Source organism: Aliiglaciecola sp. 2_MG-2023, assembly GCF_030548145.1.
Classification (GTDB): Bacteria; Pseudomonadota; Gammaproteobacteria; order Enterobacterales; family Alteromonadaceae; genus Aliiglaciecola; species Aliiglaciecola lipolytica_A.
In genome coordinates this window covers 115,343-173,013 of record NZ_JAUORY010000001.1, presented here as the reverse complement: position 1 = coordinate 173,013, position 57,671 = coordinate 115,343, and the positions used below count along the sequence as shown (strand labels likewise).

Genomic DNA, 57,671 nt, shown 5'->3' with positions numbered 1-57,671 from the left:
GTTGACCCAGAAGGTAGTATTTCCGTTGTATCGATAACAGACATGGTTCCGGCCGATTTAGCTCAAACCATAAACTTGACTACCGACATGGTGTTCTCCAACGATACTTTAGATGACGAAGATTATGATACAGATGAAGAGCGCAGAGCATTGCTCGCATCTACAGGTGTCAAATTTGCAGGACCAGATGGCACTAGCGTAGCGCAAGATTTAGAACCTGAGTATATTGCAATGAGTGCTGATGGTAAGAAGGCCTATGTTTCACTACAAGAAGCCAATGCCATTGGTATTATTGATTTGGATGATATGACTATTGAAGTTAAAGGCTTAGGTTTCAAAGATTGGGGAACGTATGAATTAGACTTCACTAATAAAGATGAAATCCCAAGCTTTAGCAATGTACCTGGCTTATTCGGAATGTATCAACCAGACACGATTGCCACATACCAATGGAATGGCGCGACTTTTATTTTATCGGCTAACGAAGGTGACTCCAAAGATTGGGACGCATATAGCGAAGAAGTTCGTGTCGAAGATATCATTGACCCAGATGAGCTGAATATGCAGCTTTCTGATGAGTTACAAGCAATCTACGACGTTAGTGGTGCTGATGATGGTTTAGGCCGCCTCAAAGTAACCACTGCGTTAGGTGATGCGGACCAAGACGGCGTGTATGAAGCACTTTATGCTTACGGTTCTCGCTCTTTCTCAATTTGGGATCAAAGCATTAATCAAGTCTTTGACTCCGGTGATGACTTCGAAAAGATATCCGCTGCAATCTTAGGTAACGATTTCAACAGCGCGCACACCGAAAATAAAGGTGATAACCGTTCTGATGATAAAGGCGGCGAGCCTGAGGCTATTGCAGTTGGCGAAATTAATGGTCGTACCTACGCGTTTATCGGTTTAGAGCGTTCCGGTGATTTGTTCACATATGATGTCACAAACCCTTTTAATGTTGCGTTTGTTGCGCACAACAACAACCGCAATTTCGATACCGACTTCGAATTAGATGACGATTTAGAAAATCCGTGTGATGAAAATGAAGGGATGGATTGTGCAGAAGTGGCTGACTCAGGTGACCTAGGTCCAGAAAGTATCAAGTTCGTATCTGCAGGACAAAGCCCTAACGGCAATGCCCTACTCATTATCGGTAACGAAGTAAGTGGTACGGTGACGATTTATCAGGTTACTGAAATCGAATAGTTCTCAATAGATAGAGCAATACCCATAAAAAACCCCGGATTTACCGGGATGATTGAAACAAATTAGAGCCGCTATGTTGAAGTTACATAGCGGCTTTTAACTTTTTCTGAACATGTATAAACGAAAAAACACCGACCATTACGATCAGTGTTTTCAGTAAACGTGAATGGGAAAGTTTAGCTTACTTTCTAAATTTACGAGAAGCTAATCCCATTAAGCCTAAAGCTAAAATGGCTAGCGTTGTTGGCTCAGGGATATCATTTGGCTGTTCTTGCGTCACTTCGTTCAAATAAACAGCACCATCAAAGCTACCCAGTCCAGTCAAATGTGTAGTTCGAGCAAAGTTGTTTGCAATGTCATACGAATAAAGATTTCCACTAAAATCAATATCCCAATAGAGGTTTTTATCTGCATCGAAAGTAAACCCACTATCATTAACAAAAGCGCCATTATGAATTAAGCTTTGAGAACCATTTGTTCTATCTATCGAATATATATCACCGGCTCCATCATTCATCCCAACCAAATCATCTGTTACGTGATTATATGTCAAGCCACCAATACCAATGCCCATTGCAGCATTAATAGTTGTTGCCGAGCCATTACTCGTATTTAGTGAAAACAAACCTGAACCGTTTGAAAATTGAGTACCAAACAAAGTATTGGTAGTAGTATCAAAAGCAATTGCAAATAAATCGCTTATGCCGTGACTTCCAATTAATGTCGCAGCACCAGAAGTTTGATTGACAGTGTATAGATTATTGTTGTTTCTTCCACCTACCATATAAACTGTATCACTTGAAAAGTCGTAAGCCATACCACCAAAAAAAACATTTGTTCCTAATGCACCGATGGTTGATACTACAAAACTATCAGTATCAATACTAACCAACGTATCGTTTGCATTATCTACGGTCAGTATCACCCCAGCATTAACCAACCCGCTAACTGCCAAAGCTGAACCAGCAACTAAACCTTTCAAAAATCTATTATTCATTTGAGCTTTCCTATTTACTACCGATTTATTGAGCTTGGAAGGTATCCATTCAAGTGAAAAACAAACACCTGTCGAAACTTAAGCAAAAAGAATGCCGATTTAAATTAAATATTTAAAACAATAACTTAGATAAAGTATAAGGTTACATCTTTACAACCACGTAAAATAAATTGACACTGACAAAGGTACTTTATAATTGACTAAACTATGTTACGCGCACCTATAAGATAGACACCTAATCAATCTGTACTTCGTACAGAAAAATTCTCTAGCCACATAGATCGTTTCCATTCAGCTGCACTTGATTGTAGAGGAGAGTTATGGCCTAAGAAATCACGGTTAATTTAGAGTAAAAAAAGAGCCACTATTAAAAAATAGTAGCTCTAAGTTAATTCAACAGTCCGGGCTTTTTACAGGCCCAGCCTAACCCAAAAGGCTAGTGTCCTTCGCTTACTTGATTGACGGTGTATTTAGGAATTTCTACGACTAAATCTTCATCTTGAATAATCGCCTGACAGCCGAGGCGGGATTCTGGTTCGAGTCCCCAGGCTTTGTCTAACATGTCTTCTTCAAGCTCATCAGCTTCGCCTAAAGAGTCACTACCTTCGCGAATAAGCACGTGACAGGTAGTACAGGCACATACTTTCTCGCATGCATGTTCAATTCCGATACCATTTTTCAATGCTAAATCTAACACTGAAGTACCCTGCTCTCCTTCCAAAACTGCGCCATCTGGACACAACTCTGCGTGGGGTAAAAATATAATCTGTGGCATTATCGCGCTCCTTAAAACCTAAATTTCGTTAACTGAGTGGCCGGTAAGTGCCTGATTGATTGATTTATCCATTCGTCTTGCAGCAAATTCTTGGCTAATGTTGTCGACTTTTTCGATCGCCTGTTTAATGGCATCTATATCTTCGCTTTGAGCCAGCTTTAACATGGTAGACATAGCATCATCAATAGCCGCTTTTTCTTCCGCGCTGAGCAGCTCATCACCGTCTTTTTGAAGTGCACTATTCAACGTCTCTGCTACTCGTGTGGCTTCCACTTGTTGCTCTTTAAGCATTCTAGCTTGCATATCCTCTTTAGCATATTGCATTGAGGCTTTGAGCATGTCGGCCACTTCTTCGTCTTTGAGACCATAAGAAGGTTTAACCTGAATCTCGGCTTTCACACCAGTGGACTTTTCCATAGCGGTGACATTTAGTAGACCATCCGCATCAACCTGAAAAGTGACACGAATATGTGCCGCCCCAGCCGTCATTGGTGGAATACCTGTTAAATTGAATTTAGCTAACGAGCGACAATCTTTAACCAGCTCTCGCTCCCCTTGCAGCACATGCACCATCATCGCGGTTTGACCGTCTTTGAAGGTGGTAAATTCTTGCGCCTTGGCCACAGGGATAGTGGTATTTCGCGCGACAATTTTTTCGGTCAACCCACCCATGGTTTCAATTCCCAAGGATAAGGGCAATACGTCCAGTAGCAACATTTCACTGTCAGGTTTGTTGCCGGCTAATATATCAGCTTGAATGGCCGCACCTATGGCAACCACTTTGTCTGGATCGATGGAGGTTAATGGCGTTTTACCAAAAAATTCTCCCACCTTATGTCGAACCGAAGGCACTCGAGTAGAGCCCCCCACCATCACGACTTGCAGTACTTCATCGATTCCAATTTCTGCATCTTTGACAGCTCGTCTACACGCCCGTAAAGATTTTTTAATTAGTGGTTCAATCAACGACTCGAAAGTCATACAGCTAATCACCACTTGATGTGTTTCGCCGTTGTCATCTTTGAACTCAATGTCCACCGCAGAATCGTTACTGAGTGCTTCTTTAGCTTGTTTAGCGTCATCAAGTAAACGACGTCTTAAACCTTTAGAGATTTTGCCCGTTAAATTTGCTTTTTCACAAATATGTTCAAATAACAACTGGTCAAAATCATCTCCACCTAGCGCGGTATCCCCACCGGTAGCTAATACTTCAAATACACCTTTTGACAAACGCAAAATGGAAATATCAAAGGTGCCACCACCTAGATCATAAATAGCTATGACACCTTCTTGTCCAGAATCTAAACCGTAAGCTATTGCCGCTGCAGTGGGTTCATTCAACAGACGTAAAACGTGTAATCCGGCCAATTGCGCCGCATCCTTTGTGCCTTGGCGTTGAGCATCATCAAAATAGGCTGGTACAGTAACCACAGCCCCAGTGAGCTCATCTCCTAAGGAGTCTTCAGCACGGGCTTTTAGATTGCTCAAGATCTCAGCTGAAACTTGGATGGGGTTAACCACAGCACCTGGTACTTGAATGGAGATTTGCCCATCATTTGAGACAAATTCATAAGGTAAGTTCGGGTACTGACTCTGGATATCTTCCAGACTTCTTCCCATCAAACGTTTGATTGATACTATCGTGTTGGCCGGATCTAAATTTGCCGATTGTTTTGCCTGCTCACCGACAACAATTCCGTCGTTAGCATACTGAACAACTGAAGGTAAAATATGTTGACCAAGGTGGTCTGGCAATGTTTCGGGAGATCCACTTCGTACTGTGGCGACTAAAGAGTTGGTAGTACCTAGATCAATGCCAACGGCTAGTTTACGTTGATGTGGTGCAGCCGTCTGACCCGGCTCAGCAATTTGCAGTAATGCCATAATTGGTTCTAACTCGCTTTTTAATTTTAGTGAATCGCAGTCGCGCTAATCGTCAAACAATGCATCTTCTTTCAGTTCAATTTCTTTATGTAACTTATTCAAAAACTTCAATTTTCTGACTTCAGCTGCAGCTAGATTATTTGCTTCTTCGGTTTGTTTTTCGAGTAATTCTTGCAACGCTTCAAAGTGTTGTTTTGTATGTATCGCGACATCTTCATCCAGTGTTGTTAGAACCTGCTCAGGTTCCGCAGCACTCTCTATCTCGGATAACTGTTCTCGCCATTCCATTTGCTGCATTAAAAAGACCGGATCTTGCATTGTCTGCGTTTCATGTTGCAGCGAAATACCTCTTAGCTCCAACATATGTTCAGCGCGAGAAAGCGGATTTTTGAGAATTTGATAGCCGTCATTAATCTGTGCGTTTTTTTGCACAGCCATGAGTTTTTCTTGACCACCAGCGTTAGAAAATTTATCTGGATGGGTCACTTTAGCCAGCGATTGATAAACATTGGCCAATTTGGCGTTATCTATCTGATATGTTTCTGGAAGCCCAAAAAGCGCGAAGAAGTTCATAACTTTGTTTTTCTTTCAATCAAATGAATAGTACAACAGTTGCCAACAAAAGCTTTAAACATTAAAGCTTTCGCCGCAACCACACTCGCCGTTCGCATTCGGGTTATTGAATAAAAATCCTTCATTTAACCCTTCTTTAGCGAAGTCTAGTTCTGTACCGTCAAGATAAACCAAGCTTTTCGCGTCAATGATAATTTTTACACCATTGTCTTCAAATACTTCATCATCAGCGTTTAGTTCGTCGACAAACTCCAAAACATAAGCTAAACCGGAACAACCAGTAGTTTTCACGCCAAGGCGTAAACCTACTCCTTTTCCACGGCCTTCTAGAAATGTTCTAGCCCGCTTTGCAGCGGCGTCTGACACTTTAATTCCCAAAACTGGCTCCTATCACTTTCTTTATTAAGCTTTAGAATGCTTAGACTTGTAATCTTCCACAGCGGCTTTGATTGCATCTTCCGCTAAAATTGAACAGTGGATTTTTACAGGTGGCAATGCAAGCTCTTCAGCGATGTCTGTATTTCTAATTGTTACAGCTTCATCAAGCGTCTTACCCTTAACCCACTCTGTTACCAACGAACTTGATGCGATGGCAGATCCGCAACCATATGTTTTAAATTTGGCGTCTTCGATTAAACCGTTTTCACCAACTTTAAGTTGTAGTTTCATCACATCACCACAAGCAGGCGCTCCTACCATTCCAGTGGCGATAGTTGGGTCGTTTTTATCAAATCCACCAACGTTGCGTGGATTTTCGTAATGATCGATTACTTTTTCACTGTAAGCCATGTTACTTACCTCTTAAATTACGATTTCTCGCGTTAATTCCAATTTGATCGATTCACCTATTAGTGGTGAACCCATTCAACTTTAGTCAGATCTACACCGTCTTTAAACATATCCCAAAGCGGTGACATTTCACGTAGTTTGTCGATTGCATTTTGCACCACACTAACAACATGATCGATTTCTTCTTCAGTGGTAAATCTACCAATACTGAATCGAATCGAGCTGTGAGCTAATTCATCATTTAGTCCTAAAGCTCTGAGCACATAAGACGGCTCCAAACTTGCTGAAGTACAAGCTGAACCTGAAGATACTGCCATGTCTTTGAGTGCCATAATTAATGACTCACCTTCAACATAGGCAAAACTCACATTTAAGTTACCTGTTATACGCTGATCAAGATCGCCATTTAGATAGACTTCTTCGATGTCTTTTAGGCCATTCCAAAGACGGTCGCGAAGTTTTAAAATTCGCGCATTTTCTTCAGCCATTTCTTCTTTAGCAATACGGAACGCTTCACCCATACCAACGATTTGGTGAGTTGCCAACGTGCCTGAACGCATGCCTCTTTCATGTCCGCCACCGTGCATTTGGGCTTCAATTCTTACCCGCGGCTTACGACGAACATACAGGGCACCTATGCCTTTTGGACCATATATTTTGTGCGCAGAGAAAGACATTAAATCGACTTTCAAGGCCTGTAAATCTATTTCAATTTTACCGGCACTTTGCGCCGCATCAACATGAAACAAGGTTTTGTTGTCTCTACAAATTTCACCAATTTGTTGAATATCCTGAATCACACCGATTTCATTATTTACGTGCATGATACTAACGAGCACAGTATCTGGACGTAAATTCGCTTTAAATTCTTCTAAATCCAATAAACCGTTTGGTTTTGGATCCATATAAGTTACTTCAAACCCTTCTCGCTCTAATTGACGACAAGTATCAAGTACCGCTTTATGTTCAGTTTTCAGGGTAATAATGTGCTTACCTTTCTTACTATAAAAGTGAGCAGCCCCCTTAATTGCTAAATTATTGGACTCTGTTGCACCCGAAGTAAACACGATTTCTCGTGGATCAGCATTTACCAAATCAGCAATTTGATTTCTGGCAAGGTCAATGGCTTCTTCAGCGATCCATCCAAATTTATGGGAACGAGAAGCCGGATTACCGAAATTGCCTTCTAGGGTTAAACATTCCATCATTTTTTGGGCTACACGGGGATCAACCGGAGTGGTTGCCGAATAATCCAAATAGATAGGTAAATTAATATTGCTCATTTTAGGCTCCACTTATAGTTGCAAGCTAATTTCAATTTCATTTGCAACAACAGTATTAAGTTGTTTAGTTCTGTCTTGTCTTCCTGCTACAGTTTTTACGTCTTGTTTGGCCATTAGTTCACCTAACGTAATATTGTTCAGGAATTGACTAATTCGTTCACTCAAATCATGCCAGAGGCTATGAGTAAGACATCTCTCTCCACCTTGGCAATCAGAATTGCCTTGGCATCGTGTTGCATCGACTGACTCGTCTACCGCACGTATAACTTCGCCTACTGCGATTTCTTCAGGTACACGGCCTAACTTATAACCGCCACCTGGACCACGAACACTCTGTACAAGATTTTCTTTTCTTAAACGTGAGAACAATTGTTCTAAATAAGACAATGAAATTTCCTGACGCTCCGAAATATCGGCTAACGAGACCGGCCCTCTACGGGAATGTAATGCAACGTCTAGCATTGCAGTTACAGCATATCGGCCTTTGGAAGTAAGTTTCATAGAAAATACCAGTTAACAAGATACCATGAATTCTCACATACCCGACTAATTTAGTCAAGTATTAGACCTAGTAAATTAGTCAAGTATTACCAAGGAGTTGTAATTGTCAGATTGATGGGTCAAACGCGTCTTTGGCTTTTTGATAATCATCAACAAGATCAGAGTCTTGGAAGTTATCCAAATTAATAGAAGGCAAAGAATCTCCGCACACTTTCCCGCCCATTTTATTAATTTCTTTACACATTTCTTCCACTTTAGTGTCAATCAAATGTACATGATCTAACATTACACCAATGGCGTTCGCTACCGGATCGGGATTATCTGGGGCTACTGCATAGGCATCAAAACCGTATTTGCGCGCGATTTTATCACGCCGCTGATGTTTATCCTGATCTTTTTGCTGTTTTTGAACGACTATTCTGCCCGGAATACCAATAACAGTGGCATTTTCGGGTACATCCTTAACCACGACAGAATTTGATCCAACTTTTGCACCTTTATGCATAGTGATAGGACCAAGCACTTTGGCTCCAGCGCCAACGACTACATTGTCTTCTAAAGTAGGATGACGCTTGCCACCGTTCCAACTTGTGCCGCCTAGAGTCACACCGTGATAAAGTGTCACATCGTTACCAATCTCAGCCGTTTCTCCAATCACTACACCCATGCCATGATCGATAAAAAAACGTCGACCTAGTGTTGCACCTGGGTGTATTTCAATACCGGTCATCCAACGTGAAAAGGTGGAAATGCTGCGGGCAAGCCAGAGCCAATTAGATTTCCAAAGTTTATGAGCAACACGATGTAACCAAATAGCATGCAAACCTGGATAATTAGTCAGTACCTCAAAAGTAGTACGAGCAGCAGGATCTCGATGAAATACACTTTGGATATCTTCTTTTATTCGCTCAAACATATTATTACTTTGGAAAATCCTAATCTTTGGCTTTAATCGACTTATCCACTGACGCCAAAATACCTCTTAATATATTCAGTTCTTGGGTTTCAGGACGGGCGCGATTGAATAGACGTCTTAATTTGGTCATCACCATACCGGGATGTTGCGGAATGATGAAATTCGTTTTTGATAGGGTTTGTTCCAAATGACTATAAAAACGCTCTAAATCATCGGCCAATGGGTATTCATTCGGCTCATCTTCGATACGTGATTTGTTTAAATAGGCCATCCTAATTTCGTAACACAAAGTTTGAACCGCGGCTGCTAAATTAAGTGAGCTGTACTCTGGATTCGCTGGTATACACACATGGAAATGACATTGCTGTAATTCTTCATTACTTAAACCATTGTTTTCACGTCCAAAGACCAAGGCTACTGGGTACTTTTCTACCTCACTAATCAATTTTTCTCCACACCCTCTTGGCTCAAGCATCGGCCATGACAATGTCCGTGAGCGGGCACTGGTTCCCACAACTAAACCGCAATCTTTCACCGCCTCTTCTAAGGTTGAGACAATTTTTGCATTTGCTAACACATCTCCCGCCCCCGCGGCGAGTGCGCTCGCTTTACCATCCGGCTTATCGATAGGGTCTACTAATACTAATTGACTCAAACCCATGGTTTTCATCGCTCTAGCGGTTGAACCAATGTTGCCTGTATGCGAGGTATTCACTAATACTACACGTACTTTTGCAAGCACAGAGCTGTCAAGATTAGAACCAGTATTTACAGAGTTAGACATAATTATTTTCTTTTGTTAATCACGATTTAATAAACGAACTGATTTAATAAACGCACTAAAGCAAGTTCTATACAGCCTATGATTTTAACACAATGCCAGATTACTTTTTTGATAAGACTAACTCTTCAATAAGGCGAGCAGACCATCTGCCGCGCAAAACCTAAGGGCAGCGTCAGCTTGTTGGCGAACAACGGGTTTAGCATGATAAGCCACTCCCAGTGCCGCTTGCTTCATCATAACCAAATCATTGGCTCCATCTCCTAGAGCAATGGTTTGAGACGCATCGATTTGATAACGCTCAGCCAATAAATTGAGGGTGTCGGCTTTACTTTGTGCACCGATAATGTCACCTAGAACTTTTCCAGTCAGTTTACCCTCTACAATCTCTAGTTGATTGGAAATGGCATAATCTAAGCCTAAGCGTTCAGCAAGATAATCTGCAAAGAAGGTAAAACCGCCTGACGCTATCGCTAATTTCCAGTTCGCTTTTTTTAACTTTGCTAATAAACGACTGATCCCAGGGTTGATCGGAATAGCATCACGAACTTGTTTCAGAATTAACTCATCAGCTCCTTTTAAACACGCCACTCGGCTATTAAGGCTCTGAGCAAAATCAAGCTTACCTTGCATGGCTAATTCGGTTACTTCTGAGACCTGAGTCCCCACACCAGCCAATTTTGCGATTTCATCGATACACTCAATACCAATCACAGTGCTGTCCATATCCATGACTAATAACCCTGGCTTTGCCAACGTAGGCCGCTGTTTTACAAGACTAATATCTACTTGGAAGCTAACCGCTGTAGATTCAATAACAGCCGCTAAGTCTGGTGAAGGTTTAATTTCAACTTCTGCTTCAAACGCGCAACCATTGCTTCCTTCATAACCAGGCTGAAATACCTGAATACTCAGCACATCTGCCAATGCCGTTTGAACCTGAAACAATTTTTCTAAATTCAAGCTTTCTGAAAATAGCACCAATTGCTGAGAACTTGCTTCACTGGTTTCAGCCAATTCAAATTGAAGCTCACATGGTAATGTGAAATTCACATTTTTATGATGAAGATTGGTCAGATACTTGGCAGATAGCCATTCTTCTTTTGATAATTTGGTCGATAGCACAATTAACCCACCGGAATATTATTTAGGACAGGGATTCTACCGAAATCAATAAGTGACGCAATAAGATATCCCTATGACATAGAACAATTAACAAGGTGCACTTAAATTCGTAAATAAAACAACAACTCATATTGGCAAACGTGACAAATTGTCTTATTGTCTTGGGCATGGATATAACAAAATTCGGATTGGCTGAATCAGCCCAAAAAGTCCCCAGTAATTACTCAATTTTTAAGCGGGTGGCAAATCTCACCTTACTGGTGGTGGCCGCTGCTATTTGCGTGAATATTTGGTTATTAAATACTGATCAATCACAAAATTGGCACAACAATCAATCTACCCAGTTAGGTCGCAGTTTAGCCAAGTTCACAGCGGATTTAATTGCGCCTCATTTGCAACAAAAGCAAAATGAACAAATTCTAAGTTACATAAACCTGCTATCCAAAGACAAACATGTCGCCGGTGTTTCAGTTTATAACCGCAATGGTGAGGTAGTTGAAAGCAACGAGCAAAATGCATCCGTATTGGCGAGCTTTTTACTCGAAGATGAGTTTCCTCTGGTATTTGTCGAAGAAGTTGTTTTAGATGACAACGTGCTGGGTTACGTGCGTTTATTACTCGATAAACAGCAAGTGATGCTATTTCACCGAGAATATCAAAACCAAATTTATAAACAGCTTTTAGTTTTGATGTTGCTTGCTGGTCTAGTTGGGCTGCTGATTACTAGGGCCTACTACAAATTACGCTTTCGCCATTATGAGAAAGTAGAGAAATCTAACCGAAAATAACAAAATGCTGTAACAGCAAACCCAAAGCTCTAATTCTTTTCGTCATTGAACGCAAAAAGTTCGCAGCTGTTAAGCGATGTTTGTTTGATGACCTGCTCTACCCTTACTCCTTTGATAGTGGCAATGTGCTGGGCTATTTCAGGCAAATACTCAGGACTATTGCGTTTCCCCTGCCGGCCGCAAATGGGCATATCAGGGGCATCAGTTTCCAACAAAACAGCGCTTAGCGGAATTTTTTTCAGTACCTCTCTAGTCTTACTCGCCCGAGGATAGGTTATGACGCCGCCAAATCCCAATTTGAATCCCAAGTCCAAGTAGCTTTGAGCTTCCTGATAACTGCCAGAAAACGCATGTATTGCACCACCTTGTTGGAATTTTTGCTGTTTTAAAGTGCGGATGATCGCATTATGAGAACGGCGGTGATGGATAATAGCCGGTAGCTTAAAGTGATTGGCGATATTGAGTTGTTCAGTGAAGAAGCTTTGTTGTTTTGTTTGATTTTGTTGGTCAGAGTCATGAAAATCAAGACCAATTTCCCCGACGGCGCGCACTTCTGGATGCTGTTCGATGAAAAGGTTAAGAGAATCGATATCGGCTTGGGCGCTTTGCTCAATAAAATAAGGATGTACACCCAACGCATACTCTAGCATTGATGTGTTGTTGCATAATTCAATAAGTGACTGCCAACGAGTCGCAAGCGTACCTGGGATAAGGATTTTATTTACACCAACTTGTAAACAACGGTTCAGAACCGCCATTCTGTCGACATCAAAGGCTTCAAAGTCTAAATGGCAGTGGCTATCAATCATTACCGCCAAAGCTCCTTTAAGGCATTAAACGTTGGATCTGCCAATCTCGACTATCAGTCTCTGAAGTACTATTAGAGTTGTCTAAGGTATAAACAAACCGATTATGTAAACGGTGTTCTCCGCCCTGCCAGAATTCGATTTCATGAGGAACAACTCGATAACCGCCCCAAAATTTAGGTACTGGAATTTCTCCAGCCGAAAATTTCTTTTTCACTTCATCAAATTTACTCATTAGCATTTGACGAGTAGAGATAGGTTGGCTTTGTTTTGATGCCCAGGCTGCAAGTTGACTTTCTTTTGGTCTAGAGAAAAAGTACTTTGCCACCTCAGCAGTGGAAAGAGGTTGTGCAACGCCGCAAATTTTGACTTGTCGTTCCATAAAATACCAAGGGAAATGCAGCGATATTTTTGAATTGTTGGCCAATTCAGTTGCTTTTCGACTCCCCAGGTTGGTATAAAAAACAAAACCTCTGTCATCCACATCCTTTAGCAACACAATACGTTGCGATGGCTGACCATCTGCGGAAACCGTTGCAACTGTCATTGCCGTTGGATCCGGAGTGCCGGAATCAATTACCAGCTTGAGCCAATGGTTAAACTGAGTTATAGGGTTTGAATCGAGATCTTCTTGACGTAACTCACCAAGATTATAATCTCTTCTGAGACCATGAATATCCGCCATCTCATTCACCTTTTCAAATTAGTTTACGAATCAAAAGACCGCAGTCTTTAGTAATTATTATCCCCGTAACCTAGACTTCTGAGCGCTCGCTCGTCATCCGCCCAGCCAGACTTAACTTTGACCCAAAGCTCTAAAAATACTTTGTTATCGAATAGGTTTTCCATATCTTTTCGCGCTTCAGCTCCAATGGTTTTCAGGCGTTGTCCGCCCTTACCTATCACCATACGCTTTTGGGTTTCACGTTCGACTAGAATCAATCCATTAATACGATAAACACCATTATCGGCCAGCAAAAACTGCTCTATTTCTACGGTCACAGAATAAGGTAATTCGTCACCAGTAAAGCGCATTAATTTTTCACGAACGATTTCTGCGGCCATAAATCGACTCGACCGGTCGGTAATGTAATCCTCAGGAAAATAAAATTCGCTTTCTGGTAAGGTTTCATGAACCATTTCTCGAAGCTCTTCTACATTGCGTCCTAGCTTAGCTGAAACTGGCATAATTTTTTCAAAGTTATATTGTTCCTGAAGCCATTGCATATGTGTCATCAATTGGGTTTTATCTTTTACGTTGTCACTTTTATTTATTAACAACCAACAAGGTAATCCTGACTGTTTGACCTTACTCAATACCATTTGGTCATCTTCAGTCCACTTCGTACCTTCGACTAAAAACAAAACTAGACCAACTTCAGCCAATGAACTTGATGCTGCACGGTTCATCAACCTGTTTATTGCGCGTTTTTCTTCGACATGCAAGCCTGGAGTATCAACAAAAATAGCTTGATGCTGAGCTTCAGTATCTATTCCCATAATGCGGTGGCGTGTTGTTTGCGGCTTACGAGAAGTAATACTGACTTTTTGTCCTAACAGCTTATTCAGCAGCGTAGACTTACCCACATTGGGACGGCCAACAATGGCAACCATGCCACAATATGTTTTTGCTTGTATCACTTTAATTTCTCCAAAACCTGTTTAGCTGCCTGTTGTTCCGCTTTCCTACGAGAACTGCCACGACCGGATACCTTTTCAGATAGACCTTCTACCGTACAGCTAACCACAAAAATTTGGTCATGATCTTTACCTAGTACTTCGGTTACTTCGTATTCCGGCAAGGGCAACTTCCGGCCTTGGAGAAACTCCTGAAGCTGTGTTTTATTGTCTTTGGGATGAGCACTTGGATCTAAATCATTAAAACGAGAGCTGAACCAATTCAAAATTAATCGTTTGCAGCAATCTAATCCTGACTCCAAATAAATTGCACCAATGATTGCTTCGACTGCATCGGCTAGTATTGAACTGCGGCGATAACCACCACTTTTTAGCTCTCCAGAACCAAGCAGCAAAATATCTCCTAGCTCAAACTCTCTACCCACTTCAGCTAAAGTTTCACCTTTCACTAAGGTCGCTCTCATTCTGGTGAGTTTGCCCTCCGGTTGAAGAGGGAAACGTTTGAATAGTTCTTCGGCCACGACTAGACCTAATACGGCATCACCTAGGTATTCCAAACGTTCGTTGTGGACATTCTTGTAACTACGATGAGTTAACGCCAAGGTTAGGTTATCAGCATCTAAAAATTGGTAGCCGATACGATCATAGAGTTTTTGATATGAAGGGTTTAGCGACATTTATTCAATGCCACCCACACGCTCAAAACGCACACCGGTAGGAATCCATGTTGGTAAAAAGTCCTCTGGGGCACGTTCAAATTCAAAACTAATCCAAATGGCGACCGCTTTACCAACTAAATGGTCATCTGAAACGAATCCCCAAAAGCGGCCATCTTCGCTGTTGTCGCGGTTATCACCCATAACAAAATAATTTCCTTCAGGGACAACCCACTCACCTATTTTGGTGCCACGTTGCTCATAATATCGACTGATATCATCAAGCCTTCTCGGAAAGATTAAGATCTCATGATTAACATCACCTAGTTGCTCACTTAGCTTATTAATCTGATAACCTTGATAGTTGTACTGCCCTAAAAAGTCTCTTTCCACTTTGTACTCAGGCAAACAATTTTCACCTGTAGGACATGCAGGTTTGATATAAAGATCTTTTGAGGAATAACTGATGGTATCACCAGGTAATCCCACTACTCGCTTAATGTAATCCAATTTAGGGTTTTCTGGATATTTGAAAACAACCACATCACCGCGTTCAGGTTCCCCAGTTTCAATAAATTTAGTACGTGTAACAGGGTCTTTCAATCCGTAGGAAAACTTTTCCACTAAAATGAAATCCCCGACTAATAATGTTGGCATCATTGAACCAGAAGGGATCTGGAAAGGTTCATACAAGAATGAGCGTAAAATGAGTACGAAGGCAATTACCGGAAAAATTTGCTGAGCGGTATCTACGATATAAGGAATCGGTAGCTCAGCGCCTTCAGGCAATGGATTACCGTCATTCGCTGCAACCACTTTTTGCCGACGTTTTGGTGCAAACACCTTTGCATCTATCAACCAAATTAAGCCTGATGCAACTGTTAAAAAAACTAGAAAGAGTGAAAAGTAATTTGCCATTTATTTTCCTACCTTGAGTACGGCTAAAAATGCATCCTGCGGTAACTCTACATTACCCACTTGCTTCATACGTTTTTTACCTTCTTTTTGCTTCTGTAAAAGCTTTTTCTTACGACTCACATCACCACCGTAACACTTGGCTATAACGTTTTTACGAAGTTGTTTTATTGTGCTGCGGGCAATCACGTGATTACCTATGGCCGCTTGAATCGCGATATCAAACATTTGTCTGGGGATCAGCTCTTGTAATTTTTCAACTAAATCACGACCTCGACCTTGAGCATTATCTTTATGGGTAATGACCGCTAAAGCGTCAACTCGCTCACCATTAATTAAAATATCTAAACGTACCATATCGGCAGCGCTAAACTTAACAAAGTTATAATCTAGCGATGCAAATCCACGGCTGGTTGATTTCAAACGGTCGAAGAAGTCCATAACGACTTCGGCCATGGGCAATTCGTAAATAACCGCAACCTGTTTGCCGTGGTACGTCATATTGGTTTGCACGCCACGCTTTTCGATACATAGGGTAATAACGTTGCCCAAATAATCTTGCGGCACCAAAATATGCGCTTCAACAATCGGTTCGCGAATTTGTGCAATGTCGTTAAGAGGTGGCAATTTAGAAGGATTATCTACCTTGAGTAACTCGCCTTTGGTGGTTTCAACTTCATACACCACCGTTGGCGCTGTGGTAATCAAGTCTAGATCGTATTCTCTTTCTAAACGTTCTTGAATGATCTCCATGTGCAGCATACCCAAGAATCCAATACGGAATCCAAAGCCCAGTGCAGATGAACTTTCAGGTTCATAAAACAATGACGCATCATTTAAGGTCAGTTTCGCCAAAGCATCGCGAAAATCTTCGTATTCATCTGAGCTAACTGGGAACAAACCAGCATATACTTGTGGTTTAATTTTTTGGAAACCAGGTAGTGCCTTCTCAGCAGGATTTTTAGCTAAGGTAATTGTATCGCCAACAGGTGCACCTTGAATATCTTTAATACCCGCAATGATGTAACCCACTTCACCGGTTTTAAGCTCGCCTGTCTTGGTTTGTTTAGGGGTGAATATACCCACATTGTCAACTTGATGTACCGCACCATTTGACATGATTTGTATTTTGTCTTTAGCGGTTAGCTTGCCTTCCATTACCCGCACTAAAGACACAACACCTTGATAGTTATCGAACCAAGAATCGACAATAAGCGCTTTTAGTGGTGCGTCAGGGTCACCTTCAGGAGGAGGAACTTGACGAACAATCACCTCCAGAACATCTTCAATCCCAACCCCAGTTTTGGCAGAGCAGCGCACTGCATCGATAGCATCAATTCCTACGATATCTTCTATTTCTTCGGCAACGCGATCAGGCTCAGCTTGAGGAAGATCAATTTTATTTAGAATAGGAACCACTTCCATATCTAAATCGATGGCGGTATAACAGTTTGCTAATGTCTGCGCTTCAACACCTTGCCCCGCATCTACAACTAATAGCGCGCCTTCACATGCTGCTAATGAACGAGATACTTCATAGGTAAAATCAACATGTCCTGGCGTATCGATGAAATTTAACTGGTAAGTTTCACCATCTTTAGCAGTGTAATTTAAGGTCACACTTTGGGCTTTTATCGTAATACCCCGTTCCCGCTCAATGTCCATAGAATCCAAGACTTGCTCAGACATCTCACGTTGGGTCAAACCGCCACAATGCTGAATAAGTCGATCCGAAAGGGTCGATTTACCATGGTCAATATGGGCTATTATGGAAAAGTTACGAATGTGCTTATGTTGCATAGTTTAAGACTGTTACCTACAGCTAGCGTTCCTACCTCTTAGTAAATGAGTAGGAACTAGTAAAAAAATATTTGGCGGGGATTTTACAGTGTTCTGGTGCACATTGCGATAATGTTCTGACGAATACCCGAACAATTGATTTTAATGCATAGCGATAAAGGGATTTTTAGTAAAGTATATAGGTCAAGAATGATTCGACGCTAACATCTTTTGCACTGCACATCGGTTTAATTAAGCCGCTCTTTTTCAACCCATTGGATCACTTTGGGTTAGTGATTGTTGGGGTGTCTTGAGCCGGTAAAATAGCCAATAATTTAGGTTGGAACCTATTCGTATTTGGCTGATTTGCATATTGTTTAAGATATTTAAAAGTGATAAATGTGGTAATAAAAGCAGCTCCTACAACCCAAAGCTCATGCTTTAAGTCAATTAATGGCAACAAATATTGAGCGCCAATTGCGGTAGCAATCATCACCACTAGAGGCAATAAATAAATTAATGCAGAAGCGGTCAAAAGTTGATTTTCCGCCACCCCAAGTTTTACTCTTTGCCCTACCTTCGCCGCTTGATGGCACCTGAGGATGAGTTGTTCTTTCTTCGGTGTAAAAACTTTGGCAACAACACCAGTACCGCAGTTATCTTGAGCCTGACAACCGCCACATGTTGACTTTACTTCAGTTTCAACCCAAATATGATCTTTATCTACTGCAGTAATAACGCCAATTTCTTCAATCACTTTATTGCACCTGTGTTACCGAAGTAGCAATAGAATTAGCTGTACTGGCTGGAATTTTGCCAATCACCGTAACCAAAACAGCTCCCTGTTTTCTTGAATAATAAATATCTGAACCAAAGCGTGCAACGATATCACTTTCCGCTGAAGAAGCCGTTGCTTGTTGCATATAAACTGAAATATCAACTAAGCCATCACTTAACATTAAATATTCTAGCAAACCTGAATTATCAGGAAGCTGACGAACAGTATGTTTTATTTGTTGCATACCAACGGGAATAAACTCAACTTGCCAATGTTGCTCTGTAGCTTCGACTGGCGCCAGCTCGATTACAGCAGGCATAGTTGCTGTTTCTAATTTGGCGAAATAAGGATCTGGTTGTTCAGTAACGCTTAACGCTGTAACTTGAATTTGTTCAACTTTTTGACCATTCAAATCAACCACGTTGATTTTTAACGGTAAACCCGTTTGTTGATCTAACCACAGATTATAGCCAAAACGGCTTTTATCTTTGCTTATCATACGAATTTGTTGCGCTGCTTTACCGGAAATTCGACTTTTTCCGATGATCACAAAGTCATAAGAACTTAATAAAGATTTCGGATCTGTTAACAGCACATTCGGCATAGGTCCAATGATATACCCTGAAGCTAAGCTATAAGGTGTGCGGTGAGACTCGAAATAACTGACCTTTTCACCAACCCGAACAACTTCGCGGCCCGGCCCATTCAACTGATCTAACTGCTCCATCTCAATGCCATCTTGGTTAACACCATGACGCCACAGATAAGGTTGCGGATCCGCACCAGGTTTAGACAAAACATAAGAAGCAGTGTAATTAAGATTTGCTTTAGCATCTGCCATTTTATCTAGCCACATTAAAACGTTTGGATCTTGAATTAATCCAACTTGTGCACTAGCCAGTTTGACACAACTAAAAAATAGAAAAGCAGCCCAAAGATAGTTGGGCTGCAGAAAGTATTTATTCAGGAAGTTTCTCACGTTCTTGGTTTACTTCTGGTTGATTAGCTTCAGTTTTAACTTCATCTACCAAAGCACTTTCGTCTTGCAGATAACGTTGGCTATCTTTGAGCAAGACTTGCTCCATGTGGTCGTTGATAAACGCGTTAATACGACGTTGGTGGTCACGAACACTTACCGCTGGTGTAACCTGCGTTTGTTCCAAGCTTACCGGAGATAATCCCCCTTGTATGCCAGGGTATGACGCTGGTGCAGGATTAAAAATCTGTTGATCTTCTTGATTAAGCTGCTGCACACCGACAACCACTGCAACGGCAACAGAAGCTGCTATTGCTAATTGCCCGCCGGAACGAACTAGTGGGACCACATTGCTGATAACCGGTAAATCACGCCAAGTACGTTTAGGCGCTAAAATAGCAGGTTCAGACTCCAACGCAGCGGCAATAGATGCGCTTATGTCAAAATCCGCGCTTATTGGCATTTCTTTACGCATAGATTGACGAATAATGTGATAACGCTGCCATTTGGCACCCATTTCATCATCATTGAGGATATTCGAGACAAAGTTATCATCTTGACTCTCACCGTCAATAAATGCCGACAAATTTTCATGCTTATGCGTCATAAAAGGTTCCTGAATTAACGCTTCATTCTTCAACATTTTTTTACAAATGTCATTTATTTATCTTTCTAAGAGCGGGTTTAAGACTTTATCTATCGCCTCTCGCGCTCTAAAAATTCTTGATCGAACTGTTCCAACTGGGCAGTCCATCACATTGGCTATGTCTTCATAGCTCAACCCTTCCAACTCACGTAATGTTATAGCCATGCGTAAATCTTCGGGCAATTTATCCAGTGTATCAAATAACACTTTTTCAAGTTCTTCTGACATCAGACTGCGTTCAGGGGAGTTTTGTTCCTTTAACGCATCACTTCCGTCGTAATAATCTGCTTCTTCTGCATCCACATCACTGGCAGGGGGTTTTCTTCCCTGCGAAACTAAATAATTCTTTGCACTGTTAACCGCAATTCTGTAAAGCCAAGTGTAAAATGCACTTTCGCCCCGAAAGTTAGGTAAAGCTCTATAAGCTTTAATAAACGCTTCTTGGGTCACATCAGCTACATCACCTGAATTTTTGACATAACGTGAAACCAAATGCGCGACTTTGTGTTGGTACTTAGTGACCAACAAACCAAACGCATTTTTATCTCCGCGCTGCACTTTTTCAACAATCTGTTGATCCGTTATCTGCTCGCTCATTCGAGCCATCACTCCTTATACAAATACTACCACGGCTCCTGCAAGCACAAATATAGACTTTGCGTTTTGCGAAAAGTTCGATTTAAATTAAATTATTACAAACTTTCTATTCAAAGGCTTATTTTCACAAGCTGTCAATTCTGATAGGGTCTGCAAATTAATTCCAATTGGCTATTGTACTATATGAGCTCTACTGTTGAACATCGTTGTGACGTTTTGATTATTGGAAGTGGCGCGGCAGGCCTTTCTTTAGCATTAAAGTTAGCTGACAAATATAATGTAATAGTACTAAGTAAAAGTACATTATCAGAGGGTTCTACTCGGTATGCACAAGGCGGTATAGCCGCTGTATTTGATGAACAAGACTCTATCGAATCCCATGTAAAAGATACCCTTGAAGCGGGGGCTGGGCTGTGTGAAGAGGACGCTGTTCGTTTTACCGCTAAGCAAGCTAAACAGTGTATGCAGTGGTTAATTAATTACGGTGTTCCCTTCGATCAGGAAAAAGATGAACAAGGAAACGCCCGTTATCATTTAACCAGAGAAGGCGGACATAGCCACCGTCGAATTTTACATGCAGCCGATGCAACAGGCTTCGCAGTGCAAACTTCATTGCAAGAAGCCGTTATGCAGCATCCCAACATTCATCTGTTTGAACGTTACAATGCTATCGATTTAGTCCGTCATGAAGGCGCTCCCAATCAATGTTTGGGCGCATATGTATGGAACCGTAAAAAAGAACATGTTGAATTTATCCGCAGTCGTTTTACGGCGCTAGCAACAGGCGGTGCCAGTAAGGTCTACCAATATACATCGAATCCTGATGTTTCCAGCGGTGACGGTATCGCAATGGCTTGGCGTGCAGGTTGTTCTGTGGCAAATATGGAATTCAATCAATTTCATCCAACCTGTTTGTTCCACCCTGAAGCCAAAAACTTCCTCATTACCGAAGCGCTAAGAGGAGAAGGTGCATTTTTATGTCATGCAGATGGCAGCAAATTTATGCATAAATTTGATCCCAGAGGCGATTTAGCACCTCGAGATATTGTCGCACGGGCGATAGATTTCGAAATGAAACGCCTAGGAAAGGACTGCATGTATTTAGACATCAGTCATAAATCCGCAGATTTCATTGTGAAACATTTTCCCAATATTTATCGAAAGTGTCGTTCTTTAGGTATAGACATTACGCGCCACCCTATTCCTGTCGTACCAGCAGCCCATTATAGTTGTGGTGGTGTAAAAACCGATTTTAATGCAAAGACAGATTTAGATAACTTATATGCCATAGGTGAAGTCGCCTACACGGGTTTGCATGGTGCGAACCGCATGGCCAGTAATTCGCTACTGGAATGCGTTGTCTTTGCGCATGCCGCCGCCAATGATATTTTATCCAAAGCAGATATGCCGGTTTTCGAACAATCGATTCCAGCTTGGGATGAAAGTCAAGTGGGCAACTCAGATGAGGAAGTAGTGATTCAACATAACTGGCATGAGCTGCGTCTATTTATGTGGGATTACGTTGGTATAGTGCGCACCAATAAACGATTAGAACGAGCGCTTCGTAGAATAGAATTGTTGCAACAAGAAATTCATGATTATTATGCTAACTTCCGAGTGAGCAATAATTTACTGGAGTTGCGAAACCTAGTCACAGTGGCAGAACTCATCGTTCGCTGTGCCATGAGTCGCAAAGAAAGTCGCGGACTGCATTATAACCTTGATTACCCAGATACGTTGGAAAAGGCCGAAGTAACCGTTCTTGCAGGCCGAAGCAGCACACCATCTCGACGACTGGACTCTTAACCGGTCGTACTATTGATTAATAATAGGAAGGTTACCGGCCTATTATTAATCTCTCTGCATTTTCGCTAAAACGTCATTTTTCCTTGCAAATGACACACCTTAGCGTCATCACTGGTCAGCGAGAATTGAGTAACAGCAGTGTCGTCGTCTGATTTCCACAAAGATACATCAGATGGCAAAAACAATGGCTTTATAAAGTTAACTGCAACGCTGAACTCATCGCCAATATGTTCTTGAAACTCTGAAATACTCCTCGCCTTGCTCCACATTCCGTGAGCAATGGCCGACTTAAAACCAAATAATTTGGCGCTGGTTTGACTCAAGTGTATTGGATTAAAATCGCCAGAAACTTTACCATACTTGCGGCCAACAGCAGAATCACAATGCCATTGATTAACAAGTAATGAGCCGCTTTGTAGCTGGTAAGGTCGAGAATGGGATTTTCCACTGAAGGATTTTTTATCAACTGCTAATAGCTCACTCTCTGAGTGCCATATTAGTTGCTGTTGCTGATAAAATTTAGATTCTATTTTGAAGCTAATGCCTTTTATATGTCGTTCAAAGCTAACTATGTTACTTTCAAGTTCCACATCCATTGAAAGATCTAGCGCAGTAAGAACGTCGATCTTATTGCTTAAGTGGACAATGCCCAAAAGCGCAAAAGGAAATCGGTCATCAAGCATTAACTGCATATGTTGTTTGAAGGCATACAAATGTAAAAAGCAAGGATGTAATGGGGTTGATTGCGTCTCTTGCCACTGCACGACTTTGTGGTAAGCCTGTATTTTCGATTCATCTACCCTACCGAGCTTCTGACGAACGCCCAGTTCTACATTCGGTAAAAGTGCAGAATCGAACACCAAGGGTTGGCTTCTTTTTAGCCCCGCTTTTAGGAAATCCAACATATTTAATTAATCACTCTTCAAACACATTAACTGTCCAATGATTGTTGCTGGCAGCGCAGAACAATGCGACATAGTCGTCTGAAATCATGCTCAGAAACTTGGTCTTTGGCTAACCACATAAACATTGGCGGTTTATTAAGTATACTTTTTTGAAAGTGCAAGCAGATAAAAGCACCGCAAATTTTACTTTTTTGGCTGATTCGATAGCATCCTGAGGAAGCGCCTTGCAACCAATTCACTTCGCCAACAGAACTCAGACTCATGACGCTTATCGAAGCTTCGCCTTGGGTTTTGAATATCCAGCGAATGCCGAATAACAATGTAACAAGCGTTGCGATAGTTTGTAGCATGATTTGCGCAGGAATCACCGAGGCTTTCCAGAACCAAAAGGTTAACATCAAAAAGCTTATCCAACTGATTTGCAGGCAAATCATTAGACGGCTCTTTGCAATGCTAATTCTATACTTTGACACGACTCAAGATATGTTCAACCATTTGCGCAAGTTCGGGATCTTCGCACTCTTGATGCCCCATGAACCATGCAAATAAATCAGGATCATCACTGGTCAATAAACGTTCAAACACCAATTGTTGAGATTCATCTAAATCGTCAAAGGCTTCCTCAACAAACGGCATAAAAAGGACGTCAAGTTCAAGCATGCCTCGTCGACATGCCCACTTCAATCTAGACACTCTTTTTTTATCAAACATCCTGGCTCCAGGTAATAACATTAAACAAAATGGGATAGCTATTTTACTCAACTGAGTCTTGCATAATTAGCTTACGGCAATTGTATTCTGATTATCGTAAAAAATCTCAGACAAATTAACGATAGACTTGCATCTGAGTCGCAAAACCCCATTATAGTGGACAAGATAGATAGATTAACAAGGTATTAGCAAATATGCAGTCTAGTTTTTCAACACCTGATAGTTTTTGTGGTGAACTAAGTAACTTGGGAATAATTTCCGTTGAAGGTGAAGAGGCAGTGAGTTATCTGCAAGGAAAAGTCACTAACGACATGGAATCGTTAACTGAAGATCAGAGCCAACTTGGTTGTCACTGTGATTTCAAAGGTAAAACGTGGAATATTTTTCATGCCCTAAAAACGACTAATGGAGTCGATTTACTGTGTCACCGCGAAAGTATCCCAGCGTCCTTGGCAGAACTCAAAAAATACGGCGTATTTTCAAAGGTAGAGTTTAGCGACTCATCGAACCAATGGCATTATTTCGGTTTATCAGGTGCCCAGTCAGAACAGGCAATCGAAGCCCACTTTGGGGTGATCCCTGACAAACATTTGCAAGTTGTGTCCACACAACAAGGCAAAGTGATTCGATTTGATACGCCACACACTAGATATTTGGTTCTAGCGCACGATAAACTCGCGCAACAATTGACGCAAGAACTGACCACGTCAGAAATGGCAGAAAAGTATTGGGAAGCGGCAGATATACTCAGTGGTTTAGCAAATATTCAGGCTGCCACATCTGAACAATTCGTACCTCAAATGATGAATTTGCAAGCTCTCCAGGCAATTAGTTTTGACAAAGGCTGTTACATGGGCCAAGAAGTCGTTGCGCGAACAAAGTATTTGGGAAAAAACAAACGAGCAGCTTTTATCCTGAAGTCCGATAATACCACTTCAGTACTTGCAGGCGACATTTTAGAGGCTAAAATGGGTGATAACTGGCGACGAAGTGGTACAGTATTACGCAGTGCTTCATTAGAACATGGAACTTGTGTCTTAGCTATTTTGCCAAATGATACAACTGCAGAGCAAATATTCAGGGCTAAAGACACCCCTGAGCAATTATTTACATTACAGCCTTTGCCCTACAATCTTGATTAAATTATCGGGTTTTACCGATCTAACAATATAGAGAATAACGTTATATGCTAATTTCAGAAAACGCCATTGTTACAATGCACTTTACCGTAAAAACCCAAGATGGTACCCAAATTGATTCATCGCGAGACGGAGAACCAATGGTTTATATGCAAGGTAGCCAATATCTTATCAAAGGGTTAGAAGACGCGTTAGAAGGCCGTCAACCAGGCGATAAATTTGCTCTAGATGTTGCCCCAGAGCTAGCATATGGCGAGCGTCATGACGAGCTAGTACAATTAGTACCTAAAACCATGTTTGACGGCATGGAAGTAGAAGTGGGTATGACCTTTAGGGCAACGACTGACGATGGAGAACAGTCTGTGATGGTGATTGATGAGACCGATGACGAAGTTGTTATTGATGGTAATCACCCTCTTGCTGGCGTTTCCCTCAATTTCGATGTGGAAATTTTAGAAGTAAGAGAAGCAACAGATGATGAAATAGCCCATGGTCACCCCCATGCTGAAGGTGGTTGCGGACATCACCACTAGAGCTTTTGTTTAAATATTGAGACTAAAAGGCTATTGAAATATTCTTTAGCCTTTTTTAGGTTTAGTTGAGAATTGAGTTTCCAATTGATTAATACCAACACCTAATAACAGAAAAACATACTAATAACCTTTGTCTATTTCCTGTTCATCTATAGACTAATAGCAATACAAACTGCGTTGATAATCTTGAAATTATCTGCAAGTGCTTAACACAACGGAATAATATTTTGCAAAATCCGGTGAAGAAAACGTTTATGACCATCGCTTTAGCGATAGTCATTTTTATCCTTCTAGAAGTAGCTTTGCAAGCTCGCTCACATATCCGATTCGGTAAAAGTGTATTCAACACCCTTTCAGAAACGACCACATTTGTTGTAGACCCCAAAACGGGGTTATTACTATTACGTCCAAATGCTATTATCGAAGGGTCTCAAGCAACTATCAAAACCAATAGTTTAGGGTTAAGAGACGACGAAGTAGATGCAAAACCGGAAGGTGAATTCAGAATTGCTATTCTTGGAGCCTCATCAGTAATGGGTACTTACACCAAAAATAATAGCGATACTATTTCCGCCAAATTAAATAAATCGTTAACTCAAAATTTCCCAGAGAAAAAATTCAGAGTTATCAATGCTGGGATTGCAGGACTAGTTGTCTACGAACAAATTAAATTATTAGATGAAGTAATCAGGCCTTTGAATATTGATCTTTTGGTTTGGTATCCAGGTTTCAATGATATGACGGGTTACTGTCTTCAAAAGTTAGAGACTAGGAAAAGCAAGAATATTGACTATAAATTACCCAAATTACAGTTACCTAGTTGGCTACTTTCAATAGATTTGCTGATTAAAAACACTGTAGAATTACGCACAACAGCTTTCCAAAATACTGAGCAACTTGATCCCTCTACTCTAGATACATCGCGATATACCAAAAAAGTAAATCAATTATTAGATACTGCAGAAAAATTAAATGTACCAACGTTAGTAGTTACTAATGCCAGAGCTTTTAGAACTGAGATGCCAGAAGAAGAACAATATCGACTTTCTGAAACATCTAGATATTATAACAACTGTTTTGATTTGAAAGGAATCAACAGACTTTTTGATGATCACAATTTGATAATAGAAAAAGTGGCTAAATCGCGCGGATACCCTGTGTTAAATCTGAATGAGAAAATTCCTGGTGGAGATGAGTATTTTGGAGATGCTACTCACTTTACTGTTAAAGGCACTCAAAAATTTGCAGAAACTCTTGAGCAGAAGTTAATAACCAGTGATTTAATTCCACATTAAGGATTTGACAGTTGAGCTTTCAATCTTTCCATTTCATTGTATTTTTTCTCGTAACACTTTTTATAGTAAGAGTCCTACTAGCTAAAAATTCCAACTATAAAAAAACATATTTACTCGCTGCTAGCTATTATTTTTACATGTGTTGGGATTGGCGATTTTCAGCTTTAATCTTGCTAATCACCCTGATTAACTTTGTCGTGGGCCCCAAAATTAAAAAGGCGCAAAGCCTAGGACAAAAAAAGTTTTGGTTAACCATATCATTAGCTTCAAGCTTAGGCATTCTAGCTTACTTTAAATATTTAAATTTCTTTATCGAAAGCGCCAATGAATTGTTACAGGGCTTTGGTTTCACGAGTGAGTTACCCATTCTTAATATTGTATTGCCGATAGGGATATCATTTTATACTTTTCAAAGTATTAGTTATTCCCTAGATATTTATCGTGAGCGAGTTGAACCTGTATCCAGTTTACGAGATTTTGCATTATTTGTGTCATTTTTCCCGCAACTAGTAGCAGGTCCAATAGTTCGTTCATCTTATTTTCTGCCTCAACTAGATCAACACTACAACAATACTTCAACCTCAATTGAAGATGGATTTGCTTTAATCTTACGTGGTTTTATCAAAAAAATTATCATTGCAGATACGTTGGCGTTGCATATTGTTGACCCAGCTTTTGCAGATCCACAAGCGTTTTCACCGCTATTTTTGCTACTCGCCATCTATGCATATAGTTATCAAATATATATGGATTTTTCAGGGTATACAGATATCGCTAGAGGTGTAGCGAAAACCCTTGGTTATGAACTACAAATTAACTTTAATAGACCTTATAAAGCCATCTCAATCTCAAACTTTTGGCAAAGATGGCATATTTCTATGTCTTCCTTTTTCAGGGATTATCTGTACTTTGGACTAGGCGGTTCTAAGTCTGGTAATGTTTATCGAAATTTATTTATTACTTTCTTAATGATAGGCATATGGCATGGTGCAGGCTGGAACTTTGTAATTTATGGATTCATACATGCATCATTTGTTTGTTTAGAAAGGTGGCGGAGAGAAAGCCGCAAGAATCGCGGTATAGAAGAAAAGTCTTTTGAAGGAAGCCGCCTAATAATGCAAATTTTTTGGATTTTTAATTTAGTGGCATTCTCTCGACTATTTTTTAGAGGAGGATCATTAGAAGGTGCTAGTGTATACGCGCAATCAATGCTGCAGTTTGACAATCACAATGCGCCAATAAGCCTAGTGGGAATTACCATACTGAGCGCTGCAATCATTGCTCATTACTTGCCAGACTCATGGACGTTCAGTTGGAAGAAAGTTTACTCTTCTCTTCCTACTGTTGCTCAATCTATCTTGATTGTAACTATCACCTTTTTAGTAATGGCATTTTCTTCTGGCGATGCACCGTTTGTATATTTTCAATTCTAATAGTGTTTTATAAGACAAAAAATGGAATTGACATTAAACTGCTTCTTCATTTTCTTCCCCTGTTCGAATGCGGATCGCTCTGTCGATTGTAGAAACGAAAATCTTTCCATCACCAATTTTGCCTGTACGCGCTTTGTCCATAATGACTTCAATTGCACGCTCGACCATATCATCAGGAATAATAATTTCTATTTTATGTTTGGGTAAAAAGCCAATGTGATACTCTGCACCACGATATAATTCTGAGTGACCTTTTTGTCGACCAAAGCCTTTGACTTCGGTAACGGTCATACCTGAAATCCCTATGCTAGAAAGTGCTGCTCGCACATCTTCCATTTTGAAAGGTTTGATAATGGCTTCAACTTTTTTCATCAGACGTCCTTAGGATCCTACTACCAGCATGGGAATTTTAGCGTAATCGGATGGGCAATTTGGCTAACCGCTAATTCGCCACCCTTAGTTTACATTTAATTTACATCAGGTTAATAAAATATACCATCAGCAATTACGCAAGCAGCAAAAAATCGTCCAGCTCTATGAAAAAAAGCTGGATAATGTATCGCACTTTAGAGGAGCACTGTTTTTAATCAATCATAAAGCGTGGGAATAGGCACTCTTTTATGTTGTGTTTTAGTGAATATTTCGATTAATTTAAGTTCCACGTCTTGTGAAACTTCTTTACCTTCTAGGAAGTCATCAATCTGATCATAGGTCATACCCAATGCTTGCTCATCCGCCTTTTGCGGAGACAGGGTTTCTAGGTCAGCTGTTGGGGCTTTATTAACGATTTTATCCGGGGCTCCGAGATGGGTAGCAATTTGCCTAACTTGACGCTTATTTAAGCCAAATAAAGGAACTAAATCACAGGCTCCATCGCCATATTTGGTGTAAAACCCAGTAATATTTTCTGCTGAATGATCTGTACCTAAGACAAGACCATCCATCATCCCAGCAATCTCATATTGAACGACCATACGTGAGCGTGCCTTAACGTTTCCTTTCACAAAATCTTGCTTATGGGCATCGTCAGGTAATAAACCCGCTTCTGCTAACGAACCGCATGTTTGGTCATGAATTGCATCTGCACCAGGTTGAATATTCACACTAACAGCATGACTTGGCTGTATAAAATCAATACTTATTTGTGCATCCTCTTCGTCAGCCTGAACACTGTATGGTAAGCGAACGGCGACAAACTGATATCCACCATTAGACTGTTTATTTAATCCATCAACAGCCAATTGGGCCAACCGCCCCAAAGTGCAAGAGTCAACCCCTCCACTGATCCCCAACACCAACGTTTTCATTCCTGAAAGCGTAAGTTGGTTCTGAATAAATGCGACTCGTCTTTCAACTTCTTTTTGTGGATTAATTTCAGGAAGTACGTGCATTTCTTCTAAAATGGCTTTTTTGTGCATCTCAGTTCTCGTTTCTATGTTGTAAGGCTGGATATGACGTTCAGTTGATGAACGACTAAACTTAGTTAGGCAATAGGTTTCGAAATAAACATACTGCCTTTCAAAATTAAAATATTCTCAGATACTTTGATGTGTAATTGTATACCTAAAAGTCATTTAAATACGTTATTGTATTGTCCAATCACGTAATTTTTAGTTCTGTCAGTAAGCTAATAACCTTTGGAGTATCTTTGAAAAGCGTAAACATCTCTTTGATGTCCAATACTTTACAAAAAGGCGTCACACTTGTCGAATTAATGATAGGTCTGGCAATAGTTGCGATAGTTTTAACCATATCCGTTCCCGCTGCCCAAGGGATCATCATTAAAAACCGTATTGTATCAGAAGTAAATGAAATCAGCGGTGTCATTCAATTTGCTCGGGCTAACGCGGTGGATGAGCAACTGACCACAATTGTCTGCCCCACCGCTGACTTTTCAACCTGTTCGACCAATTGGAATCAGGTTAAAATGGTGTTTGGTGATGAAGATGGTAATGGCTCAAGGGGAGATGATGAAGATATTTTGGCGGCTACAGCATTACTTTCTGATAACAATTATGTGACAGGTCCTGCTCAAGCCATTCAATTTAACCCCAACGGCTCGGCAAATACTCAGTCTACTCTACTTATTTGCCATAAAAATAAGGAGGCCACCTACGCTCGGCAACTTACGGTTACGCCTCAAGGAAGGGTCAAAATGAGTCAAGATACAGATAAAAACGGGGTCCATGAAAACATCTCTGGTGGAGCACTAAGTTGCAGTTAAACACAACTCACCTGAGGCCCTAATCCATTTTTCCTTATTCAATTTGGCTGATGGCTTTTAATTTTTTTTCAAACTGTTCTAAGTGTTCAGCTTTTTCATAGTCAAAATGATATTGGTTATGAAAACCAAATCGTAAACTAACCAATGCATCTTCTAAAAAAACGGTATAGCCATCAAGATCAGTATAAGCTTTGACCCCCTGAAATAGATGCCCACCTTCAACAGCCTCCCCTTTTTCGCGGATTTTTTCGAAGACATTTAAAATAAAACGACTGTCTAATTCATTTTTCATATAAACCTCCATTCACGGCGAATATGCTTAAAAATAATCGAAATTGCATCAGCACAACTTTGCACCTGCTGGATTATAATGAGTAAATTTAAAATTAATTAAAATTATATCGTAAGCCGATATAAGCCCCATTGTGTTCAAATCCCTGTTCGCCGCGTATATGTTCAATTTCTGTTCGGAGTAACAAGTTAACACCAAGATAAAAATCAAAACCGATACCAAATTGCACCGCAGCCACACCTTCATCAAACTCGCACAAAGTTAAACTTTCGCCACTACCTAAATTAAATGGGGCTGGGGTGCCAAATTCACAACCCTCCCCTGAAGATAGGTTTTGACCTTCAACATCAGCGTTCAATATTCCCAACCGATAATATAGTTCACCGTAATTACTGGTGGCCTTACCTAACACCGATATCCCCAATGCATCAGCCTTAAGCCCGAAATCGGTTGCGCTTAAGCCTTCAATTGTAGTGGGAAGCTGCTCAACCAGTGATTGATTTGCAAGTTGATGATAACCAAATTCTGCATACCATTTTTCAGCGAATTGGTAGCCTACCGCCAATTTGTAACTTGTTTTACTGGCACTAGTGGATTCTAGACTAGTTTTGGCATATCCAAGGGTCGTTACACCATACATATTGTCTGTAGCAACAGCATGACCGCTTAGAATGAATAAAGTGGCAATAAATAGACAACGAGAGAGTTTCACACATAATCCTTCAAAATGAGCTAAAAACACAGTGATACTGTAATAGGTTAAAATAGCCTTAGTAACAAAACCTAAGCTAATTAGTTTTTTATATTAACCCAATTTATGCAGGATGTGCTTACTTTTTCAAGTAAAATTAAAGTCAAATTGCGTCTTAAAAAGACACATAATTAACCTAATATTTATGCATAAGATAGTCTATTTAATGAGCGATTGGATATTGTCTTGCTATTATTTTTATTTTAAAGCCACACGCCATTTTGATTTCACCCTATTGTTTAAGCTATATTTTGCGGGTGCTTTGCCTATTAGCGGTGTTCAAGCATATAGACCACTAAAATAGTGAAGTACGATTGTTAATTGACTGGTTCATACTTTTGAAAATACCTATATTACCATTTTTAGCCATAGCGATTATCGTTTTCGTTTGCTTATCAGGCTGCGTTTCAAATAAAGATACACAGCTACAAATTCGACATGTGTTTGACAAGCAAATTACATCATCACAGTCTGGCTTCGAATTTGTACTAGTTTGGTATTTACCGCCGGCAGAGCTGGTGCGCGGTAAACAAAACAATTTGTATATGAATACTAGGTTGAGATCTACGAGTGCAGAAGCCTCACGTTTCTCCCTCGATAATGAAACACGACTAAGATTAGAAGATATTGCAATTCAGCGATTAGAAAACGAACTTGAATCTAATCGAATGTGCCCACATGGATATAAAATTGATCAAATTAAATGGCTTGAACGTTCTATCGGCTTTATTGGAAAATGCCAATAAGTCTAGATAAATCAGATAGTCGTAACATAGGAATGAAATATGGAAACCATTAAGACGCGCGCTGCAGTCGCTTGGGAAGCTGGAAAACCACTCAGCATCGAAGAAGTTGATCTAATGCCACCACAAAAAGGCGAAGTATTAGTAAAGATAGTGGCAACGGGTGTTTGTCATACCGATGCATATACACTGTCGGGTGATGATCCTGAGGGACTTTTCCCAGCGATTCTAGGCCATGAAGGTGCGGGAATTGTAGAAGCTGTTGGCGAAGGAGTGACTTTGGTAGAAGTTGGCGATCACGTGATTCCTTTGTATACGGCTGAGTGCGGAAAATGCAAATATTGTCTATCGGGTAAAACTAATTTATGTCAGGCTATTCGTGCCACCCAAGGCCAAGGTTTAATGCCAGATGGTACTACTCGTTTTTCTAAAGATGGCAAACCAATTTATCATTATATGGGCACCTCCACTTTTGCCGAACATACCGTTGTACCGGAAATTGCACTAGCAAAAATCCCCAAAGAAGCTCCCCTTGAAAAAGTATGTTTGTTAGGCTGTGGAGTGACTACAGGCATGGGCGCGGTAACCAATGCTGCCAAAGTCCAAGAAGGTGACACAGTTGCCGTATTTGGATTAGGTGGAATCGGTTTGTCTGTACTTATTGGTGCTAGAATGGCCAAGGCCGGTCGCATTATTGCCATTGATATCAATGAAGATAAATTTGAAATCGCCAAACAACTGGGAGCAACAGATGTTATCAATCCCAAAGATTATGATAAGCCAATTCAAGAAGTCATTGTAGATATGACCGAAGGTGGTGTGGACTACTCATTCGAGTGCATTGGCAACGTCAATGTTATGCGCTCAGCTCTTGAATGTTGCCACAAAGGTTGGGGAGAATCAGTGATAATCGGTGTCGCGGGTGCAGGCCAAGAAATCTCAACCCGCCCCTTCCAGCTTGTGACTGGCCGAGTTTGGCGAGGGACTGCGTTTGGGGGAGTCAAAGGTCGTAGCCAATTACCTGATTATGTACAAAGGTATATGGACGGAGAGTTTGAACTCGATACATTCATCACCCATACAATGGGATTGGAAGACATCAATAAAGCCTTTGATTTGATGCATGAAGGTAAGTCTATTCGTTCGGTAGTGCATTACTAATGTCTGCCTTAGAACTGGTCTCATCAGTAAAGAGTTTTGGCGGTCATCAGCAGCGCTTTAAGCACCAATCAAAAGTGCTTAATTGCGAAATGAACTTGAGTGTATTTGTACCTCCACAAGTTGAACAGAACAAACCCCTACCGGTTTTATATTGGTTAAGTGGGCTTACTTGCACAGATGAAAACTTCGTCACTAAAGCAGGCGCGGCAAGAGTTGCAGCAGAGCTTGGTTTAATTGTAGTTTGCCCAGATACCAGCCCTCGGGGTGAAAAGGTTGCTGATGACCAAGCTTATGATTTAGGACAGGGCGCGGGATTTTATGTAAATGCGACTCAGCCACCATGGAACACCCATTACCATATGTACGATTACATTGTTGATGAGTTACCTGACTGCATAAATCAAACCTTTAATTGCATACCCAAAGTGGCCCTTGCAGGTCACTCGATGGGTGGCCACGGCGCACTTACTCTAGGCTTGTCGAATATACAGAAATACACCTCTATTTCTGCATTTGCCCCCATTGTAAACCCGTTGGATTGTCCATGGGGCAAAAAAGCATTTCAGGCTTATTTAGGAGATGACGTCACTGAATGGGAGCAATATGACGCGTGCAAATTACTCCAGCAACAAGGACAATTTTTGCAAGTTCCCATACTCATCGACCAAGGTTTAGATGATGATTTTTATCAAAGTCAAAAATTAACTAAGCCATTCGATGAGTTAGCACAAACTTTAAATTACCCCGCTATCGTTAATTATCATCGTGGTTATGATCATAGCTACTTTTTTATCGCCAGCTTTATTGAAGAGCATTTACGTTTCCACCATAAATTTTTGACCGCGACAGACTAGTCAAAAAAGCACAAAAAGTACTTCAGGTACCTTATTAAATGAATCTAAAATGGCCCTTCCATTATAAGGGTCACTATCATATTGGAAAATAATGACACAAAGCTCCCCGTCTAAAAGTTGTTAAACACGCCCTTTTAATTAACGCCAGAAAATTCGTTGTGTTTAATAAATTCAATGGTGTAATTTTCGACTTCTTGTTTAAATTCTTTGCTTGAAAAAGTATGATCCGCTTTAGAAATTCGGTGAACAGTGCTATCACTGCTTTTCAATTTTTTCCACGCTTTATTATTTAGGGTTTGCTGTTCAAACTCTTTCGCTGTTAAATCTACCCCACTTAAGACTAAACAGACCTTACCAGAGAATGCTTGCAAACCTTGTTGCATTTGAGCTTGATAGCTTTGCTGTTGATTGTCTTGACTAGAAACACTGTCGCTAACAAAGCCTTTTGCATCACCTATACTCCCGGCCACATTCACCTTTCCACGGAAGAGTTTTGACCAAAACTCTTTTGAAAGTAAGCGCTGTACATAATAGTATTTCAACATAGTTTTGCCCATAGCCGCATCATTTCTCAACCAAGGGTTTAGCAAAAATAACCCTTTTACTCGGTTGTCTTGCGGGGCGTAAATCATTGCCGCCGATGCCGCATCGCAAAGCCCCCATATGACAACAGAATCTATACCTAACTCCTCGCAAAGTAGATCACAAGCAGCCTTAATATCATCGCTAATATTTTCAAAGGATTTTTTGTCGCCTTCGCTATCGCCCATACCTGTGTAATCAAACCGCAATGAAGCAATATTTGCCTTAGCGAGGGAACGGGAGAGCTGCACAAATTGCCGATGGCTACCTACACGATACTGTGGTCCACCGACGACGATAAGCACTGCAGTTTTAACGGCTGGAGAGGGACGATGTAAGATCCCCATGAGCTGAGCGCCACTGCTGTTAATTACCACTGCAGACTCGGTGATTTTTGAGGACATCATGCTTCTCCCTGCAACGCGTTCAAAGTAGGCAAGTGCAATTGACTTTGTTCAAATATTTCTGGAATCTGCCAAAAAGCAGACCCTTCAAAACATGCCGTTTTAAGGAGCTGTTGATCCCACTCTTTAGTCTGTATTGATACCGCTGGGGGAATGGAAGCCGAGGCCAATTCGAACCAGGTTAATGGACAAGTTAGGGCTAATGCTTTAGAGACTTCGAGGCTATCGATAGACGACAGTAAGTCGGCGGTAATTTCGTAACCAGCTACCTCAACATTAGTGCCTGACAGGATTCGTTCACGCCAATTTACTTTTTGCTCTCCCTGCATCATCGAATTAGCCTGCTTTAAACGCAAAAACTGAGTCATGAATTGCTTACCTTTCATGACAGGTTTCCACAACAGAATCTGCTCTACGGGTAATATTGATTCGATGCTTTGTAATGTTGTCAACGCCATCAACCCACCAAAGCGCACCCCCCAAAGGGTAATACTTTGAATATCATTAGATTGTAACCACTTAACAGTGGTAACAATATTATCTCGCCAGATAGCAACATTGACTTGTTCGATGTCTTGTTCACTGTCACCAGTTCCAAGATAATCGAGGGAATAAACACAATACCCCTGTTTAGCTAAAAATAACGCTTGTTTGGTAAGTATTGCCCTACTTAGGTTTAGCTCTTCGAAAATAGACGGAAGCAATAAAATTGTTTTTTGCGAATTTGTTTGTCCGTATTGACTAACAAACAAGTTACCTTTGGCACAAGGTAGGAAATAACCTTTAATCACATTTGCTTCCTATAGGTACATGTTTTTTATCAAAGATAATAATATCTTACTCCAAATAAAAAGGCACCTAGATGATTAAAAAACGTCAAATAATTGTCCAAGCACATATACAAAAATAGGACTTTATGATGACATTTCGGTTAACTGAATCATCAATATAGCAATTTTGCTAAACATACCTTAGCATAAGCTTAGGAATTCTCTGTTTTTCATGAAGAAAAACGATATCAGGCATAGTTTAGCGGAATCACATGGCAGTAAAATTTTTAAAACCCCTTGCCGATGCAAGTCAATTTCCGGCTCCCAGCGTCACAGCCACACCTAAATTTAGATTAAGGGATTTAGATTTAGCTCAACATGCGAAGGGGGACGTGAGGGAAACAATTTTCACTCGAAACGGTCGCGGAGCAATAGGTATAGCAGGGACGGCGCTTAGAAAAGAAAATTGTAAAAATGTCATCTTGATCCCAGCTTATCATTGCCCAGCACTAGTTGAACCTTTTATTTGGTTAGACTACGAAATTCGCTTCTATCCGGTAAAAGCAGACTTAACTGTCGATATCAGCCTATTAGAAAAAGCAATTTCTGCAGGCGATGTGACCCACTGCGTAGTTGTCAGGTATTTTGGCTTTGGTCAAAATAACAATGACGTCATTCGATTTTTGCACAAACAACCGGTAGAAATTATTGAAGATTGTGCTCACTCATTGTTTCGATTTGTTGACCATTTTGCAGACTCAGGCAAACAAGTTCCAGATGTTAGCGCGAGCATATGTAGTATCAACAAAATACTGCCCACCATTGACGGTGGTGCACTCTATTTAAAAAGTAAATACGAAGCTAAGCTAACTCATGTTGGCTGGTTAGAAGAGGCTAAGGCCTGTGCTTTTATAGTTGGTATTCCGCAGTTTGTTGGCAGATTAAAAGCACGGTTTAAAAAAAGTAAAAATGAAACTGCTGAAGTATGTGCAGAACCTTCAGAAGAAGATAGCCATTTACGTTATTTCCAACCAATTGATCTAGTTTCTGCTAGTTATAGAAATACCAAAAGTATTTTTTGCCACAGTAACCTCAAACTGATTCGGAAAAAAAGACGTAGAAATTTCGAATATATCGTCAATAACATCAATAACCCAAAAGTTGGCGCACCTCTATTCAATTGCCTTAAGGATGAAGACATACCTTACGTGATACCATTTCTGCTTACAGACGAATGTTATTTTTATCAAATTCGCAAAAAAGGCATTCAAATTCTTCGATGGGAAGAAGTTGCAGTTAGTGACTGCAGTGTAAGTCAAGAATACCGTTCTCGACTGATCCAGATACCTTGTCACCAGCAACTTTCTACCAATCAGTTAAATTTTATAGTCGACACTTTTAATCAATTACGCCCCTAGGATAGTTTAATGAATTGGTCAGTTTTAAGTTGTTCTGAATTTTCTACCCATCAACAAGCTTGGGCAGAACTAAATAATAAAACCATGAATCTAGCGTTTTTCGAACCTGATTTTGTAAACGGGCTTATCGCACACTTTTTTGACGGAGATGAAAAACTAGTTGTTGCATATAAAGACGATGAATTGCAATACGCAGGATTCTTTAAACCCTTAGGCAAAGGACGTTGGGCTACGGCCATGCCCTCACAATGCCCGCTAGGACTATTTTTACACCACGAATCACAAATAAGTAGCAGTGTGATGAAATCACTTTGCAATGCCCTACCCGGCACAGTTGCAATGCTAGATATGCTGCAAATGGATTCAAAATATAGTCACTTTACACCAGCAAGTGATTTTGAATTTATGCCGTATATTACTTCCGGTAATCGCCCTATACCTGAAGACTTTGACATGTATTTTCAATCACTTGGCAAAAATATGCGGCAAAATTACAACAAAGTGATTAATCGCGCCGCCCGAGCGGAAGATACATTGTCTTGGCAGAAAGTCACTAAGCCTGCAGAGGTTAAACAAGCAATTATTAAATACGGTGAATTAGAAAGTCGTGGCTGGAAAGGTGAAGAAGGTACCGCCATATCCCCTGACAACACCCAAGGAAAATTTTATCAACAAGCCTTGGGCAGCTTAGCTGAGAAAGACAAAGCATGTTGTTGGTACTATTTAATTAACGATGAAATAGTCGCAGTGGATTTGTGTATACAACAAGATGATTGCTTAATTATCTTGAAAACCACCTATAACGAACAATTTAATAAACAATCTCCAGCATTAATGCTTAAAATTGAAATGATTAAATATTATTCTAATCACCGGGAACTCGAAGGAATTAATAATATAGAGTTTTACGGAAAAGCAATGGAGTGGCATAAGCGACTAGATTCAACCCTAAGGGAAATTGAACACGTAACCTTCTATCCAAGTTTCTTATCGAAACTATTGGTTAAGTTTGTAAAGAAAATAAAATAGTATAAAAACCCATTTAAACCTGCCATAATTTTCTTCATATTTTGGTTTAAAAGTGGAGGCAAATATGTTTTTTAAAGTAAAGATTAAGCAATTTAAAGTATGCTTGCTACTTATGCTACATGTTGTTTTTTCTTCGGCAAGTGAAGCAACTACTAATACACCGATTCCAGAAGATTTTAAGACTGCATCTATGATCTGTTCAGATGTGAAAGGGATGGATTATAGGCGAAATGATAGAGAAGCCAATATCCTAAGAGGCAAAGTTGAAGGTGCTCACTTCACTGAAGGGGTACAAAGAGGCTTATATGGAAATACTGGGGCGTTAGAAGGCGATTTGAATTATACGCTGAGCAAATTTCCAAATCATCCCAAAGCTCTACTTGTAACTGCTCAAAATCAAATGCGTCCAGGTTATAGTAGCCAAAGAAAGTTACGTAAAGATAAGTCATGGCCATCTAAGGAATGCTATTTTAAACGTGCATTAGACTTAGCACCTGATGATCCTCAAGTCCATTTGGTTATTGCTATTTTTTATCATCAATATAAAAATGTGAAAGTTGCTCAACGACATTATGAAAAGGCTATTAAAATCAATTCTCAGAACCCTGAAGCACATTACAATTATGGCTTATTACTTTTGACAGTTGGTGAGATTGATAAAGCAAAAGAGCATGCTAAAATTGCATATGGATTGGGTTATCCCCTTCAAGGTTTAAAAAATAAATTAATTTCAGCAAACGTCTGGACCGCAAAAAATAACTAAGTTTGTTTCACAGTTAACGGATGTAGTTTTTTGCTAAAAGCATTAGAAACCCAAGTTTATCTTGCTTCCAAGGAGAAAAGCGTAGCAACTGATACTTATCAGTTGCTATAGTCGATACTCCATTAGCAGTAGATACAGCACATTGATAGCCGACCTTTTCTACCAATTTAACATCGCGTTTTAAATAATCTTGATTGGGTTTGCCATTTGGATAGGCAAAACTAAATAATTTAGTATTCAATAATTTTTCGAGATAAACTTTATTGCTTTTGATTTGTTGGCTAGCTGAGTCATCATCAAGTTTGGCCAAAATTGGATGGCTACATGTGTGTCCTCCGATTTCCATTCCCGCTTGATGTAGCTCTATAACTTGCTCATCACTCATCATTAGACCGTCAGGTGTAGCTAAAGGTTTTAACCTCTCAATAATACTTGCTCTTTCTGCAAATGGTAAATACTTCAATTTTAGTAATAGCTTTTCAGCAGTTTTATATTTTTCCTGCAAGCTTGAAGTATCGTAATATTCGTTAGGAAATTCATCTAGTGACAGCTGCTCATTCGGCCAGTTACGTACATATTCAATAACAATATCGTTCCACATAGTGCCACCGTTTAAGAAATCAGAAGCAATAAAAAAAGTCGCCACAGTGTTATGTTTGGCTAAAATCGGTAACGCAACACTAGCATTATTTTCATATCCATCATCAAATGTAATCACAGCCGCATTTTTAGGTAAGTTACCTTCTTCCAGAAGAGTGGCAGCTTGTTTTAAGGAAAGCAGTGTGAAGTTCTGTTTTAACCAAGTAAGTTGCTGCTCAAACAGATCCGCATGCATTTCGTATGGCCGCATTGGGTCAAACTGTGGCAGCACTTGATGGTAAATCAAAATACTTAGTTTTTTTCCTCTTCCTAGAAACTTAAATAGCACCTTGAACATGAACTCTCCGTCGTAGGTTGTGCGTGAACTTTAAAGTAGCGTTAACAATTGATCATAAATCTTTGGTATAAAATAATCTTCCCTATATTAATTGTTCATTAAACTCTTTACACTATTAAAAAAAAAGAAATCAATTATTTATCTATGGAATTAATAAAATGGTGGTTCTATTCGCTAATTTTAAGCGTAATAGGTGAAAAGCAAAATCCACTTATCTTTACACAGCCAGACAACCAGTCAAAAGACAGTCAAAAGCCATTTATTTGGATTTTTTGTTCGACAATAGGTGAATTGAATGGCTGTAAGCCAGTCATAGATACCTTAGCAAAAGATTATTCATTGGTGCTAATATCGGACCGGGATTGTTATGCTGAAGCATACCGTGTGCAGTTTCCCGAAGCACATATAGTTCAACTGACCGGCTGGAAAAACGAAGCGAAGTCGTTATACAAATTATTTCCAACAAAACATTTTATTTTGTGCGAAATTCCTTGTATGCCAAATGATGCGCCTTGCCGGCTAGCATATGCTTTTTTACGCTTTCTAAAGAAACAAAATACGACGTTAATAGCCGTCAACAGTTGGCTTTACGAGTATGCGCCGTCATGCAAACAAGACGTGATTGAAAGACGTTTGTTCGCTAAGGAATATGTCCAGCTTTTCGACTCTTTTATGGTTCAAACAGATAGCGTTAAAGCGAAGTTAAGCACTGTTGGCGCATCAGAATCTAAAATATATGTTACTGGCAATTTAAAATTTGATGCGGTTAGTGATTTAAAGGTGCAGTTCAAAGATGACCATGCTAAATCTTTATTCACCCAACTAAATAGTTTGGACAATCCTATTTTTGTAGCAGGTTCACTATCCGACAAAAACGAATATTTGGCGTTAATAGACGCTTTCATAGCATTAAAAAAGAATTCTCCAAGTGCCCTCATGATAATGGCCCCCCGCCATCCAGAGAAACAGCAACAGCTTGATGAAATAGCAGAATTACTTGCTCATAAAAACCTAAGATTTCAATTCAGATCACAAATTGAAAATCGAATGAGTCCAGCTTTAGATGTTTTGGTTTTAGATACCTTCGGCGAGTTACGGGGCTTATATTCGGTATCAGATTTTTCTTATATTGGTAAAAACCACAATGTATTAGAGCCTCTTGCATTTGGTAAACCCGTTGTTGTAGTGAATGGCTGGGAATCCACTTATCCAAGTTATCCTGTTTATGAAATATCAAAACAACACAATTTATTATTTGAAGTTAATAATACCAATAGTTTAGGTGAAGAATTGATTAAAGTTAGTCAACTCGACCTGAACACTTTTGGCGAACAAACGAAATCAACGTTAACGAATCTCGCCACTACGCTTTCGAAAAACATTTCTATAATGCGAGAACTGAAAATAATTTAAAGGTGTAATATTGGATGGCACAAGAGTTTGATTTAAATTCATTAAATGTAACTATAGTGCATAGAAGGATAAAGCATCATGCTAAACACTCTGGTTATAATACCGTGTTTGAATATATGAAGATCCCCCATGCTGAAGGTGGCCTCAGATCATATATTGCTAGCCATATTCCTGCTAGTTTGAGATGGAGATTACACACCCTACGACCCCAAGCTGTAGGAGATGAAGGACTGTTACCAGAATTGAAAGCGATGTCAACAGTCGCATCCTCATCACCGGGCATTTGCCATTTTATTTATGGAGAAGATACCTATTTTTACACTCCGTTGTGGCAACATAAAAATAAAAAGGTGATCGCTTCTTATCATTACCCACCGGTGAGATTAGACGAAAGAGTTAACAACGCAGTACTAAGCAGGCTCGATGCAGTGGTTTTGATGTCAAACAGTCAAAAAGACTGGTTCGCAAAATATATGCCCGAAGAAAAAATATATGTCGTCAATCATCATGTTGACACTAACTTCTTTGTACCAGCTCCTCCGACAACCGATACAAAATTAAAAATTGTCAGTTTGGGTGGTATTTTGCGAGATATGAACTTATTACATGAAGTGGTAAGCGGTATAACAAAAATGCTCGGAAAAGACCAAGTTGAATTTAATTTTCTGATTCCTAAGTCTGAATGGCCTAAGTTTAAGCATTTTGACAACGTTAATTTATTATCAGGTATCAGCGACGAGCAACTTAGGGATCTGTATCAAACATCAACAATAGGTTTTATGCCGCTTATTGATTGCACTGCAAATAATGCTGTGCTTGAGATGATGGCTTGTGGTACTGCTATTGTATGTTCAAATGTTGGCGGTATTAGCGATTACATAACGTCAGATGGAGCAATCATGTTTTCTCATGATACTGATCCGGCACTATTGTGTGAGCAGATTATCCAGCTCTCTAAACAAACTGAAAAAATAAAAATCATGGGAAAATTCAACCGCAAACGTGCCGAAAAAGAATTTTCCCTTGCAGCGACTGCCAACAAATTGAAGTTAGTTTATCAATCAATATGTCAGCAAAGTTAACTAACAAAAACTTATCGAGATAATAACGTGTCAGCTGTCAATAAAGCCCTGTTTTTTACGTTCGCAAATAAGTACACAACTATGATACTTGATTTGCTGTTGGTGATGTTAATTTCGAGGTTACTGACGCCCACTGAATTAGGCATTTACTCCTTAGCCGCAGGCACAATTATCATTGGTCAGTTGTTAAGGGACTTCGGACTTTCGTTATATTTAATCAAAGAAAAAGACCTCAATAAAGAAAAGATACAGGGATGCTTCACCATCTCCTTTTTACTTTGCTCAGTACTTGCCTGTGTTTATTTCTTTTCAGCAGGCGCGCTTGGATCTTTTTTCGAAAATCAAAAAGTAACGGATTTGGTACGAATATTAGCTATTAACTTTTTATTTTTACCCTTTAGCACTTTAATGTTTTCATTATTTAAACGTCAGTTAATGTTTGGAAAGATTTTAGTCATTGATGTGGTTAGTTGTATTGTCAGAGTCTCCACGACTGTCGGGTTTCTATTATTGGACTTCGGAGCTGAGGCCATTGTCATTGGTGCCGTAGCAGGAACAATCTCCAATGTGGTTATTGCAATTAGTTATGGTGAATGGAAATACTATCGAATCAATTTTACCTATGTAAAAGAGATAGGAAAGTTTACCTCCTTCGTTAGCTCATCAAATATACTTGGCCAATTAATAGTTATTTTACCAGAGATGATAATTGGTAAATTTCTATCTACTGCTAAGGTTGCATTTTTCAGCAAAGGGATTGCAACGATCAATATTTTTAACACCTTATTACTGTCGATAGTAGTAGCCGTTGCTCAACCGTTTATTGCGCGAATCAACAACAAAGATGGTGATATGAGTGCAAGTATGTACTCTATTTACAACTATGTATTAATATTACAATGGCCCTTTTGCGCTGGTTTGATTTTGTTCGCTGATGATTTAATTTATGTGCTCTATGGTTCTCAATGGGAAGAGTCTATAATCTTAACCCAAGTATTTGCGTTTGCGCATTTTATCCGTGGTTTCATTGTCATGTCAGATCAACTCCTTAATGCTGTTGGTGAAGTTAAATTCATTTTTAAAACCACTTTAGCACTCTCAATTTTTACTATTTTATCTGTATATATGCTCGTCGACTTCGGCTTATTGTATTTAGCCATTGTAATGAGCGTTTTCACGACAATTAAAACAATAGTGGTTCTACCAAAAGTTATTTCTCGATTTGGATTAAACATCTCTCACCTATTATCAATACTATCTAAAAATTTTGCTATTACACTTATCATTTTCGCTGCTGGTTATGGCTGTCGAGAACTAACCCAAGCTCTTCCGGTATTAGTAAGGTTAATGATTAATGTCTCTGTAGTCGGTGTAGTTTGGCTCATTTGTTTGTTTTTATTCAAACACACTTTTAGTCAATTCATTCTTAGTTTTTTATCTGCATTGCATCAAAAAATCAAACCGACCTAAAATAAATTGGGTAGTGTAACTGGATAGGAATTTGAAAAACTTAAGTCGATAAATCATTTAATTACCGTTATCATTCTGGCTGTGAGAGTCACTATATAGTTTAAATTTAGTTATCTATTAATAGTTTTAACCAAAACTATCGATTCATCATCATATTATATTAACTTTGAAAAGTGCTGGATGAATTGCATCAACTTTTCAAATAACCTTGGAAACAAAATGAGTAATTTAGAAAACCATAAAAATATCCATTTTCTATCTGCTTCAGATCGCATCAATTATGGTGATTTGTTATTTCCTCTCGTTTCCAAGGCGATGTTTGAGTCTCTTAGTTCTGCAGAATTTAAAAATTATGGTCTGGTAAAAAGTGATCTATCGGCTTTTGGTGCTATGCCAACGGATTCTTATAAAGTTTTACAACAGGATTTAACTAAGCATGAAGGGAATCTCGTATTAGGTGGTGGCGAAATGTTTTTTCCGTCTTGGCAGAAACTTTACGCTTATATCAATCCTCTTTATGCAAAAATAAACAAACCATACAAGATAATGAAAATAGAAGAGCGACTTAACATTGCTCGAAAAATGCTTTCATATGGAAAAGTTGATTTACCTTTTACACCCGATATAGAAAAATTTGGAAACGGAAAGTCTGCACTGTTTTTTAACTCTGTTGGTGGGGTACTGCCTCCCGAAGAATCATCTCGCTATTTGGAAGTGGTTAAAACGGCTTTAGGCAAAGCCAAACACGTATCAGTAAGAGATAACCGTAGCAAAAGTTACATGGATAGAATTGGCATTGATAGTACTCTGGTTCCTGATTCTGCATTAATCATGTCAGATTTATTCCCAATAACTGAGTTGGAAAAAAAATTATCGTTAGATTTACATGAACTGCCCAAAAGTTATGCATTCATCCAATTTGCAATCGACAAATCCCCCAAAGATCTCAAGACCTTTGTTGAAAAACTGGAGATCACACTAAGTCGTCTTGGAATTACAGGTTTGCTTTGTCCAATAGGGATTTCTGCTAATCATGAAGATCAAGTGGCGTTAGCAGAATTAAAATCTTATTCAAAAAACTTTGTAATGGTTGAACCTAAAAACCTTTACGACATTATGTACCTGATAGCTCGCAGTGAAGTATATATGGGAACAAGTCTGCATGGCATGATAACCGCTTATAGTTTCAATACCCGGTTTATTCCTTTAAACACGAAAGTAACTAAGCTCATGTCTTACTGTGACACTTGGACTAAAACGTTTTGTGCGGGCTGCACCGATTTCGAAGATGTTGATAATGTTGAAGGTTTGTATAATAACTGGGATTTTGATGCTTCTAAGCTAGCATTGGGCGAACAAAAACAGAAAGTTTACGATAACTACAATAAAATGGTTAGTAATTTTATTGCCTAATAATTAGCTAACCATTAATAAATGGATTAGCTACTAGCCCGCTCTGAACTGATTTTTTAATAACTTAAGCCAAGCCCAAATTGGGTTTCCATACAATGTTGTCATTCTTGCTGCAATAGTTTGCATTTGTTTGAAAGTCAATTTTGGAGTGAGTTTCCAAAGTAAATTTAAAAACCAAGTTTTGGAAGTATCGATTAACGCTTTTCTTTCCATAGGAGTCGAGTTTTGTTCTGTAAAAATATTTTTCTTTAACCAAATTACATAGTCTAAAGATGCGATTAACTTATCATAAGAATGGGGAGAGTTTACCGCACTGATATTTAGCAAACTGGTTCTCCACATCACTTTAGCATCGCTAATTTTTGCAATTTGGTTATCTTCTGCGAAGCAAACCCAGGATGCATCATCGGAACACCAAGCAGCAGGAAATTCTACAAAGCCATTATGGCGGTCAAAAGTCTCACGCTTAAAAATATATTCAGAAACAAAGCTACTACGTTGTGCTTTCATTCTGGCTAAAACAAAATCAACAGGGCGTTCCCATTGAGGGTGTACAATATTGTCACGAACAATATTGCTTTGCTCGTCAATGACTGATGTATCAAATCGGAAAAGCGATTCTTCTGGATACTCTTCGATTGCTTGATAAAACTTTTCAACACAATCAGGCCCCATTTCATCATCATCGGAAAATAACCAAACCCATGGTTGATTAGATAGCTGGACGCAACGATTCCATTGTTTGATTAATGAATGAGCGCCTAAGTTTTCATCGAACCGATGATAAAGTAAATCAATTTGATTTCCAAATTTGTCGCAAATACTAGCTAAGTCATCGGGACTTTTGTCATCTCCCACATACACTTTCACTCGCTTATCGCTTTGATTAGCAATACATTGAAGAGCAGCCTCTAGATATTCACCTTTGAAGGCAGGAATGACAATTGCTAACAATGGAGTGATGGAACTCATATTTTTGATCCACTTTAAATTTTTTAACCGACTAACAAAGTCTTTATATTAGCCAATACCGAAGGTTAATGGTATGCCTAAGTTAATGATAAAAATAATGAAATTAACATTATTTAAGATATAAACATACATGATTTTAGTTTTAAATAATAGACTAAAACCTATTTCCAAAAGTCGTTTTATACACATCAAAAGTCTAAAATGTACGTTCTATAATTGAATTGAATAGCATAAAAGGTTAGGTTACGGTATAAATTCTTGATATTTAAAGCTATGAAAAAACCGATAAAAATTAGTGTGGTAATTCCAGTTTACAATTGTGAAGCACTAATAGAAGAAACCTTGAGTTCGGTGCTTAATCAAACTTACCCAGTACACCAGATTATTTTAGTTAACGACGGTTCAACTGACCATTCCTTACAAGTCTTACAGGGTTACAATGCCGACAATATTGTTATTATAGACAGACCCAACGGTGGTGTATCATCCGCTAGGAATGAAGGTATAATGCACGCAACAGGTGATTGGGTTGCCTTTTTAGACAGCGATGATATCTGGATGCCAAACAAGTTGGCACTCTATGCAGAAATTACAGATTGTTATCCAGAAAGCTCCGTCATTTACAGTGAGTTCTTAGCTTGGGAACCAGCAGAAAATGGACTTTTCAGCAATCCACTAGTGAAGGTTTCAACAAATAACAATATTGAAATAGAGCCCAAATTAAGTGGTTGGATTTACCACCAGCAATTACTTACAAATTGGGTATTAACTAGTACCGCAATGTTTAAAAGATCCTTATTTGAACAAATAGGTATGTTTAATACCGAACTTACTATTGCTGAAGATTGGGATTTATTCATTAGAGCTAGTCGTGTGGCGCAATTTAGTAAGATTAAACAACCGCTAACCTACTACCGAATAACCCCAGACTCCTTGACCAAAACAGTGAAGCAGAGAGACTTTGCAAATGAAATCATTCAGGTTGCCATTAAAAAATATGGTTTGAAAAGTCCTGATGGAACAGCGGTAGATATCAAACAATTTAATCAACGCAGTTTCACCCGATACTTTGACTATGGCTTAGGTGCATATAGACAGACGTGGTACAGAAAAGCTGTACAGGCATTTTGGCAGGCCTTAAAATACCGCCCAAGCGCCATGCGGACATGGATTTATTTAGCAAAAGCAGTGCTAAAATTGATAATAACTAGCCCTAAAAAATAGATTTAACCTTGGATATTAAAATTGAAATTATATTATTTTAAAGCTGAAGATGGAAATGTTGGTGACGATTTAAATGCTTGGCTATGGCCCAAAGTTATCGGTGAAGTGCTTGACGACGATAACTCTCACTTAGTCATTGGTGTAGGAACATTGTTAAACCATCGCATTCCCTTAGCAGAAAAATATTCAGTTTTATCTTCGGGTGTCGGCTATGGTAGTGCACCGCCGTTAAGTACTGGAATGTGGGAATTCATTGCTTTAAGAGGACCTAAAACTCAAGAGGCGGTCAACGCGAAAGAAGTAGGTTGTCTTCTTGATGGCGCATATTTAATGCCTCGTTATTTTCAACCTGACACGAAAAAGCGCTATCCAGTCGCTTACATTCCTCATGTGGATAGCGTTAAGTTTGGTCAATGGCAAGAAGTTTGTAAAATGGCAGACATTAAGTTCATTGATCCTAGATGGCCAGTGGAAAAATTTATTAATGAACTAAATTCCTGTGAAAAAGTACTTACCGAAGCCATGCATGGTGCAATTTTAGCTGATGCCTACGACATAGCATGGCATCCAGTTAAAGCGTACGATTATATCAATGACTTTAAATGGCAGGACTGGGCACAATCTTTATCACTGGATATAACATTCTCAATCATTCCGCCCACATGGAAAGGTGATATCGGTTTAAATGCTAAAAGTACGATAGTAAACAAAATAAAACGACTGAGTAAAAGTTTGGGTTATCTGCCACAATCTTGGACTCCCCCCCCTACACCTCAAAGTAAAAAAGGACACCTTCAAAAAGTAGCTAAGCAACTGCTAAATTTAGCCGCCACACAAGAATTTAAAGTTTCAGACAAATCTTTGAGGGAAAAGAAAACTGACCAACTTGTTACCACTATCAATAAGTTTGTAACAACTAACACAAAGTAACAAGATGATTTTAAAAGCGTTATTAAATAACGCTTTTAAAAATAAAAAGCTAAACTCTAAAATCAGGCTCTTCTTTTTGTAACCATAATTCAAGTACAACCATTATCCAAATCAACTCACCGTAATAGCCTGTATGAACAGTGTTGTGAGAGTCCAATGCCTGATCAATAAGCGAAGAATTAACAATATTACGATGTTTAAAATTGTTCAATGCATCAATAGTGATATCTTTTAATTGCTGGTTTTCCTTCATCCAGACGCCAAAAGGCAAACCAAAACCATGTTTACTTTTACTTAAGGTTTCATCTGGTAAGAAACCATTGCATGTTTTTTTATAAAAATCCCTTAACTCTCCTCCTGGTAGTTTAACATCAGCAGGAATCTCGCAACTAAAATCAATGAGCTTTTTATCCAAAAGTGGGAAGCGTACTTCCACCCCTGCCAATTCGCACATTTTTGTCACTTTTATTAGATCGTTGTCTGCAAGTGTATTCTTCCAGTCTAAAAACAGCATTTGATCTACTGGATGTGAGCTTTTACATTCGGCATATCGTTGATTGAGTTGTTGGATGGGTATCTGTTGATCAACATCATCAAGGAAGTTCGACGGAAATATATCCTTCGCTCCCATTTGGTTTACAAAGTTATGGGTTTGTAATCGGCCAGGCAATGGCACGCGCGCTTGCTCTAGATAACTAGCCCCCTTTTTCAATACAGGTAGTTTTCGGCCTACAGCATTGTTCACAGCTGCATTTAATGCCCCCCCTACAGGAGCTGGAAGTTTGTTGTACAATTCAAAAACTTTCTGTTTTGCATAGCGTTCATTACCAGCAAACAACTCATCACCACCATCCCCTGCTAACAGCACCTCAACACCTTTGTTTTTCGCAAATTTAGCGCAGAAAAAGGCTGCCATGGCAGATGAGTTTCCAAAAGGTTCATCAAAATACTGCGCTACTGTAACAAACTCTTCAGCAACTTCCTGTGGTTCAAGATAAAGAACCTCGTGTTCTGTACCAAAATGATTTGCGGTTATAAGCGCATATTCAGTTTCATCGTAGCCAGCAACTTTAAAACCTATAGAAAAGGTCTTTGCACGTTCGCTTGTTTTAGCCAACATGCCAGCAACAGTCGAGCTATCTAGACCACCACTTAGAAATGCTCCGACATTTCCAAAATCAGCTTTTTTAACACATTCTTCGATGATAGCTAAACAATCTATTTGCGCCTTATCTTGGTTATCCAATGAAGATGCAAATACAGGTGAATATAGCAACTGTGTGTGCGTACCTGATTGTTTGTCAAATATAACCGCTTTACCAGGTTCTAGTTTAAATGTGTTTTCATAAATTGAGGTAGGAGATGGTATACAGTGAAAATACACATAATTGTACAGAGCCTGCTTGCTCACTTTTAGCACTGTATCATCATGGGATTTTATATCTCTCAAATTACCAGAAAAATACAATGCTGAATCATTTTCATAGTAGTAACAATTTTTCGTTCCCATCTGATCATTAAACAAGATCGGTGCTTGTTGCTGATCAAAGTAGAGCATCCAAAACTGCCCAGACAACCGCTGATAAATACTTGCAATATTAGCTTCGTTTTTAAAAAGTGAAAATAATTCATTTACATCAGTGGCAGCACCATCTAAAAAAACGTATCCACATAAACACAAAGCGGCAGAATCATTATTTGCGCAATGTAATTGTTGGTTTTTAGATATATTGACAGCCTTTTGTCCATTCATTTCGAATGTTAACCACATTGATGACTCTTGCACTTTTATCGCCTACCTTATTTTAGTTTGTGGTTGAATTGCTTGATATTCTATCGCCAATTAGCTTGTTGTACAGCATAGATTCAATACTCGCTACCGGATCACCAAATAACTTATAAAGAACCACTATGGCAAGTGTATATACAACAAAACCACTTACCACCTTCAAAGCTAATATAGCAATTACGGGAATCTGTAATATAGGAAAATAGCTAATTGTTAGGCACATGAATACCACAGCACAGACAGGTCTTACCCAGCTTGTGATAACATTTAAAAGAGATATTGATAATGCCTTACATAAAATCGTTAATACAATTGGAAAAGATAAACAAATTGCGATGAATAAGTGCTTTGGAAGACTGTAAATATCAAAAAAACTTAAATTGACGATAATAGTGACAATTAACATTGCATTGCGGAACCACATTAACTTATTGGACAAAGATTCTTTTTCTAAAATCACTAAAAATTGTTCGCTGAAGAACATAAGAATTCCGGCCACCATCGCATACAAGCTAAACCAAGTCATCAAGGGAATAGCTAACGACCATTTGGCCCCTAAAAATACTAAAATAAACTCCTCTGAGACTAGACTCAGCCCAAAACCAACAGGTAAAAAAATATAAACGGATAGCGCGAATACAGATATTAAGCGGTGCTTAAAATTGGCTTCATTTTGTATAAGAGATAAATTCGGTAATACCCCTCTAATTACAGGTATCAACAACTCTTTAGAAAACATTGAGGCTAAATTGATAGAAACATTGTATATACCTAAAAAGTCTGCTGAAGCGACTCTGCCCACAACTAAAGCATCACCTTGGTTATTTAAATAACGACCAATACTTAATGGCACTGTTGATTTTGAATATTGAAATATATCTCGCCAACCAGATAGTTGTAATCGAGGTCGGTACTCATGCATTACATAACTGAGTAATACCGTGCAAATGGTAAAAGTAAAATGTCCGAGTACTATCGCCCAATACGATTTCAAGTAGAATGCTAGGCTTATAGTAACGAGCATGTATACAATTCGCGAATATAGTGTGACGCTAAAATCTAACTTAAAATTAAGGTGTTTTTGTGCGATTAATAAACCCACGTTACTGAATGACTGCAATAGTCTTATTGCAGCCAAACACACAATGACAGGCTCTAAATTTGCTTGCTGATAGAAATTAGAAATTGTTGGGGCAAACACGATAAGTGGAATTGAAATAATTATTCCCTGTAAAATTCCCGCAGTCCAAACAGTATTATAAAGATAGGTTTGATTTTCTTTTATTCGTAACAGATACAAGTTCAGACCAGCCTGGCTTAGAGCATCAAGTAACCCAAGCGCAAGCATGGCCATTGCGATAACACCAAAGTCGCTTGGGGCTAACAACCTGGCTAGAATAATAGTTGTTATCATTCCGATAAATTTAGACCCCCAACGGGATAGAACAGACCAATATATACTCGCCAGAATATTAGTCTTGGTTGATTCAACCATTGATTAAACCATCGTATGGTAAAATACCGTAAATGGCATCTAACATGCCATCAGGTGTTTCAAACGTATCCACAACCTTACGTGAACGCATATCGACCTTAACAACAAGAGCATTATTACCAGAAGCATATTTAAAGTTACGTTGGCTGAGGAATTTCAACCTGGATTTCATACTTGTTTTTCGTAATTTAGAAAAACCAATGTAAAACATATCATCTTCTATATATAACCCTCGGCACCACCCCATAGGTCGATTAGTAACGTTATGAAAAGGATCGATAATTTCAATCATTTCACGTTTCACAGGATCACACAGCAATAAAACCCCATCGACTTGAGTAAATACTAGCTTATCGTTCCACCACAGACCATCATGCACGCCTTTGTCATTACCTAAATTAATATCTATACGGTCAGTCACAAGGGATAAATTTACTGCATCTTCCTGAGTACACCTAGTAACCCAAACTTGATCGTCAAGCTCAAAAACAAAATTAGGATGACTGTCATGTGGTCGAGTGGAATGGTATTTTCGATAATCAATATTAGGATCAAAACGATGCCAAGGCTCTTTGCCCTCGGTATTAACAATGCGTTTAATTTTTCCTGTTTCTGGATCGCAAAACACTACATTATCCAATCCTGTAGAAGTAACAACTAATTCTCCTTTAATTAGATTTACCGAATGAATATTATGAAAACAAGGATGTGATATAACGTTAGTTAATTTGAAATCAGAGAGTCGATAAAGATGAATTTCCGTATCTGTAGGTAACCACAACATCTTATTCACTATGCAACCGTTGGTAAATTGTAGATTCGGATGTTCTTCTGGGTAATGCTCTCCACCTTCATCTTGCTGAATGACAATCCGACACACTTTAGTTTTAATATCTAATTCAACCAACCTGGCACTTTGATAATACTTACCTTCACCAAGTTCAAATCCGTTAGGACGCAAACATCCGCCGGAAAGCAACAATTTGTTCGTCATTGTTTGTCGTTTCCAAACCAAATAATTGATTGAAGTTTAATTATAAAATTAGACACTATTAGCGGTCGAAGGGGGTATCCTGACCCCTGTTGCAGTAAATTTAACCTTTTCCCTTCTGACAATATGAATATTAATTGCACAAACGAGTCCAGCCATCGCATAGAGCAAATCAAAATATGCCAAACTAACATTATTACCAGTGATCCCATATCCAATCATAGCTAGTGTTATATTACTAGATAATGACGCTAACCATTTTTCATTATTTGCTATTGCCCACTTCCTATTCTTAAAATTAACCATCAAAGTTAGCCAAAGAATCATCATAAAAGCAAACAATCCAATAAACCCGTGATCGCCTAATACTTGCATATAAATATTGTGCGCCGCTTTGGGCCTCAATCTAGGAGGAATTGGAGGTGTATCAACTGGACCGAAACTTGGCGTCATTGGAGCATAATAATTCCAAAGAATACGATCTTTCACTGCATGAAATCCCCCGCCTGTTAACGGATAATCCATTGCAATAAGTGTGGAAATTTTCCAAGCCCATAATCGACCGATAAAAGAGCCATCTTCTTGAGCAGCCGAACTAACCGTATTTTGCCGCTCTTTCCACTCGCCTGGAGCAAAAGTAAAAAATAGTGGTAAAGCAATTACCGCAATCATTCCATACAACAATTTTCTTTTTGATGTCCACCAGAACGCGGCTCCTAAAATCAATAGCCCTATGAAGCCTCCACGTGAATATGTTCCTATAATGGCAACAATATTCAGCACTAGGAGTATATTCAAACCGCGCTTGATAGAATAATGTTTTGTTACACTGATCAAATAAAGAATTAGTGGAATACACATGTTAATAGCTACTGCTAAATCATTTCTATCTCGAATAATACCTGCTTTACCAACAATTCTATGCCCTCCACCGGACAATATAAACTTAACCGCTTCCATGGCTGCAAAAGACGATATAGACAATACGACAGCCCAAACAACGGTATTCACATGGAGTCGTTTAGTCACTGTTAAAGTCACAAAAAAGTAAAGCAGTAAAACTTTTATAAATTGATTCCAATACTCCCAAACAAACGCAGAATACGAAGTTTGATTGGCAATACTGGTTACCAACGTCCAAAAACCAAAAAATAAAACCCAAGAACTTAAACCGTTGAATTGCCATTTCTTATATTTTTGAACGAATACATATGAAACAACAGTTATTAAGACTATGGTTAAATTCAGACGAAAATGACTGGAAAAACCAAAAGCCCATTTCGCAGGTGCAGTTAGTGCTATCCATACCCACGCAGCAGTGCCGATATACGGACGTTTAAAACTGTAATAAATGGCAACAAATAGGAAGCCAACGAGTAGCAGGTCGCGCATTAATCATCATCCTGCAAACTTGACCACCAAAACATATAACAAATTGCTGCAATATCAGCCATAAGATACAAACTATCTATCATGTTATGCTCACTTTACTTATTACATAGCGATATTTGCCCGACTTTTCCGGAGCAATTTCGTTTAAAGATTCTACAGTCACAGATACATTATCTCCAAGTCTCGCTTGAATCCCGGTCACAATAATATTTTGTATCTGCTCATCCACTTCGCCCGTTTTTGATACAACTTGAACGTGAGTATGCTGTTTCGTTTCTTGTACTATTTTGAAGGCTTCAATACTTTTAATATCCCGTAAGATATAAATCAAAGAAAGCCCATGTAAAATCGTGCCATCTGCAGCCACCACGAAATCAGTACTACGCCCTTCAATTGACTCAAGCATAGGTAATCCACGACCACAGGCACATTTTTTATCAGACATAATCGCAATATCACCTGTGCGATATCGGATAAAAGGAAATTCAGATGTCCCCATGTGGGTTACAACAATTTCCCCAGACTGACCTGGAGGAAGAGGATTGCCTTGAGGATCAATTATCTCCACCACTATGTCTTCGTAAGACAAGTGCATGCCCCCTTCTGGGCATTGATGGGCAATAAACCCGGCATCTCTGCCGCCATAACCATTAGCCACCGGGCAACCGAAAACAGCTTCAATATTTTCCCGTTGATATGGATAAAGTCTTTCTGAGGTTACGAACGCAACCTTGATACCTAAATTATCCATCTGCATACCATGTTGTTTAGCGGTTTTAGCCAACAAATCAAATACTGATGGATAACCAAATAGCATTTTAGGCTTGGTTTTTTGGATGGTGTTCAAAAATGACATTAACTTTTGTTCTGACATATCAAATGCGGGAATTAATTCTGAACGAAATAATCCATCTCGTATCAAACGCACTTTATCTTGCGCGCCAAGTTCTATGGGAGAGCCCCAAGCAACAATCTCTTTGTCGCCTATATCTACATCCCACCAGCGAGTGGCGCGCCATTTTTCAGCGACATCAAAGGACACACGTTCATTGCCCAAAAGAAATATCAAGGGCTGGCCACTGGATCCTCCAGTATTGAATCGCGCCAGTGGACCGGCTATATCCGATTTTAGAGCATCAAAATTCGCGGAAATTTTGCTTTTATCTAAAAATGGCAGCTTAACCAAATCTTCCGCAGATTGAATCTCATCAGGAGTGATATTCAATGAATCAAACAATTCTCGGTAGTAAGGTACATGTTTGTAAACTGTTTGCATAAACCCCTGCAAACGCAGGGATTGTTGTTGTTTTAAGGTCTCTTGATCAAGCCATTGAGACTTTTCTAAAGACTTACGAATTTTGACCGTATCGTGCTTTTTGAGCTTTTCATGTAATGGAAATAATACGTTAGATACAAATTGAGTATATAGACCAGTCATCCACTAATGCTCCCTTAAGCTGACTAAATTGTTGTAAATTTCCATAATCTTGGCCATCCTTGTATCCCAATGATTTTGTTGGGCGTAGTTAACGATTGCCTGCCTATCCCACTCTTTATTGAGGCCTTGCTTAATCGAGGTAAACAATGCCGGATGGTCATCAAATGGCACAATCTCGCCAACATCGTCACTGTTTATCACTTCGCTATTACCGCCCACGTCACTTGCAATAACCGGCGTGCCGCAGGCCATACTTTCAAGAATAACATTTGCCCACCCCTCATTGGCTGTTGAGAGCACAAAAAGATCAGCAGATGACAAGGGTGCACTGAGTTTATTCGGTGGTAAAGAACCTAAAAACTTAACATGCTCCTCTAAATTCAAGTTTTTAACTTGGGCACGCAATTCAGCTTCAATATTGCCCTCTGCACTTGCTCCCCCCACAATTAAATACACCAGATTAGGATAACTCAACAGTAACTCAGGAAGGCAGTCGATAACTCGATGGAAACCTTTTCGTCTAACTAAACCACCAACCGTAATCAGCACTTTAGCATCTTCATCAATGCCCATTTTTCTTCGCGCGTTTTTCGGCTCCAAAGCAGAAAATTTATGGGTATCGACTCCGTTACCTACAACAGTAAATTTGTCTTCTTGAGCTCCCAGTGAGACAGCAAGCTGCTTCAATGAGTTTGCCACACAGAACATGTGATCGGCATCTTGCCAAGCCTGTAACATTAACTTTAACTTTTCAGGATCTTGACTATGTGTCAATTCAGTACCGCGAAGTGTAATAGTAACCTTCTTATTGAGTCGCTGGGCAACTTTGGTTGCGGCTAATCCATCAGGATAGGTAAAGTGACTATCGATAATATCAATTGTTTGTTGCAGTTCTAATTGCTTAGCAACTTTGTAAGCCGCTCTAGCCATCATTGTGCCGTCTAGTTTTCGAAAAAATTTGGGGATAGATAAAAAACGCGGGAAATGCACAGTGATCCCTTGCTGAACTTCCTTTTTTGCTGGCATTGGACGATAGTTTGGTTTGAATAATCGGATCAAACCTTGCCCAGGAAACCAAGGGACGGGACTGATGACCTCAATGTCTGCGAATTCTGCGACCCGAAACATCCTTTCACGCACGAACAAGCCTGATTGCTTTCGCACTGAGTTTGGAAACAAGGAACTCAATACAACAATTCGAAGGCGTTTCATGCTCATTTTCTCAGTAAATTTTCGTAAATAGACTGATAATTAGCCACTGAGTTTTTCCAGTTTCTAATTTGCATCACAAAGTTGCGGCCATTTTCAATCATGTCTGGCCAGGAATCACGGTTCGATAAAACGTTTACCGCGGTACTCGCAAGTTGGTCAATATTGCCACTGTCGAATAACCACCCTGTTTTACCATCTTCAATGAGCTCTTTATGCCCTCCCACATCGGATGCCAGAACCAATTTACCTTGCGCCATCGCTTCTAGCGGTTTAAGTGGCGTCACTAATTCGGTTAAGCGCATTGGCTTTCGAGGATAAACCAGTAAATCGACCAAACTATAATACTTGTCAACTTCAGAATGAGGAACACGACCAGGCATAATCACATGTTTTTGCAAGCCAAGTTGGTTAATCTGATTTTTCAAATTTTGTTCTTGAGGCCCACCACCGACTAATAAAAAGACAGCATTAGGAATAGATTGAAGTATTTTGGGCATAGCAGCAACGATCAAGTCTAAACCTTCATAACCATAGAAAGATCCCAGAAAACCTAATACCACCTTGTCTTTTAATTGGTATTGATTTTCTAACGACTCATTGCGCTCAGTGATAATATTAAATTGTTCAATATTGACGGCATTAGGTATGACCGTGATTTTATTGTCTGCAATCCCCCTTGAAAGTAAATCTT

At 39.5% G+C, this 57,671-nt stretch carries 59 protein-coding genes (2 of these 59 running past the window's edge); 20 read left to right on the top strand and 39 right to left on the bottom strand.

The features are described 5' to 3' along the window. Positions 1–1,206, top strand: the 3' portion of a protein-coding gene (locus Q4567_RS00760) for a choice-of-anchor I family protein (RefSeq protein WP_216048152.1). It extends 684 nt beyond the left edge of the window; the window shows 1,206 of its 1,890 coding nt (coding positions 685–1,890); the start codon falls outside the window, past its left edge; its stop codon occupies positions 1,204–1,206. Positions 1,207–1,387: 181 nt separating this feature from the next. Here the strand turns inward: Q4567_RS00760 and Q4567_RS00755 are convergent, their stop codons facing one another. The 11 genes from Q4567_RS00755 to serB all read right to left on the bottom strand — a co-directional run bounded on the left by Q4567_RS00755 (position 1,388) and on the right by serB (position 10,830). Then, on the bottom strand, positions 1,388–2,203 hold the full coding sequence (locus Q4567_RS00755; protein WP_252729078.1) for a PEP-CTERM sorting domain-containing protein: 816 nt from the start codon (positions 2,201–2,203) through the stop codon (positions 1,388–1,390). 436 nt (positions 2,204–2,639) lie between these two features. Beyond that, positions 2,640–2,978 carry an ISC system 2Fe-2S type ferredoxin gene (gene fdx / locus Q4567_RS00750; RefSeq protein WP_216048151.1) on the bottom strand — a complete coding sequence of 113 codons (339 nt, stop codon included), beginning with the start codon at positions 2,976–2,978 and terminating at the stop codon, positions 2,640–2,642. Positions 2,979–2,996: 18 nt separating this feature from the next. Continuing rightward, entirely contained in the window at positions 2,997–4,862 is a 1,866-nt protein-coding gene (gene hscA, locus Q4567_RS00745; RefSeq protein ID WP_303498974.1) for a Fe-S protein assembly chaperone HscA, read from the bottom strand. A 45-nt stretch (positions 4,863–4,907) separates the two neighbouring features. Beyond that, complete coding sequence (gene hscB / locus Q4567_RS00740) at positions 4,908–5,435, bottom strand: co-chaperone HscB (RefSeq protein WP_216048149.1); 528 nt, start codon at positions 5,433–5,435, stop codon at positions 4,908–4,910. Between the two features lie 54 nt (positions 5,436–5,489). Then, positions 5,490–5,813, bottom strand: a complete 324-nt coding sequence (gene iscA / locus Q4567_RS00735) for an iron-sulfur cluster assembly protein IscA (RefSeq protein ID WP_216048148.1) — start codon at positions 5,811–5,813, stop codon at positions 5,490–5,492. Positions 5,814–5,837: 24 nt separating this feature from the next. Next, entirely contained in the window at positions 5,838–6,224 is a 387-nt protein-coding gene (gene iscU / locus Q4567_RS00730) for a Fe-S cluster assembly scaffold IscU (RefSeq protein WP_303498972.1), read from the bottom strand. Positions 6,225–6,283: 59 nt separating this feature from the next. After that, entirely contained in the window at positions 6,284–7,507 is a 1,224-nt protein-coding gene (locus Q4567_RS00725) for an IscS subfamily cysteine desulfurase (protein ID WP_303498968.1), read from the bottom strand. A 12-nt stretch (positions 7,508–7,519) separates the two neighbouring features. Further along, positions 7,520–8,008, bottom strand: coding sequence for a Fe-S cluster assembly transcriptional regulator IscR (gene iscR, locus Q4567_RS00720; protein WP_216048146.1), 489 nt, complete (start codon positions 8,006–8,008; stop codon positions 7,520–7,522). Between the two features lie 106 nt (positions 8,009–8,114). Continuing rightward, positions 8,115–8,924 carry a serine O-acetyltransferase gene (gene cysE / locus Q4567_RS00715; RefSeq protein WP_216048145.1) on the bottom strand — a complete coding sequence of 270 codons (810 nt, stop codon included), beginning with the start codon at positions 8,922–8,924 and terminating at the stop codon, positions 8,115–8,117. A 19-nt stretch (positions 8,925–8,943) separates the two neighbouring features. After that, positions 8,944–9,666, bottom strand: coding sequence for a tRNA (cytosine(32)/uridine(32)-2'-O)-methyltransferase TrmJ (gene trmJ / locus Q4567_RS00710; protein WP_216048569.1), 723 nt, complete (start codon positions 9,664–9,666; stop codon positions 8,944–8,946). A 159-nt stretch (positions 9,667–9,825) separates the two neighbouring features. Then, positions 9,826–10,830 (bottom strand): phosphoserine phosphatase SerB, encoded by a 1,005-nt coding sequence (gene serB / locus Q4567_RS00705; protein ID WP_303498967.1) that lies wholly within the window; start codon positions 10,828–10,830, stop codon positions 9,826–9,828. Positions 10,831–10,997: 167 nt separating this feature from the next. Between serB and Q4567_RS00700 the strand changes: the two genes are divergently transcribed. Continuing rightward, positions 10,998–11,618 carry an AhpA/YtjB family protein gene (locus Q4567_RS00700; RefSeq protein WP_216048143.1) on the top strand — a complete coding sequence of 207 codons (621 nt, stop codon included), beginning with the start codon at positions 10,998–11,000 and terminating at the stop codon, positions 11,616–11,618. A 29-nt stretch (positions 11,619–11,647) separates the two neighbouring features. Here Q4567_RS00700 and Q4567_RS00695 read toward each other — a convergent pair whose 3' ends face one another. The 10 genes from Q4567_RS00695 to rpoE form a co-directional block, all read right to left on the bottom strand. After that, complete coding sequence (locus Q4567_RS00695; protein ID WP_303498965.1) at positions 11,648–12,427, bottom strand: TatD family hydrolase; 780 nt, start codon at positions 12,425–12,427, stop codon at positions 11,648–11,650. 16 nt (positions 12,428–12,443) lie between these two features. Next, positions 12,444–13,109, bottom strand: coding sequence for a pyridoxamine 5'-phosphate oxidase (gene pdxH, locus Q4567_RS00690; protein WP_216048141.1), 666 nt, complete (start codon positions 13,107–13,109; stop codon positions 12,444–12,446). Positions 13,110–13,156: 47 nt separating this feature from the next. Continuing rightward, positions 13,157–14,038, bottom strand: coding sequence for a GTPase Era (gene era, locus Q4567_RS00685; protein WP_303499139.1), 882 nt, complete (start codon positions 14,036–14,038; stop codon positions 13,157–13,159). A 23-nt stretch (positions 14,039–14,061) separates the two neighbouring features. Beyond that, positions 14,062–14,739 (bottom strand): ribonuclease III, encoded by a 678-nt coding sequence (gene rnc / locus Q4567_RS00680; protein WP_216048140.1) that lies wholly within the window; start codon positions 14,737–14,739, stop codon positions 14,062–14,064. Continuing rightward, the gene (lepB, locus tag Q4567_RS00675) at positions 14,740–15,636 is read right to left on the bottom strand and encodes a signal peptidase I (RefSeq protein WP_216048139.1); all 897 of its coding nucleotides are present in this window, start codon (positions 15,634–15,636) and stop codon (positions 14,740–14,742) included. Next, a complete protein-coding gene (lepA, locus tag Q4567_RS00670) occupies positions 15,637–17,433 on the bottom strand; it encodes a translation elongation factor 4 (RefSeq protein WP_216048138.1) in 1,797 nt (598 codons plus the stop codon). 259 nt (positions 17,434–17,692) lie between these two features. Further along, positions 17,693–18,169, bottom strand: a complete 477-nt coding sequence (locus Q4567_RS00665; RefSeq protein ID WP_216048137.1) for a SoxR reducing system RseC family protein — start codon at positions 18,167–18,169, stop codon at positions 17,693–17,695. Between the two features lies 1 nt (position 18,170). Then, positions 18,171–19,169 (bottom strand): MucB/RseB C-terminal domain-containing protein, encoded by a 999-nt coding sequence (locus Q4567_RS00660; protein ID WP_303498960.1) that lies wholly within the window; start codon positions 19,167–19,169, stop codon positions 18,171–18,173. Next, a complete protein-coding gene (locus Q4567_RS00655; protein ID WP_216048136.1) occupies positions 19,150–19,773 on the bottom strand; it encodes a sigma-E factor negative regulatory protein in 624 nt (207 codons plus the stop codon). Before Q4567_RS00655 ends, Q4567_RS00660 begins: the two co-directional genes overlap by 20 nt. Before the next feature lie 57 nt (positions 19,774–19,830). Then, the gene (gene rpoE / locus Q4567_RS00650; protein WP_216048135.1) at positions 19,831–20,409 is read right to left on the bottom strand and encodes an RNA polymerase sigma factor RpoE; all 579 of its coding nucleotides are present in this window, start codon (positions 20,407–20,409) and stop codon (positions 19,831–19,833) included. Between the two features lie 183 nt (positions 20,410–20,592). Here rpoE and nadB point away from each other — a divergent pair, with 183 nt between their 5' ends. Then, entirely contained in the window at positions 20,593–22,215 is a 1,623-nt protein-coding gene (nadB, locus tag Q4567_RS00645; RefSeq protein WP_216048134.1) for an L-aspartate oxidase, read from the top strand. A 65-nt stretch (positions 22,216–22,280) separates the two neighbouring features. Here nadB and Q4567_RS00640 read toward each other — a convergent pair whose 3' ends face one another. The 3 genes from Q4567_RS00640 to Q4567_RS00630 are packed head-to-tail and all read right to left on the bottom strand — an operon-like array spanning position 22,281 to position 23,831. Beyond that, on the bottom strand, positions 22,281–23,120 hold the full coding sequence (locus Q4567_RS00640) for a MaoC/PaaZ C-terminal domain-containing protein (RefSeq protein ID WP_303498957.1): 840 nt from the start codon (positions 23,118–23,120) through the stop codon (positions 22,281–22,283). Positions 23,121–23,146: 26 nt separating this feature from the next. Further along, the gene (locus tag Q4567_RS00635; RefSeq protein ID WP_216048132.1) at positions 23,147–23,554 is read right to left on the bottom strand and encodes a protein YgfX; all 408 of its coding nucleotides are present in this window, start codon (positions 23,552–23,554) and stop codon (positions 23,147–23,149) included. A 25-nt stretch (positions 23,555–23,579) separates the two neighbouring features. Continuing rightward, on the bottom strand, positions 23,580–23,831 hold the full coding sequence (locus tag Q4567_RS00630; RefSeq protein WP_216048131.1) for a succinate dehydrogenase assembly factor 2: 252 nt from the start codon (positions 23,829–23,831) through the stop codon (positions 23,580–23,582). A gap of 194 nt (positions 23,832–24,025) precedes the next feature. Between Q4567_RS00630 and ygfZ the strand changes: the two genes are divergently transcribed. The 4 genes from ygfZ (at position 24,026) to Q4567_RS00610 (ending at position 28,231) form a co-directional block, all read left to right on the top strand. After that, positions 24,026–24,973, top strand: coding sequence for a tRNA-modifying protein YgfZ (ygfZ, locus tag Q4567_RS00625; RefSeq protein ID WP_303498952.1), 948 nt, complete (start codon positions 24,026–24,028; stop codon positions 24,971–24,973). Positions 24,974–25,017: 44 nt separating this feature from the next. Continuing rightward, positions 25,018–25,503 carry a peptidylprolyl isomerase gene (locus Q4567_RS00620; RefSeq protein WP_303498950.1) on the top strand — a complete coding sequence of 162 codons (486 nt, stop codon included), beginning with the start codon at positions 25,018–25,020 and terminating at the stop codon, positions 25,501–25,503. Positions 25,504–25,757: 254 nt separating this feature from the next. Continuing rightward, entirely contained in the window at positions 25,758–26,798 is a 1,041-nt protein-coding gene (locus Q4567_RS00615) for a hypothetical protein (protein ID WP_303498948.1), read from the top strand. 11 nt (positions 26,799–26,809) lie between these two features. Continuing rightward, on the top strand, positions 26,810–28,231 hold the full coding sequence (locus tag Q4567_RS00610; RefSeq protein ID WP_303498946.1) for an MBOAT family protein: 1,422 nt from the start codon (positions 26,810–26,812) through the stop codon (positions 28,229–28,231). Positions 28,232–28,264: 33 nt separating this feature from the next. Here the strand turns inward: Q4567_RS00610 and Q4567_RS00605 are convergent, their stop codons facing one another. After that, a complete protein-coding gene (locus Q4567_RS00605) occupies positions 28,265–28,603 on the bottom strand; it encodes a P-II family nitrogen regulator (protein ID WP_303470479.1) in 339 nt (112 codons plus the stop codon). 215 nt (positions 28,604–28,818) lie between these two features. Continuing rightward, a complete protein-coding gene (nadE, locus tag Q4567_RS00600) occupies positions 28,819–29,649 on the bottom strand; it encodes an ammonia-dependent NAD(+) synthetase (protein WP_303498944.1) in 831 nt (276 codons plus the stop codon). A 230-nt stretch (positions 29,650–29,879) separates the two neighbouring features. On the opposite strand from nadE, the gene Q4567_RS00595 reads away from it, so the two are divergent. After that, positions 29,880–30,455 carry a GspH/FimT family pseudopilin gene (locus Q4567_RS00595; protein ID WP_303470482.1) on the top strand — a complete coding sequence of 192 codons (576 nt, stop codon included), beginning with the start codon at positions 29,880–29,882 and terminating at the stop codon, positions 30,453–30,455. Positions 30,456–30,489: 34 nt separating this feature from the next. Here Q4567_RS00595 and Q4567_RS00590 read toward each other — a convergent pair whose 3' ends face one another. Together Q4567_RS00590 and Q4567_RS00585 are read right to left on the bottom strand one after the other, a co-directional pair. Beyond that, complete coding sequence (locus tag Q4567_RS00590; protein ID WP_303470483.1) at positions 30,490–30,747, bottom strand: DUF3081 domain-containing protein; 258 nt, start codon at positions 30,745–30,747, stop codon at positions 30,490–30,492. A gap of 94 nt (positions 30,748–30,841) precedes the next feature. Further along, complete coding sequence (locus Q4567_RS00585; RefSeq protein ID WP_303498943.1) at positions 30,842–31,459, bottom strand: outer membrane beta-barrel protein; 618 nt, start codon at positions 31,457–31,459, stop codon at positions 30,842–30,844. A gap of 377 nt (positions 31,460–31,836) precedes the next feature. On the opposite strand from Q4567_RS00585, the gene Q4567_RS00580 reads away from it, so the two are divergent. The 3 genes from Q4567_RS00580 to fghA are packed head-to-tail and all read left to right on the top strand — an operon-like array spanning position 31,837 to position 34,256. After that, the gene (locus Q4567_RS00580; RefSeq protein ID WP_303498942.1) at positions 31,837–32,244 is read left to right on the top strand and encodes a hypothetical protein; all 408 of its coding nucleotides are present in this window, start codon (positions 31,837–31,839) and stop codon (positions 32,242–32,244) included. Between the two features lie 39 nt (positions 32,245–32,283). Further along, on the top strand, positions 32,284–33,402 hold the full coding sequence (locus tag Q4567_RS00575; protein WP_303498941.1) for an S-(hydroxymethyl)glutathione dehydrogenase/class III alcohol dehydrogenase: 1,119 nt from the start codon (positions 32,284–32,286) through the stop codon (positions 33,400–33,402). Further along, positions 33,402–34,256, top strand: coding sequence for an S-formylglutathione hydrolase (gene fghA / locus Q4567_RS00570; protein ID WP_303498939.1), 855 nt, complete (start codon positions 33,402–33,404; stop codon positions 34,254–34,256). The genes Q4567_RS00575 and fghA overlap by 1 nt, the downstream gene beginning before the upstream one ends. Before the next feature lie 134 nt (positions 34,257–34,390). Here the strand turns inward: fghA and Q4567_RS00565 are convergent, their stop codons facing one another. Together Q4567_RS00565 and Q4567_RS00560 are read right to left on the bottom strand one after the other, a co-directional pair. Next, on the bottom strand, positions 34,391–35,245 hold the full coding sequence (locus Q4567_RS00565; RefSeq protein WP_303498938.1) for a hydrolase 1, exosortase A system-associated: 855 nt from the start codon (positions 35,243–35,245) through the stop codon (positions 34,391–34,393). Continuing rightward, complete coding sequence (locus Q4567_RS00560; protein ID WP_303498937.1) at positions 35,242–36,033, bottom strand: hypothetical protein; 792 nt, start codon at positions 36,031–36,033, stop codon at positions 35,242–35,244. Before Q4567_RS00560 ends, Q4567_RS00565 begins: the two co-directional genes overlap by 4 nt. Before the next feature lie 251 nt (positions 36,034–36,284). Between Q4567_RS00560 and Q4567_RS00555 the strand changes: the two genes are divergently transcribed. The 3 genes from Q4567_RS00555 to Q4567_RS00545 all read left to right on the top strand — a co-directional run bounded on the left by Q4567_RS00555 (position 36,285) and on the right by Q4567_RS00545 (position 39,222). Beyond that, positions 36,285–37,430: a DegT/DnrJ/EryC1/StrS family aminotransferase gene (locus tag Q4567_RS00555; protein WP_303498935.1), complete on the top strand. Its 1,146-nt coding sequence runs from the start codon at positions 36,285–36,287 to the stop codon at positions 37,428–37,430. 9 nt (positions 37,431–37,439) lie between these two features. Next, the gene (locus tag Q4567_RS00550; protein ID WP_303498933.1) at positions 37,440–38,459 is read left to right on the top strand and encodes a GNAT family N-acetyltransferase; all 1,020 of its coding nucleotides are present in this window, start codon (positions 37,440–37,442) and stop codon (positions 38,457–38,459) included. A 64-nt stretch (positions 38,460–38,523) separates the two neighbouring features. Beyond that, positions 38,524–39,222 carry a tetratricopeptide repeat protein gene (locus tag Q4567_RS00545; RefSeq protein WP_303498932.1) on the top strand — a complete coding sequence of 233 codons (699 nt, stop codon included), beginning with the start codon at positions 38,524–38,526 and terminating at the stop codon, positions 39,220–39,222. Between the two features lie 13 nt (positions 39,223–39,235). On the opposite strand, the gene Q4567_RS00540 is transcribed toward Q4567_RS00545, so the two are convergent. Then, a complete protein-coding gene (locus Q4567_RS00540) occupies positions 39,236–40,159 on the bottom strand; it encodes a polysaccharide deacetylase family protein (RefSeq protein WP_303498931.1) in 924 nt (307 codons plus the stop codon). 144 nt (positions 40,160–40,303) lie between these two features. Here Q4567_RS00540 and Q4567_RS00535 point away from each other — a divergent pair, with 144 nt between their 5' ends. The 4 genes from Q4567_RS00535 to Q4567_RS00520 all read left to right on the top strand — a co-directional run bounded on the left by Q4567_RS00535 (position 40,304) and on the right by Q4567_RS00520 (position 45,537). Further along, positions 40,304–41,572, top strand: a complete 1,269-nt coding sequence (locus Q4567_RS00535; protein ID WP_303498930.1) for a 3-deoxy-D-manno-octulosonic acid transferase — start codon at positions 40,304–40,306, stop codon at positions 41,570–41,572. 14 nt (positions 41,573–41,586) lie between these two features. Further along, positions 41,587–42,654, top strand: a complete 1,068-nt coding sequence (locus Q4567_RS00530) for a glycosyltransferase family 4 protein (protein WP_303498928.1) — start codon at positions 41,587–41,589, stop codon at positions 42,652–42,654. A gap of 27 nt (positions 42,655–42,681) precedes the next feature. Continuing rightward, on the top strand, positions 42,682–44,124 hold the full coding sequence (locus Q4567_RS00525) for an oligosaccharide flippase family protein (protein ID WP_303498927.1): 1,443 nt from the start codon (positions 42,682–42,684) through the stop codon (positions 44,122–44,124). Positions 44,125–44,343: 219 nt separating this feature from the next. Next, the gene (locus tag Q4567_RS00520) at positions 44,344–45,537 is read left to right on the top strand and encodes a polysaccharide pyruvyl transferase family protein (RefSeq protein WP_303498925.1); all 1,194 of its coding nucleotides are present in this window, start codon (positions 44,344–44,346) and stop codon (positions 45,535–45,537) included. Positions 45,538–45,570: 33 nt separating this feature from the next. Here Q4567_RS00520 and Q4567_RS00515 read toward each other — a convergent pair whose 3' ends face one another. Beyond that, positions 45,571–46,509, bottom strand: a complete 939-nt coding sequence (locus Q4567_RS00515) for a glycosyltransferase family 2 protein (protein WP_303498923.1) — start codon at positions 46,507–46,509, stop codon at positions 45,571–45,573. A gap of 273 nt (positions 46,510–46,782) precedes the next feature. Between Q4567_RS00515 and Q4567_RS00510 the strand changes: the two genes are divergently transcribed. Both Q4567_RS00510 and Q4567_RS00505 read left to right on the top strand, forming a co-directional pair. Then, positions 46,783–47,733 carry a glycosyltransferase gene (locus tag Q4567_RS00510; RefSeq protein ID WP_303498922.1) on the top strand — a complete coding sequence of 317 codons (951 nt, stop codon included), beginning with the start codon at positions 46,783–46,785 and terminating at the stop codon, positions 47,731–47,733. Between the two features lie 21 nt (positions 47,734–47,754). Continuing rightward, on the top strand, positions 47,755–48,663 hold the full coding sequence (locus tag Q4567_RS00505) for a polysaccharide pyruvyl transferase family protein (RefSeq protein ID WP_303498920.1): 909 nt from the start codon (positions 47,755–47,757) through the stop codon (positions 48,661–48,663). A gap of 49 nt (positions 48,664–48,712) precedes the next feature. Here Q4567_RS00505 and Q4567_RS00500 read toward each other — a convergent pair whose 3' ends face one another. The 7 genes from Q4567_RS00500 to Q4567_RS00470 form a co-directional block, all read right to left on the bottom strand. Next, positions 48,713–50,434, bottom strand: coding sequence for an asparagine synthetase B (locus tag Q4567_RS00500; RefSeq protein ID WP_303498919.1), 1,722 nt, complete (start codon positions 50,432–50,434; stop codon positions 48,713–48,715). Between the two features lie 34 nt (positions 50,435–50,468). Next, positions 50,469–51,947 carry an oligosaccharide flippase family protein gene (locus tag Q4567_RS00495; RefSeq protein ID WP_303498918.1) on the bottom strand — a complete coding sequence of 493 codons (1,479 nt, stop codon included), beginning with the start codon at positions 51,945–51,947 and terminating at the stop codon, positions 50,469–50,471. Then, positions 51,940–52,941: a hypothetical protein gene (locus Q4567_RS00490; protein ID WP_303498917.1), complete on the bottom strand. Its 1,002-nt coding sequence runs from the start codon at positions 52,939–52,941 to the stop codon at positions 51,940–51,942. Before Q4567_RS00490 ends, Q4567_RS00495 begins: the two co-directional genes overlap by 8 nt. Before the next feature lie 48 nt (positions 52,942–52,989). Next, positions 52,990–54,330 (bottom strand): putative O-glycosylation ligase, exosortase A system-associated, encoded by a 1,341-nt coding sequence (locus tag Q4567_RS00485; protein ID WP_303498916.1) that lies wholly within the window; start codon positions 54,328–54,330, stop codon positions 52,990–52,992. Positions 54,331–54,409: 79 nt separating this feature from the next. Then, positions 54,410–55,768, bottom strand: a complete 1,359-nt coding sequence (locus tag Q4567_RS00480) for a phenylacetate--CoA ligase family protein (protein WP_303498914.1) — start codon at positions 55,766–55,768, stop codon at positions 54,410–54,412. 3 nt (positions 55,769–55,771) lie between these two features. Beyond that, on the bottom strand, positions 55,772–56,980 hold the full coding sequence (locus tag Q4567_RS00475; protein WP_303498913.1) for a glycosyltransferase: 1,209 nt from the start codon (positions 56,978–56,980) through the stop codon (positions 55,772–55,774). Positions 56,981–56,982: 2 nt separating this feature from the next. Next, positions 56,983–57,671, bottom strand: the 3' portion of a protein-coding gene (locus Q4567_RS00470) for a TIGR04063 family PEP-CTERM/XrtA system glycosyltransferase (protein ID WP_303498912.1). The gene runs 508 nt beyond the window's last position; the window shows 689 of its 1,197 coding nt (coding positions 509–1,197); its start codon lies beyond the right edge, outside the window; its stop codon occupies positions 56,983–56,985.

Excerpts from the sequence above, each read along its gene's own strand:
- Q4567_RS00755 (WP_252729078.1), bottom strand. The coding sequence starts at position 2,203 with ATGAATAATAGATTTTTGAAAGGTTTAGTTGCTGGTTCAGCTTTGGCA.
- fdx (WP_216048151.1), bottom strand. The coding sequence starts at position 2,978 with ATGCCACAGATTATATTTTTACCCCACGCAGAGTTGTGTCCAGATGGC.
- hscA (WP_303498974.1), bottom strand. The coding sequence starts at position 4,862 with ATGGCATTACTGCAAATTGCTGAGCCGGGTCAGACGGCTGCACCACAT.
- hscB (WP_216048149.1), bottom strand. The coding sequence starts at position 5,435 with ATGAACTTCTTCGCGCTTTTTGGGCTTCCAGAAACATATCAGATAGAT.
- iscU (WP_303498972.1), bottom strand. The coding sequence starts at position 6,224 with ATGGCTTACAGTGAAAAAGTAATCGATCATTACGAAAATCCACGCAAC.
- Q4567_RS00725 (WP_303498968.1), bottom strand. The coding sequence starts at position 7,507 with ATGAGCAATATTAATTTACCTATCTATTTGGATTATTCGGCAACCACT.
- iscR (WP_216048146.1), bottom strand. The coding sequence starts at position 8,008 with ATGAAACTTACTTCCAAAGGCCGATATGCTGTAACTGCAATGCTAGAC.
- cysE (WP_216048145.1), bottom strand. The coding sequence starts at position 8,924 with ATGTTTGAGCGAATAAAAGAAGATATCCAAAGTGTATTTCATCGAGAT.
- Q4567_RS00700 (WP_216048143.1), top strand. The coding sequence starts at position 10,998 with ATGGATATAACAAAATTCGGATTGGCTGAATCAGCCCAAAAAGTCCCC.
- Q4567_RS00695 (WP_303498965.1), bottom strand. The coding sequence starts at position 12,427 with ATGATTGATAGCCACTGCCATTTAGACTTTGAAGCCTTTGATGTCGAC.
- pdxH (WP_216048141.1), bottom strand. The coding sequence starts at position 13,109 with ATGGCGGATATTCATGGTCTCAGAAGAGATTATAATCTTGGTGAGTTA.
- era (WP_303499139.1), bottom strand. The coding sequence starts at position 14,038 with ATGGTTGCCATTGTTGGCCGTCCCAATGTGGGTAAGTCTACGCTGCTG.
- rnc (WP_216048140.1), bottom strand. The coding sequence starts at position 14,739 with ATGTCGCTAAACCCTTCATATCAAAAACTCTATGATCGTATCGGCTAC.
- lepB (WP_216048139.1), bottom strand. The coding sequence starts at position 15,636 with ATGGCAAATTACTTTTCACTCTTTCTAGTTTTTTTAACAGTTGCATCA.
- lepA (WP_216048138.1), bottom strand. The coding sequence starts at position 17,433 with ATGCAACATAAGCACATTCGTAACTTTTCCATAATAGCCCATATTGAC.
- Q4567_RS00655 (WP_216048136.1), bottom strand. The coding sequence starts at position 19,773 with ATGACGCATAAGCATGAAAATTTGTCGGCATTTATTGACGGTGAGAGT.
- rpoE (WP_216048135.1), bottom strand. The coding sequence starts at position 20,409 with ATGAGCGAGCAGATAACGGATCAACAGATTGTTGAAAAAGTGCAGCGC.
- nadB (WP_216048134.1), top strand. The coding sequence starts at position 20,593 with ATGAGCTCTACTGTTGAACATCGTTGTGACGTTTTGATTATTGGAAGT.
- Q4567_RS00640 (WP_303498957.1), bottom strand. The coding sequence starts at position 23,120 with ATGTTGGATTTCCTAAAAGCGGGGCTAAAAAGAAGCCAACCCTTGGTG.
- Q4567_RS00635 (WP_216048132.1), bottom strand. The coding sequence starts at position 23,554 with ATGATTTGCCTGCAAATCAGTTGGATAAGCTTTTTGATGTTAACCTTT.
- Q4567_RS00630 (WP_216048131.1), bottom strand. The coding sequence starts at position 23,831 with ATGTTTGATAAAAAAAGAGTGTCTAGATTGAAGTGGGCATGTCGACGA.
- ygfZ (WP_303498952.1), top strand. The coding sequence starts at position 24,026 with ATGCAGTCTAGTTTTTCAACACCTGATAGTTTTTGTGGTGAACTAAGT.
- Q4567_RS00620 (WP_303498950.1), top strand. The coding sequence starts at position 25,018 with ATGCTAATTTCAGAAAACGCCATTGTTACAATGCACTTTACCGTAAAA.
- Q4567_RS00615 (WP_303498948.1), top strand. The coding sequence starts at position 25,758 with ATGACCATCGCTTTAGCGATAGTCATTTTTATCCTTCTAGAAGTAGCT.
- Q4567_RS00605 (WP_303470479.1), bottom strand. The coding sequence starts at position 28,603 with ATGAAAAAAGTTGAAGCCATTATCAAACCTTTCAAAATGGAAGATGTG.
- nadE (WP_303498944.1), bottom strand. The coding sequence starts at position 29,649 with ATGCACAAAAAAGCCATTTTAGAAGAAATGCACGTACTTCCTGAAATT.
- Q4567_RS00590 (WP_303470483.1), bottom strand. The coding sequence starts at position 30,747 with ATGAAAAATGAATTAGACAGTCGTTTTATTTTAAATGTCTTCGAAAAA.
- Q4567_RS00575 (WP_303498941.1), top strand. The coding sequence starts at position 32,284 with ATGGAAACCATTAAGACGCGCGCTGCAGTCGCTTGGGAAGCTGGAAAA.
- fghA (WP_303498939.1), top strand. The coding sequence starts at position 33,402 with ATGTCTGCCTTAGAACTGGTCTCATCAGTAAAGAGTTTTGGCGGTCAT.
- Q4567_RS00565 (WP_303498938.1), bottom strand. The coding sequence starts at position 35,245 with ATGATGTCCTCAAAAATCACCGAGTCTGCAGTGGTAATTAACAGCAGT.
- Q4567_RS00555 (WP_303498935.1), top strand. The coding sequence starts at position 36,285 with ATGGCAGTAAAATTTTTAAAACCCCTTGCCGATGCAAGTCAATTTCCG.
- Q4567_RS00550 (WP_303498933.1), top strand. The coding sequence starts at position 37,440 with ATGAATTGGTCAGTTTTAAGTTGTTCTGAATTTTCTACCCATCAACAA.
- Q4567_RS00545 (WP_303498932.1), top strand. The coding sequence starts at position 38,524 with ATGTTTTTTAAAGTAAAGATTAAGCAATTTAAAGTATGCTTGCTACTT.
- Q4567_RS00540 (WP_303498931.1), bottom strand. The coding sequence starts at position 40,159 with ATGTTCAAGGTGCTATTTAAGTTTCTAGGAAGAGGAAAAAAACTAAGT.
- Q4567_RS00535 (WP_303498930.1), top strand. The coding sequence starts at position 40,304 with ATGGAATTAATAAAATGGTGGTTCTATTCGCTAATTTTAAGCGTAATA.
- Q4567_RS00530 (WP_303498928.1), top strand. The coding sequence starts at position 41,587 with ATGGCACAAGAGTTTGATTTAAATTCATTAAATGTAACTATAGTGCAT.
- Q4567_RS00520 (WP_303498925.1), top strand. The coding sequence starts at position 44,344 with ATGAGTAATTTAGAAAACCATAAAAATATCCATTTTCTATCTGCTTCA.
- Q4567_RS00515 (WP_303498923.1), bottom strand. The coding sequence starts at position 46,509 with ATGAGTTCCATCACTCCATTGTTAGCAATTGTCATTCCTGCCTTCAAA.
- Q4567_RS00510 (WP_303498922.1), top strand. The coding sequence starts at position 46,783 with ATGAAAAAACCGATAAAAATTAGTGTGGTAATTCCAGTTTACAATTGT.
- Q4567_RS00500 (WP_303498919.1), bottom strand. The coding sequence starts at position 50,434 with ATGTGGTTAACATTCGAAATGAATGGACAAAAGGCTGTCAATATATCT.
- Q4567_RS00495 (WP_303498918.1), bottom strand. The coding sequence starts at position 51,947 with ATGGTTGAATCAACCAAGACTAATATTCTGGCGAGTATATATTGGTCT.
- Q4567_RS00490 (WP_303498917.1), bottom strand. The coding sequence starts at position 52,941 with ATGACGAACAAATTGTTGCTTTCCGGCGGATGTTTGCGTCCTAACGGA.
- Q4567_RS00485 (WP_303498916.1), bottom strand. The coding sequence starts at position 54,330 with ATGCGCGACCTGCTACTCGTTGGCTTCCTATTTGTTGCCATTTATTAC.
- Q4567_RS00480 (WP_303498914.1), bottom strand. The coding sequence starts at position 55,768 with ATGACTGGTCTATATACTCAATTTGTATCTAACGTATTATTTCCATTA.
- Q4567_RS00475 (WP_303498913.1), bottom strand. The coding sequence starts at position 56,980 with ATGAAACGCCTTCGAATTGTTGTATTGAGTTCCTTGTTTCCAAACTCA.